Annotated in this window: 47 protein-coding genes (1 of these 47 running past the window's edge); 18 read left to right on the forward strand and 29 right to left on the reverse strand. The window is 52.0% G+C overall.

Annotated features, from left to right (window positions below; genetic code table 11):
• The 9 genes from AACZ40_RS01650 to AACZ40_RS01690 all read right to left on the reverse strand — a co-directional run.
• Positions 1–548, reverse strand: a 548-nt coding sequence (locus AACZ40_RS01650) for a VWA domain-containing protein (protein WP_339672939.1), incomplete at its 3' end; no start/stop codon positions are given.
• A complete protein-coding gene (locus AACZ40_RS01655; RefSeq protein ID WP_291170515.1) occupies positions 542–1,462 on the reverse strand; it encodes a VWA domain-containing protein in 921 nt (306 codons plus the stop codon). The genes AACZ40_RS01655 and AACZ40_RS01650, both read right to left, overlap by 7 nt.
• A gap of 111 nt (positions 1,463–1,573) precedes the next feature.
• Positions 1,574–2,452: a hypothetical protein gene (locus AACZ40_RS01660; protein ID WP_291170517.1), complete on the reverse strand. Its 879-nt coding sequence runs from the start codon at positions 2,450–2,452 to the stop codon at positions 1,574–1,576.
• The gene (locus AACZ40_RS01665) at positions 2,452–3,312 is read right to left on the reverse strand and encodes a DUF58 domain-containing protein (protein WP_291170519.1); all 861 of its coding nucleotides are present in this window, start codon (positions 3,310–3,312) and stop codon (positions 2,452–2,454) included. Before AACZ40_RS01665 ends, AACZ40_RS01660 begins: the two co-directional genes overlap by 1 nt.
• Positions 3,313–3,371: 59 nt before the next feature.
• Entirely contained in the window at positions 3,372–4,412 is a 1,041-nt protein-coding gene (locus tag AACZ40_RS01670) for a MoxR family ATPase (RefSeq protein WP_339672947.1), read from the reverse strand.
• Between the two features lie 462 nt (positions 4,413–4,874).
• A complete protein-coding gene (locus AACZ40_RS01675) occupies positions 4,875–6,101 on the reverse strand; it encodes a carbohydrate porin (RefSeq protein ID WP_339672950.1) in 1,227 nt (408 codons plus the stop codon).
• Between the two features lie 205 nt (positions 6,102–6,306).
• Positions 6,307–7,185 (reverse strand): alpha/beta hydrolase, encoded by an 879-nt coding sequence (locus AACZ40_RS01680; protein WP_291170524.1) that lies wholly within the window; start codon positions 7,183–7,185, stop codon positions 6,307–6,309.
• Positions 7,186–7,286: 101 nt separating this feature from the next.
• Positions 7,287–7,727 carry a hypothetical protein gene (locus AACZ40_RS01685; protein ID WP_291170526.1) on the reverse strand — a complete coding sequence of 147 codons (441 nt, stop codon included), beginning with the start codon at positions 7,725–7,727 and terminating at the stop codon, positions 7,287–7,289.
• A gap of 47 nt (positions 7,728–7,774) precedes the next feature.
• Positions 7,775–8,386 carry a heme-binding protein gene (locus tag AACZ40_RS01690; RefSeq protein ID WP_291170528.1) on the reverse strand — a complete coding sequence of 204 codons (612 nt, stop codon included), beginning with the start codon at positions 8,384–8,386 and terminating at the stop codon, positions 7,775–7,777.
• 287 nt (positions 8,387–8,673) lie between these two features.
• Here AACZ40_RS01690 and AACZ40_RS01695 point away from each other — a divergent pair, with 287 nt between their 5' ends.
• From AACZ40_RS01695 to AACZ40_RS01705, 3 genes are all read left to right on the forward strand, one after another.
• Complete coding sequence (locus AACZ40_RS01695) at positions 8,674–9,084, forward strand: DUF1353 domain-containing protein (RefSeq protein WP_291170530.1); 411 nt, start codon at positions 8,674–8,676, stop codon at positions 9,082–9,084.
• A gap of 428 nt (positions 9,085–9,512) precedes the next feature.
• Positions 9,513–10,943, forward strand: a complete 1,431-nt coding sequence (locus AACZ40_RS01700; RefSeq protein WP_291170532.1) for an MFS transporter — start codon at positions 9,513–9,515, stop codon at positions 10,941–10,943.
• A 55-nt stretch (positions 10,944–10,998) separates the two neighbouring features.
• On the forward strand, positions 10,999–12,618 hold the full coding sequence (locus AACZ40_RS01705; protein ID WP_291170533.1) for an ectonucleotide pyrophosphatase/phosphodiesterase: 1,620 nt from the start codon (positions 10,999–11,001) through the stop codon (positions 12,616–12,618).
• Positions 12,619–12,633: 15 nt separating this feature from the next.
• On the opposite strand, the gene treZ is transcribed toward AACZ40_RS01705, so the two are convergent.
• From treZ to AACZ40_RS01720, 3 genes are read right to left on the reverse strand one after another with little or no spacing between them, the layout of a single operon-like run.
• Complete coding sequence (gene treZ, locus AACZ40_RS01710; RefSeq protein ID WP_291170535.1) at positions 12,634–15,252, reverse strand: malto-oligosyltrehalose trehalohydrolase; 2,619 nt, start codon at positions 15,250–15,252, stop codon at positions 12,634–12,636.
• 16 nt (positions 15,253–15,268) lie between these two features.
• Positions 15,269–17,236, reverse strand: a complete 1,968-nt coding sequence (locus AACZ40_RS01715; protein ID WP_339672958.1) for an alpha-amylase family glycosyl hydrolase — start codon at positions 17,234–17,236, stop codon at positions 15,269–15,271.
• Positions 17,233–19,461, reverse strand: coding sequence for an HAD-IIB family hydrolase (locus tag AACZ40_RS01720; protein WP_291170539.1), 2,229 nt, complete (start codon positions 19,459–19,461; stop codon positions 17,233–17,235). Before AACZ40_RS01720 ends, AACZ40_RS01715 begins: the two co-directional genes overlap by 4 nt.
• 523 nt (positions 19,462–19,984) lie before the next feature.
• On the opposite strand from AACZ40_RS01720, the gene AACZ40_RS01725 reads away from it, so the two are divergent.
• Positions 19,985–21,397, forward strand: a complete 1,413-nt coding sequence (locus AACZ40_RS01725) for a sigma-54 dependent transcriptional regulator (protein WP_291170540.1) — start codon at positions 19,985–19,987, stop codon at positions 21,395–21,397.
• A gap of 23 nt (positions 21,398–21,420) precedes the next feature.
• On the opposite strand, the gene AACZ40_RS01730 is transcribed toward AACZ40_RS01725, so the two are convergent.
• Complete coding sequence (locus AACZ40_RS01730; protein WP_291170542.1) at positions 21,421–22,149, reverse strand: SGNH/GDSL hydrolase family protein; 729 nt, start codon at positions 22,147–22,149, stop codon at positions 21,421–21,423.
• A 165-nt stretch (positions 22,150–22,314) separates the two neighbouring features.
• On the opposite strand from AACZ40_RS01730, the gene AACZ40_RS01735 reads away from it, so the two are divergent.
• Positions 22,315–22,761 carry an SRPBCC family protein gene (locus AACZ40_RS01735; RefSeq protein ID WP_291170544.1) on the forward strand — a complete coding sequence of 149 codons (447 nt, stop codon included), beginning with the start codon at positions 22,315–22,317 and terminating at the stop codon, positions 22,759–22,761.
• Positions 22,762–23,032: 271 nt separating this feature from the next.
• On the opposite strand, the gene AACZ40_RS01740 is transcribed toward AACZ40_RS01735, so the two are convergent.
• Positions 23,033–23,431: a carboxypeptidase-like regulatory domain-containing protein gene (locus AACZ40_RS01740; protein WP_291170546.1), complete on the reverse strand. Its 399-nt coding sequence runs from the start codon at positions 23,429–23,431 to the stop codon at positions 23,033–23,035.
• A gap of 107 nt (positions 23,432–23,538) precedes the next feature.
• Positions 23,539–24,477, reverse strand: a complete 939-nt coding sequence (locus AACZ40_RS01745; protein WP_291170548.1) for a DUF1559 domain-containing protein — start codon at positions 24,475–24,477, stop codon at positions 23,539–23,541.
• A 503-nt stretch (positions 24,478–24,980) separates the two neighbouring features.
• On the opposite strand from AACZ40_RS01745, the gene AACZ40_RS01750 reads away from it, so the two are divergent.
• Positions 24,981–25,727, forward strand: coding sequence for a DUF1080 domain-containing protein (locus AACZ40_RS01750; protein ID WP_291170550.1), 747 nt, complete (start codon positions 24,981–24,983; stop codon positions 25,725–25,727).
• 137 nt (positions 25,728–25,864) lie between these two features.
• Positions 25,865–27,169, forward strand: coding sequence for a PQQ-binding-like beta-propeller repeat protein (locus AACZ40_RS01755; RefSeq protein ID WP_339672964.1), 1,305 nt, complete (start codon positions 25,865–25,867; stop codon positions 27,167–27,169).
• 161 nt (positions 27,170–27,330) lie between these two features.
• Here the strand turns inward: AACZ40_RS01755 and rimK are convergent, their stop codons facing one another.
• Complete coding sequence (gene rimK, locus AACZ40_RS01760; RefSeq protein WP_291170553.1) at positions 27,331–28,734, reverse strand: 30S ribosomal protein S6--L-glutamate ligase; 1,404 nt, start codon at positions 28,732–28,734, stop codon at positions 27,331–27,333.
• Positions 28,735–28,848: 114 nt separating this feature from the next.
• A complete protein-coding gene (locus tag AACZ40_RS01765) occupies positions 28,849–29,298 on the reverse strand; it encodes a GNAT family N-acetyltransferase (protein ID WP_291170554.1) in 450 nt (149 codons plus the stop codon).
• A 366-nt stretch (positions 29,299–29,664) separates the two neighbouring features.
• Here AACZ40_RS01765 and AACZ40_RS01770 point away from each other — a divergent pair, with 366 nt between their 5' ends.
• From AACZ40_RS01770 to AACZ40_RS01780, 3 genes are all read left to right on the forward strand, one after another.
• On the forward strand, positions 29,665–30,633 hold the full coding sequence (locus AACZ40_RS01770; RefSeq protein WP_291170556.1) for a DUF1559 domain-containing protein: 969 nt from the start codon (positions 29,665–29,667) through the stop codon (positions 30,631–30,633).
• Between the two features lie 52 nt (positions 30,634–30,685).
• The gene (locus AACZ40_RS01775; RefSeq protein WP_291170557.1) at positions 30,686–31,090 is read left to right on the forward strand and encodes a hypothetical protein; all 405 of its coding nucleotides are present in this window, start codon (positions 30,686–30,688) and stop codon (positions 31,088–31,090) included.
• Between the two features lie 111 nt (positions 31,091–31,201).
• Complete coding sequence (locus tag AACZ40_RS01780) at positions 31,202–32,593, forward strand: hypothetical protein (RefSeq protein ID WP_291170559.1); 1,392 nt, start codon at positions 31,202–31,204, stop codon at positions 32,591–32,593.
• Positions 32,594–33,425: 832 nt separating this feature from the next.
• Here AACZ40_RS01780 and AACZ40_RS01785 read toward each other — a convergent pair.
• From AACZ40_RS01785 to recQ, 8 genes are all read right to left on the reverse strand, one after another.
• Complete coding sequence (locus AACZ40_RS01785; protein WP_339672968.1) at positions 33,426–34,487, reverse strand: PQQ-binding-like beta-propeller repeat protein; 1,062 nt, start codon at positions 34,485–34,487, stop codon at positions 33,426–33,428.
• Positions 34,474–34,905: an Rrf2 family transcriptional regulator gene (locus tag AACZ40_RS01790; protein ID WP_291170561.1), complete on the reverse strand. Its 432-nt coding sequence runs from the start codon at positions 34,903–34,905 to the stop codon at positions 34,474–34,476. Before AACZ40_RS01790 ends, AACZ40_RS01785 begins: the two co-directional genes overlap by 14 nt.
• Positions 34,906–34,977: 72 nt before the next feature.
• The gene (locus AACZ40_RS01795; RefSeq protein ID WP_291170562.1) at positions 34,978–35,778 is read right to left on the reverse strand and encodes a hypothetical protein; all 801 of its coding nucleotides are present in this window, start codon (positions 35,776–35,778) and stop codon (positions 34,978–34,980) included.
• A gap of 114 nt (positions 35,779–35,892) precedes the next feature.
• The gene (locus tag AACZ40_RS01800; protein ID WP_291170564.1) at positions 35,893–37,551 is read right to left on the reverse strand and encodes a DUF4198 domain-containing protein; all 1,659 of its coding nucleotides are present in this window, start codon (positions 37,549–37,551) and stop codon (positions 35,893–35,895) included.
• A 37-nt stretch (positions 37,552–37,588) separates the two neighbouring features.
• Entirely contained in the window at positions 37,589–38,371 is a 783-nt protein-coding gene (locus AACZ40_RS01805) for a DUF3386 family protein (RefSeq protein WP_291170566.1), read from the reverse strand.
• Positions 38,372–38,412: 41 nt separating this feature from the next.
• Positions 38,413–38,871: a hypothetical protein gene (locus AACZ40_RS01810; protein WP_291170568.1), complete on the reverse strand. Its 459-nt coding sequence runs from the start codon at positions 38,869–38,871 to the stop codon at positions 38,413–38,415.
• Positions 38,872–38,978: 107 nt separating this feature from the next.
• Complete coding sequence (locus AACZ40_RS01815) at positions 38,979–39,875, reverse strand: DUF1559 domain-containing protein (RefSeq protein ID WP_291170569.1); 897 nt, start codon at positions 39,873–39,875, stop codon at positions 38,979–38,981.
• Positions 39,876–40,231: 356 nt separating this feature from the next.
• Positions 40,232–42,067, reverse strand: a complete 1,836-nt coding sequence (gene recQ, locus AACZ40_RS01820) for a DNA helicase RecQ (RefSeq protein WP_291170571.1) — start codon at positions 42,065–42,067, stop codon at positions 40,232–40,234.
• 590 nt (positions 42,068–42,657) lie between these two features.
• On the opposite strand from recQ, the gene AACZ40_RS01825 reads away from it, so the two are divergent.
• A complete protein-coding gene (locus AACZ40_RS01825) occupies positions 42,658–43,434 on the forward strand; it encodes a hypothetical protein (protein WP_291170572.1) in 777 nt (258 codons plus the stop codon).
• An 86-nt stretch (positions 43,435–43,520) separates the two neighbouring features.
• On the opposite strand, the gene AACZ40_RS01830 is transcribed toward AACZ40_RS01825, so the two are convergent.
• Entirely contained in the window at positions 43,521–44,861 is a 1,341-nt protein-coding gene (locus AACZ40_RS01830; RefSeq protein ID WP_291170574.1) for a DUF1501 domain-containing protein, read from the reverse strand.
• A 505-nt stretch (positions 44,862–45,366) separates the two neighbouring features.
• Here AACZ40_RS01830 and AACZ40_RS01835 point away from each other — a divergent pair.
• Together AACZ40_RS01835 and AACZ40_RS01840 are read left to right on the forward strand one after the other, a co-directional pair.
• The gene (locus tag AACZ40_RS01835; RefSeq protein WP_291170576.1) at positions 45,367–46,731 is read left to right on the forward strand and encodes a cyclopropane-fatty-acyl-phospholipid synthase family protein; all 1,365 of its coding nucleotides are present in this window, start codon (positions 45,367–45,369) and stop codon (positions 46,729–46,731) included.
• On the forward strand, positions 46,731–47,858 hold the full coding sequence (locus tag AACZ40_RS01840; RefSeq protein WP_291170578.1) for an NAD(P)/FAD-dependent oxidoreductase: 1,128 nt from the start codon (positions 46,731–46,733) through the stop codon (positions 47,856–47,858). The genes AACZ40_RS01835 and AACZ40_RS01840 overlap by 1 nt, the downstream gene beginning before the upstream one ends.
• A 41-nt stretch (positions 47,859–47,899) precedes the next feature.
• On the opposite strand, the gene AACZ40_RS01845 is transcribed toward AACZ40_RS01840, so the two are convergent.
• Positions 47,900–49,630: an FAD-dependent oxidoreductase gene (locus tag AACZ40_RS01845; RefSeq protein ID WP_291170580.1), complete on the reverse strand. Its 1,731-nt coding sequence runs from the start codon at positions 49,628–49,630 to the stop codon at positions 47,900–47,902.
• 190 nt (positions 49,631–49,820) lie between these two features.
• Here AACZ40_RS01845 and AACZ40_RS01850 point away from each other — a divergent pair, with 190 nt between their 5' ends.
• Positions 49,821–51,344 (forward strand): hypothetical protein, encoded by a 1,524-nt coding sequence (locus AACZ40_RS01850; RefSeq protein ID WP_291170582.1) that lies wholly within the window; start codon positions 49,821–49,823, stop codon positions 51,342–51,344.
• A gap of 82 nt (positions 51,345–51,426) precedes the next feature.
• Here the strand turns inward: AACZ40_RS01850 and AACZ40_RS01855 are convergent, their stop codons facing one another.
• Positions 51,427–52,341, reverse strand: a complete 915-nt coding sequence (locus AACZ40_RS01855) for an alpha/beta hydrolase (protein WP_291170584.1) — start codon at positions 52,339–52,341, stop codon at positions 51,427–51,429.
• Positions 52,342–52,577: 236 nt separating this feature from the next.
• Here AACZ40_RS01855 and AACZ40_RS01860 point away from each other — a divergent pair, with 236 nt between their 5' ends.
• Positions 52,578–53,726: a prolyl oligopeptidase family serine peptidase gene (locus AACZ40_RS01860; RefSeq protein ID WP_291170586.1), complete on the forward strand. Its 1,149-nt coding sequence runs from the start codon at positions 52,578–52,580 to the stop codon at positions 53,724–53,726.
• A gap of 187 nt (positions 53,727–53,913) precedes the next feature.
• A complete protein-coding gene (locus tag AACZ40_RS01865) occupies positions 53,914–54,471 on the forward strand; it encodes a DUF308 domain-containing protein (RefSeq protein WP_291170588.1) in 558 nt (185 codons plus the stop codon).
• A gap of 66 nt (positions 54,472–54,537) precedes the next feature.
• On the opposite strand, the gene AACZ40_RS01870 is transcribed toward AACZ40_RS01865, so the two are convergent.
• On the reverse strand, positions 54,538–55,749 hold the full coding sequence (locus AACZ40_RS01870; protein WP_291170590.1) for a hypothetical protein: 1,212 nt from the start codon (positions 55,747–55,749) through the stop codon (positions 54,538–54,540).
• A 940-nt stretch (positions 55,750–56,689) separates the two neighbouring features.
• Between AACZ40_RS01870 and AACZ40_RS01875 the strand changes: the two genes are divergently transcribed.
• Together AACZ40_RS01875 and AACZ40_RS01880 are read left to right on the forward strand one after the other, a co-directional pair.
• Positions 56,690–57,247, forward strand: coding sequence for a hypothetical protein (locus AACZ40_RS01875; RefSeq protein ID WP_291170592.1), 558 nt, complete (start codon positions 56,690–56,692; stop codon positions 57,245–57,247).
• Positions 57,237–57,671: the 5' portion of a DUF4145 domain-containing protein gene (locus AACZ40_RS01880; RefSeq protein WP_291170593.1), read on the forward strand. 294 nt of this gene lie beyond the right edge of the window; only the first 435 of its 729 coding nucleotides appear in the window; the start codon lies at positions 57,237–57,239; its stop codon lies beyond the right edge, outside the window. The genes AACZ40_RS01875 and AACZ40_RS01880 overlap by 11 nt, the downstream gene beginning before the upstream one ends.

Below are 57,671 nucleotides of genomic sequence, written 5' to 3' on the forward strand. Positions count from 1 at the left end.
GATAATTCCGCTGCTTCCTGTAAACCGGAAAACAGGTCCGTCTCTCCCGAAACAAATGCATGATGCATCGGCAGGTCATTAAATATATTGCGAATGACTTCCATATCTTTTGTCTCTTCGACCACCCGTTTCGCTGAGTTATAGACGGCAATGACACTCGTACGATAACGATGCATATTGGCCCGTGAGAAGAATGAATCCATCACTACGGCAGCGCGTTTCATGCGCGTCTGGTCTTTCTTCTGGCCCGCATCTTCCAGCCGCATACTGGGAGAGACATCAAGGACGATCAGCAAATGTTTCATTTCGCTCTCATCGATGGTTTCTGCGACGTGAATTTTGGGAGTCAGCAGCATTAATGTGATCAAACCCCAGCAAAGCGCCGTCAGCGACAGTACCCGTAAGACTGGTGCGAATCTGGCCCAGCTGGCTGGCTGCGCTGCAGGACCGAAAACCAGAGGCGCAATCCGTCTGATCCGCCGGGCATGGAGCTGTTCTGCTCCAATGGCAATCACAAATACAACCAGTGCCGCCAGCTCTGCTACCAAGGTGTGTACCTCAATCCAAATAAGGTTAGCGTGCTGCTGCCAAGCAGAATCAGTCCTGCCAGGCTGTAAGGATAAAAATGATCCATCGATTCCGCAGCCGTCCGTTCCATCCGTGTTTCCTGCATCTTATCTATATGCTGAAAGACCGTTTCGAGGGCTGCCGGGTTTTCCGGTTCAAACACTTCGCCTCCCGTCAACCCTGTAATATTCACGACAGAGCCTGGAACCTCGCTGGACGCAATATGAATTGCGTAGACGACAATCCCGTCGTCTTTCAGTTTAGCGGCGATTTCCAGATCCTGACCGTTCCCCAGATCAAAGCTGTAACCATCTGACACCAGGACAATCATACGGTCCCCTTCTTCACGCGAGATCAGGACTTCACGACAGGCCCGCAGGGCTTTTCCGATGGATGTGCCTCCCAGCCAGTAAGGATGCCCGGGGCTGAGGGGATCCATAAAGGGGGGCGCACATTTGATTGCAGAGACATCCGTAGTCAAAGGCACCCAATGCAGCACTTCGTTACCAAAAAACGTCAGGCCGAACGCATCGCCTTCTCGATAATCGAGAAACTTATTAATCGCAGCCATCGAGGCATCGTAGCGTGTTCCTTCTCCGAATGAGGCAGTCATGCTGCCTGAAACATCGACGCACAGTTCGATATTGGTCAGTACCCGCTTGGACTGAGGGGCACTCAGCTGCTGTGGCCCCGCCAGTATCAGGATCACCACTCCCAGAATGAGCGCCGGTAATGACTGCGCAAGATTAACCAGGGTGCCGAGCGACCTTCCTCGCGGTTGAATTCCATGGTCAAAAGGCATGACGACACGACCACCTTCGCGGCGCCAGACCCAGATCAGGAGCCACACCGGCAACGCTAAAAACACGAGCACCCAGGGGTGAGTGAAACTCATGATGCTTGAGAACCTGTTAAAGTTAATGTGATTTTCGATTTCAAACGACTGTCCTCTCACCAGATTTCAATAAAATACGTTCAACTGTTTTACGCTGCACCGGTTCGACTGTCAGGGAGCCAGTGAAGCCAGCTCCTCGTCCAGAGCTTCTGCTGGAAGATGTTGATAGGGCTTCAGAATTTTTGCGATCTGAGTGGCATCCACTTCCTGATCTGCATGCGGACGATGCAACAGAATTTCCAGCTGTTGCAGTAAAGGCCCGGCTTCTGCATGTTGTCTCAAAATTTGTGTCACCTGGGAGATATCGGTCCGCTCCAGGTGTAACCGTTTTCGCCAGTAAGCTACCAGCATCATCTCCAGTTCTGCCATCTGAGTTTTGCTCAGTTTTCCGGAAATGGCTTTTTCCACCATCGGCTGCAGACGGTCTGACAGGGAAGCGGGCGGCTGTTCGTTTTCTGCATCCTTCGTTACCCTCTTTCGCCTGGCGAACAGGATGATGAGGATTCCCAGCATCCAGGCAATGAAGATCAATGTTAACCAGAACCGATATCCGCCGATCCGGGGAATCGGGACGGCGGCAGGGCTGTTCGGTTCCACTCGATCTGCGGCGAGGATTGATTCTACCTGTACGGGAATCGCAGGAACTTCGCCGAGAGAACTGTGATCTTTACGTTCCAGAAAGTGAACCAGGTTATATTCACCCTGCTGCAAGCCATAGTATTCCAGTTCATATCGGAACATGTCCGGACCATGCGGATGCGTACTGATGATTCGTAAAATAATCGGATCGTCGTCTGTGATGTTTTTTACCTGCAATTCGGAGCCAGGCAGAACTACCTGCTCAATCCGCGCTGCCATTCCGACAGAAGTTGTCGACTGGTTCTCAGCCAGGCAGAGCCGGGTTGAACCAAGGCAGAGCGAAAGTACGATGCAGGAAAGTGTAACCACGATCCAGGTCCGGGCGGAACCGGTTTGTTGATGACCACGCATTAGCGGCTCCCCCGAGACAGGATGCCGCGTGAGGAAAAGAACTGACGCAACCGAGGCACAAACGGTTCATCTGTCTCAACCAGCAGATGATCAATCCCACTGCGTTTCAGTTGAAAATCCACCTGTTCCTGGTCGAGGCAACTCTGTCGGCCATGCGTGACAAAATCGCTGCCGGTTTCCGCTTCCTGGGCTCGCATCAGACCCGCGCCGCGCAAGCCGACTTCTGCAGGGTCGCGAAACTGGATGACCACAGTGTCATGGATTTGTGAGAGCTGTTTGAGCGCAGGCACCGCTCGCGGATCATGCAGATCGGAAAGAACGATTATCAGGGCCCGGTTTTTCAGACTCGGACTGAATTCTGCCACCCGCTGCCCCAGTGTGGTCTGTTCGTCATAGCGGTGACGTCGCAAGCGGACCAGCCACTGCATGACCTGGTCTTTGGACAGGCTGGGATGAACCCGAAAATCGGTTTCGCCGACCCCCAGTACTCCCACCGGACTGACTCGTTCCAGGCACGCGAATGCAAGTCCCCCGGTAATGTGTAACGCTAACGCGTATTTACTTTTGGGCGTAGAACTGATCATCATAGAAGCCGAGGTATCGATCAGCAGATAACAGGGGAGCCGTTTGGGAGTTTCGTACTCTTTGATAAAGAGCTTGCCCGTACGGGCAGTCACACGCCAGTCGATGCTTTTGATCGGATCACCTTCCTGGTATGGCCGCGACTGAAAGAATTCCAGACCCGAACCGAGGAAGGGAGAACGGTCGGTTCCGTAGCTCAGACTGTCGGCCAGCCGTTTCACCGCAATATAAAACTGCCGTGCATTCAGCGGATCAATCTGTTCCAGCAAGCCTTCCATGAATCACCTGTTTCAATTCAGAGAGAGTAAAGAGGAAAACCATTTCCATTCAATGGCAGCTAAACCTCCCGGGAAATCAGAGATGGCGTGGCTCCCAGGTCTCGCAGCATATCCTGCAGAACCGCTTTACCGGTCAGACCATCGGCCAGTGCTTCATAATTCAGCCGGATGCGATGGAGGATGACATCTTCTGCGAGCACAAACAGATCTTCCGGAATCACATAATTGCGACCGTTGATCAAGGCACGAGCCCGCGAGGCTTTAATCAGGGCAATCCCCCCGCGAGGACTGCAGCCCAGTTCGATATTCGGATGATTTCGTGTACGGTTAATGACTTCGATTACATGCTCCAGAAATGTATCGCTGACATGAATCTCGTTCACGGCCTGCATGCAGTTCACCAGGTCTTCGGACGAGCCGACCGGCTTGTGTTTCATCACGTCAAATTCAGTATTCACCACCGCACCCCGGTCTTCCTTGCGAATCCCCAGTGCCATATTGCGTTTCAAAACTTCGCGTTCTTCAGAAGGATCGGGGTAATCCAGGCGGTGACACAGCATGAAGCGGTCGAGCTGCGCTTCCGGGAGCTCGAATGTACCGGCCTGCTCTACCGGGTTTTGTGTGGCGATCACCAGGAATGGTGCAGGCAGGGACATTGTTTCGTTGCCAATGGTAACTTTTCGCTCCTGCATCGCTTCCAGCAGAGCCCCCTGCACTTTGGGTGCTGCCCGGTTGATTTCGTCTGCCAGCAACAGGTTGGTAAATACCGGACCGGTTCGGGTGACGAACTCATTGGTTTTCTGATCCAGAATTTGTGATCCCAGAATATCAGAAGGCAGCAGATCAATCGTGAACTGAATCCGGGAAAAGTCGAGGTCAATGGATTTGGACAAAACCGAGACCAGGAGGGTTTTAGCCAGTCCGGGTACTCCCTGCAGTAGAATATGCCCGCCTGTGAAGAGAGAGATCAGCAATCGTTCGACGACTTCATCCTGGCCGACCACCACGGTCGCCACCTGATTTCGCACATCCTGAATGAATCGGGCGTTTTTGAGAACGTCGTCTGAACTCTCAGTATGACTGGCAGCTGAAATATTCATAAATAAGATCGTTCCAGGCTAAATTGCGAATGTTTTCAGAGAGAAGGCAGATCTCTGGTTAATAGAATCACACACACTGCAGGGCGCGGTTCTACCAGGCCTAAAATGGCGATAGCGATCCAAAACGGTATCACAATTAACCAGAACGTCTCTCATTCTAATATACCCGGTTCAGGGGACCCGGGAGACGCATCAGTAAAACGGGACACAGCATGGACAATAGTCCTGGAAAATAAACAACAGCACACTACCATCATAAAAATGAGGTTCACTGCCTGTCAACTACTTTCGTTTTATTTTGATGACGTCTCTGCAGCAGTGACAGTTCCACAAAACCGATTTTTCGATATGTGCAGCGGAAAGAAAACCAGCTTTCAGCTCCGTTTTTTTATGCGGCGCTGAACCATGACAGGGCATCGCTGTTTTTATTAGCGGGGCTGCTGCTGTTTCCGGTGTCTTCCCCTACAATTCCCACTGGAAGCGGATGCCGGCTACCAGCGCGTCGGGATAGATGCCCGAGGGAGTGGTAAAGTACTGGAGGTCGGGCTGGATGATCAGGTTGTCATTCACTTTTGCTTTGTAGAAGACTTCGATCATCACTTCCTGATCGGTGCCCCCCTGATCGAGGTCGACCCAGCCTGCGCCGGCGCCGGTGATGTCTGCATCGCGATTTCGGAACAGGCCTGTGTAAGTAATGCCCGCCAGCGCATCGTGAGGGATTTGCGGGAAGGGAGAATTGTCGCTGCTGTAAGTGGGAAAGTGCTGGACGAAGGCGGATAAGCCTTGCGGACTGTCTTCATCACTGCCCGCTTCGCGAAACAGCATTTGCTCGTACTGGAAGTAATAGCCGTATGCACTGGGGATGACACCCGCTGGCACCGATCCCTGTGTTTCATAGGTCGCGCCCGCAGTCAAGATGCCGGGAAGTTGACTGAAAGGGGCTGCGAAACGATATTCAAATTCACCGATGAAGAGTATGGAACCATTATTTGATAAGATGCCGACTTCATTGCTGCGGTAAGCATCCCAGAGTCCCGCCCTGACGCTGACGTCGCTGGAGAGATCGGTCATAAGCACCACGGCCGAACTGGGTGCCGGGAATGAAGGCAGACCAGCAGAAGGGGATAAGCCAAACGCAGAATTGATAAAGTCGCTGGCGGTATCTACGGTGAGGAATAAGCTACTCAGATCCTGTCTGCCGACGCGCATGGTAATTCCGCTTTCGTACAGATCCACTTCCCACCAGAGTTCACTGAGCTGGGTAATGTTATTGAGCGAATCAATATTACTGATGAGCTGCGTGGCACCGACGTACTGCTCAAGGCTCCGGCCATGTGTATTTTGAAAAAGCATATTAACTCGACCCGGAAGGGGAGCATTGAGTTTCTCAAGATCAAACGAGAGGGAAAGGTCGAGCAGTCCTTCGTAGTGCGTCGAGCCTCTGGTGGTGATTCCGCCATGCGCGTTGGTGAAGACTTCACCATAGTAGACCGGTTGAAACGTGATCCCGTTATCCGGATGGAGCCAGGAGGAGAGCAGCCGCTGATCGGGTTCGGCTGCGAAAATGTGATCGGGAACACAGCTGAGAGTACTGGTGGTTTCTTCGACCGCGCATTCCTGACCGGCTGACGGGTATGCAGGGAGCATTACCAGCAGAAACAGGAATGAAAGGAAGACCTTAAGCCGCACAGTCACGCTCTCCGTTCGCGCAACGCGTTTGATGTCGGAATAAAATTACAGAATTCTGTACTCTTATCTTCGGCACAATTGAGGGCAGATGGCCAGTCTGGCGGATTGGTCAAACTGGGGCGAGATTAACGGCGTCTTAGGGCAGTCCTTCTGCGCGTGTGACCGGGTGGAATGTCGCAAGGCGGGTCGCCACATGGGGCGACCCCTACGTCTTGAGATGCTTACGCAGGAATTCTTCCACGAACTGCAGGCGCTCGGCGTCGAAGAATTCCGGGCCGCCGTGTGCGCCGCCGTGGATGACTTTGAAGGTGACGTCGCGCTGGTGCTGTTCGTATTTGCCCTGGAGTTCATGCGACTGATTGATGGGGACTTGCGGATCCTGATCGCCGTGAATGATCAACAGCGGCGGATCCTGTTCATCTACGTGGAAGACCGGGCTGGCGAGTCGGGCGAGATCGGGTTTTTTCTCAGGTCGATCGCCGAGCAGGAGTTCCAGCGCGGGGATGCGGACGCTTAAGCCATGCGGAGTGGACTGGGAAAGGATCGTCATGAAATTGGTCGGGCCAAAATAATCGACGATGGCCTGCACGCTGGAAGACTGGTTCTTGAAGTCGCCCAGATCTCCTTCGAGTTGCTGGTTTCCGTTAGTGACCCCCGTTAAGGCGACCAGATGTCCGCCAGCGGAAGAACCGAGGATGCCGATCTTGTCAGCGTTATATCCATACTTCTCAGCGGAGCCGCGCAGGAAGCGGATGGCGGCTTTGATGTCGTGGATCTGGGCGGGAAATTTTGCGACCGGAGAGAGCCGGTAATCGACACTGGCGACGGCGAAGCCGTTCTTTACCAGATTGATAAGTGGCATGTTTGCTTTGGAGCCGGCCCGCCAGGCACCGCCGTGAATCCAGACCACAAGCGGCGGCTGTTTTGATTTCGGGAGATACAGATCGAGCAGGAGCCGATGATGGTCGGCGGTCGCGTATTCAATATCTTTGATCTGCTGATAAGGTTCCACGGCAAAACTCCGATTCGGGGCAGACAGCAGTAACAGCAGCAGAAACAGGCTCAGAGAGCAGCGACTTCTCATTGATGTCTCTTTCGATTGGTCATCAGGAACAGGGGGTGCTCTGATTATTGTAGTCCCCTGCTCTTGCAATTAACACCGGCCGGGAAGCTCTGGCGGAATCTTTAGCGGTCCGGGAAGGTCTGAAAGAGATAGACCAGCAGCAATAAACCACGTCCGGTCCAGGCGATCGTGCGGACCCAGTTGGAAATGACCAGTCCGCGAATCTGGCGGGGAGCAAAGCGGGACGCGAGGACATGATGCCGGGGAACCTGCAGAGCAGCCGTTGAGATCCAGACGACCAATAGCAGACCGACGCCGGTCCACGTGAATGCGGGTCCCATGCCGGGGGGAGGCCAGTAAACAATGGCAACGGTAGTCGCCGCTTCTGTCAGCATCATCGGGCCGACAGCGAAAGTGGTGCGGAGTTGATGTGCCTGCTGATAGCGGGTAAATCCGCTGCGTCCGACCAGGGCGAACAGGGGATAATGCACGATCTGTACAAACCAGATCAGGCCCAGCATGTAGAAGGTGGAAACCAGTTGCAGCAGGAACAGGGTTTTCACGATATCTGGTGCTCCGGAAAATGATGCCGTACTTGCTTCTGGCGGGATTATTGCTTGTCTGAGTCCATGTCGGCCGGGTTTTCCAGTCGAATCAGAACTTCATTGCGGCGAAACGGGCCTGGTGTCCAAGGAGGATCGTATCCTGCTGTTTCGAGGCTGCCTGCCTGGTTCAGTCCTTTCCGTTTCATCCAGTCTCTCAGTTTCTCTGCGGCTTTTGCGGTCGTGGCCTGATTCATCCTCCCGCTGAAACGGTAGACGGCAAAGCGTCCCCCCGCGCGCTGCTCGATCCGGACATTCTCCCCCGTGGGAATCGGAATTCCCTGTGCTGCGGTCTGTTGGGGAATGACAAAGGACATTTGTCCGTCAGAGGGTTGTGTCTCGGGATCCATAAATACAGGAGTTGTCATGGAGACTTTCTGTTCCTGCTGGTTCGCTCCATCGATATAGCGGAACAGACGCATAAAGCGGCCGTCCTGGTCGACCGGTTGTGCTTTGCTGTCCGTCGATACGAGCATTAAATCAGGATACTCGCGGATTTCGCAGGGGCCATCTGTTTCAATGACCGTGTACCGGGCTGATTCGTATGCATTTCGCGCTGTGAATTTCCAGCCAAAGTAGAACAACACGACCAGAACAGCAGCTATGGCAGAATAGATCATCCACTTTCTCTTTCGCGTGAGCTTTTTTGTCTGATTATTCACAGGGGTGCTGCCTTTTGGGGCTACAAGAATCAGGGGGAGTCGTCTAAAAAGACTTTAGTCATATCCGGATGATTGGCAAATGGTAATTCTGAACGAAACTGGTGGAATGTCATTTTTAAATTTTGGGTTGATCAATATCACGAAAGTGCGACAACGGAGCACGTAAACAACACACTCAACCTTCAATTTCCAGCTTGATAAAGCACTCGTTTGCCAGAGGATTTCTTGAGTGGGAGCAGTTGTTGATGAATGATTCAGACCGGAGGATGCTGCTGATAAGTGGTCCGCTGCAGACAGAGCGTCTTCCCGATGGCAGTCGCAGGTTATTGCGTCCTCTCAAAATAAAGGTTGGCGAGAACGAAATTACGGTTCCTGCAGATTTCGTCTCCGACTTCAGTTCCCTGCCCCCGCTGAACCAGATTCTGATTGACACTGCCCGGGTGGACCTGGCGGGGGTGATTCATGACCGCTTATATGCGACGGGTCAATTCACGCGATGTGAATCGGATACGATTTGGAGACGGACCGCGCAGTCCGGTGAGAGTCATGCCAATCTGTTGCAGGCATGGCTGGGTTGGTTGTTGATCCGACTGGGGGCACGATTTGCCTGGAATCGGGCGCGGAAAAAGAGCCGATTGTTGCGAACTCGCAAATGATACCAGCTGTCTACTCCCTCGCAGAGCGGAATGTTCATTCTGGTGTGTGCAATCGATTGCAGATACTCCAGCGACAGGGAGAGGGGCTTTACCGGGTTTTTCAACTGAAATCGTCTCCCCCGGGAACGGGGAGAAACCGTTGATTTTGGTATATTGTTTGCTCGAATTTTCCTTGAAAAATCACGGTCGCAATAGACTGGCATCGTTGATATGATGCGCGATAATGGCCATCTGCTGACAACCGTGGATTAAGCGAGCGATGACATTAAGAACCTGGCCACACCTTTTGCCCCATATTTCAGCCCTCCGTTCAGCACCAGTCCCTGCCTGAATGAACGCGCAGAATTCCTCAGCGAATTCGACGGGAGTGTGGATCACAACAGGGTCGCCTCAAACTGCAAACCCTATATTCTAAGGATAGATGTGACGTGTGGTCTCTGAAAACGGCACAACGGGCATTAATCGCCGCCGGTTGTATGGCGATGATCTATACCCAGTTTACGATGTCGCCAGCGACGATTGAGTTTGCCCGTTCCCTGGGGGCGACAGGCTGGCACATCGGGATTCTGGGTGCGCTGCCGACGATGATGCTGTTCTTTCAGTTTCTGGCAGCCGTGGTGGCGAATCACCTGGAGTACCGCCGCTGGCTCTGGCTACCGATCTCGATTCTACAGCGGCTGATTTTGGTTCCGATTGCTCTGATGGCCTGGCTGTTTCCGGACATGTCTCAATCCGCAGAATTGTGGTGGCTGATTATTCTGACGGCGGTAAACCATGCTTTAATCCACTTCACAACGCCGCTCTGGCTGTCGTGGCTGGGTGATTATCTGCCTCATAAAGGGCTCAATCATTACTGGGGGTATCGCCAGGTCTGGATGTACTGGACCGGGGCGATTTCGCTGCTGGGCGGTGCGATCTTTCTGGCGAAGAGCGGTCTGGATATCGGCGATGGATTTGCCTGGCTGGTTGGTGTTGGCGCATTGTTTGGCGTATTCGATATCCTGTTCTATATGAAAATTGAAGAACCGCCGGTTACCAAGGTGAAAGAACCGAAGCTGAAAAAGGTGCTGATGACGCCGTTTCAGGATCCCAATTTCCGGTCCTTCATTTCGTTTACCTGTTTCTGGCATTTTGCAGCGATGCTGGGGGCTCCGTTCATCAGTTATTACCTGCTGGATTACATCGGGATGGATGTGTTCCGTCTGCTGCTGTTGTGGACGTGTGCCTGGCTGGGGGGGGCGGTCTTTTCAAAGCATCTGGGTTCACTGGCTGATCACTATGGAAACCGTCCGGTTCTGATATTGTGTACAGCGTTCAAGTCGACGAACATGATCGGCCTGCTGTTTCTGCCGCGGGATCCGACGCTGGCATTTTGGATCATGGTACCGGTATTTATTGTGGATTCCCTGCTCAACGCGGGTATTGCCATCGCGAATAACGGCTTTATGCTGAAGAATTCGCCTTCCGAAAACCGGACCATGTATATCGCCGCGGGAACCGCGTTTGCGGGCCTGGTGGGAGGTGTGACATCCATTTTGGCAGGTGGGTTTCTGGTACTTGCTTCCGGCTGGAGCATCACGGTCTTTGGCTCGGAGTACAATAATTTTCACATGATTTTTGCTTTCAGCCTCGTGATGCGTCTGATTGCAGCAGTCTATGCCCGAACAATCCGCGAGCCTGATTCGCACTGGACGTCACAGGTTGTGATGAAGCTGGTCGGCGTCACGCCATTCCGTATGTTGCGTTTCCCGGTCGGTCTGTATCGTTCATTCCGTCCCGAGGAACTGCGGGGCAAGCCCCGTAAAGGCAATCGCGGAGAAAAGCAGCCGGAAGTGGCCGCCAGAACCGAACCAACCTGAGTTCCCTCGCTAACCAACAAATAAGATTGAACCATCACGACGTAGGGGTCGACCCATGTGTCGATCCGATTTGCGACGTTCCACCCGTTCGCACGCGCAAGGGAACCGTATACAACATCCCCCCGGTTTACCAGTAGCATCCGAACCCCCGCGGGCGGCCCATCTGTCGATCCCTGTCACGTATGAATCGCGGTGCGAGGTTGCATTGTTGCGAAGGGGATTCCAGAATGGAGGGGAGCCGGTCTGTGCTGCAGGCCGGGAATTGCTGTTCTTTCAATATCACCGGGAGACCTCTTCCATGCGCGGGATGATTGCTGCTTATCTGTTGGCTGTGGTGTGGCTGTTTAATGCGGGGGATCGTGTTCAGGCTGCGGAACCTCATGAGGACCGGTGTGTGATTCTGGTCAGTGTGGACGGTCTTGCCCATTTTTATCTGGATGACCCCCTCGCGGATATGCCGACGTTGAGAAAGCTGGCGAAAACCGGTGCCCAGGCTGACGGCATGGTCTGTTCGTTTCCGACGGTGACCTGGCCGAACCATACCACCCTGGTGACAGGGACGACGCCGGCGAAGCATGGAGTGATCGGGAATAATTACCTGGATCGTAACAGCGCCTCTCCAGTCCCCTTTATTCCTGATCCACTGTTTGATAAAGATCAGATTGTCAAAGTGCCGACGATTTATGACGCCGCTCATAATGCAGGGCTGGTGACGGCGGGCATCGTCTGGCCGGCGACACGGAACGCACGCACGCTGGACTGGACGGTGCCTGACATGTTTGGCAAGGAAGCGTGGCCGAAATATGCAACACCGGTCTGGTTGAACGAACTGCGGGAGGCGGGGCTGCCTGTGGATCTGCATGGAGACTGGACGGGAGAGAGCGGCGGCGGCGTGAAGCGGGACTGGCTCTATACGCGCATGGCCCGGCACCTGTTCGAAAAACATCCGCCTAATCTGTTGATGATCCACCTCGTCGAGGTCGATCATGTGGAACATAAATATGGTCCGCGGAGCCCGGAAGCCTATTGGGCCGTCAGCTATGCAGATGACCGTCTGCGGGATATTGTGGAAGCGATTGAACGTTCACCGCATCGTGATAAGACGACGCTCGTTGTGGCCAGCGATCATGGCTTCTTTCCGATTTCCAAAGACATTCGCCCGAACGTGATCTTGAAACAGGCAGGACTGCTGTCCAAAGAAAAGAAGCAGGCGTACTGCCTGTCGCAGGGAGGCGCGTGTATGGTCTATCTGCTGGATGACGCGAAGCGGGAGGAAATGAAAGCAGAGCTGAAGAAAAAATTTGCCGCTGTGGAAGGAGTCCAGGCAGTTCTGGATCAGGATGAATATACAAAGCTGGGGCTGCCTACACCTGCGGAAGATTCCCATGCTCCCGATTTCTGGTTGTCGGCAAAGTCCGGGTATTCGTTCACGAACAGTGAAACGGGGGATGATGTGATCGCGCCGCGAAAGACGCCGGGAGGCACGCACGGTTACCTGCCCGATCAGCCTGATATGCTGGCGACGCTGGTGATCAACGGGTTTGGTATCAAGCCTGGCTCGAAGCTGGGCAAGGTTCAAAGTATCGATGTGGCACCGACAATGGCCCGCTTACTGGGCGTCGAACTGCCGACCGCCCAGGGGAAACCGTTAATGTCGGCATTGCAGGACGATTGATCGTTGCTGTCGTCGTTATGAGCGGGTCACGATCGTATGATTCGGGGCAAGCCGGATCTGATTGTTTTCAACGACAGGCTCTGGTTCTGAAGACAGGATCAGCGCGCCGGTGAGGGGGATCGACACGGGTGGTGCCGGTGTATCAGCGAGGGGAGTCAAACGGGCCTGGATTCTGAAATGCTGGTATTGCAGTGTGAAAATGCCGGATTGATGGTCACAGTCTGTCTGCAGATTTTCCGGTGTGAGCCAGCCGTCGTTGATCCCCTGTTTTCTTAACTGGAGCAGCCGCTGATACCAGTGAAACATATCCGGATCCCGCAGGGGTGCTTCGTTCCATTTGGCATTGAAGAAAGCTTCCGCCTGCGAAGGCAGCAGTGCATCCTGCCAGATATGAGATGGATAATCTCCCCGACGGCCGACGTCGACGGCGTCGCGCAGGTGGCGGTCTTCGAAGTCGACAAAGAACGGGAACGGGGCTGAAGTCGCGAATTCTTCTCCCATGAAAATCAGCGGAATTCCCGGATAGAGCAGGACGAGTGCCGCGGCTGCTTTCTGAAAGGATTTGGACGTCAACTGGTGCAGTCGCTTGCCATGCGGATGATTGCCGACACTGTCGTGGGTCTGAAGTGCAATGACGAGTGAGGACAGGTGCTGGCTGGAATTCGCAGTGATTCGCTGAGATTCGGTAACGCGTGTGTTTTCATGACCGGCATACAGGTAGCCGTGTTGCAGCACTTCTGCGAGATCCGGAGCGCCCCGGTAGCCGCGATGTGTGAGATGTACTTTGGGAAGTGCCAGAGAATAGAGGGAATACATCAGACAGTCGCACCAGATGCCTTCGTAGGCTGCCCTGCTCGGATTGGTCGTTAACAGATCATGGTTATAGACGTTGGTCTCGGCAAAGAGATGCACGGGCCAGTTCCTGGTTTCCGCGTGCTCCGAGACTGCCTGCCTGATTTCTTCCAGGATATGGAAATGGCTGTCGTCATACATGCAGTGTACGGCATCGAGTCGCAGACCATCCAGATGATATTCTTTCAGCCAGAAGACTGCATTTTCGGTAATGAACCGGCGGACGTGACCGGAATCAGGACCATCGTAATTCAGGGCTTCTCCCCACGGTGTATGGTGCCTGTCTGAAAAATAAGGACCGAATTCAGAAAGATAATTTCCTTCCGGACCCAGATGGTTATACACCACATCAAGAAAGACGGTGAGACCCGAACGATGGCATTCGTCGACGAATGCTTTGAAATCGTCAGGAGAGCCGTAGGTGTTTCGAACGGCAAACAGATTGACGCCATCATAGCCCCAGTTCCAGCGGCCCGGTGTCTGCGTGACTGGCATGATTTCCACGGCCGTGATACCGAGTTCAATCAGTTCTGGAATATGTTCCATGGCGGCCTGAAATGTACCCGCTCTGGTGAAAGTGCCGACATGCAGTTCGTAGATCACCAGGTCCCGTTTCGCAATTCCCTGCCAGTCCTGATCGGTCCAGGAGAAATCGAATGAATTACGGATTTGTGATGCGGCGTGGACTCCCTCGGCCTGAAACCGGGATGCAGGATCGGGGCGCGAGATCTCGTCATCCATGCGGTACAGGTAATAGTCTCCCGGTCTGACGTTGTGCAGTATGCCTGAAAAATAACCATGTTGATTGCGAGTGAGCGGATGCAGGCTATGATTCTTCTGCAGTTCCACCGCGACCTGTGTTCGTTGCGGCGCCCAGACTCGAAAGCAGGTGGAATCAACGGTGAGCGGAGTGGCTCCCAACTGGCTGCTTTCAGACGGAATCTGTTCAGCAAGTCCAAACCAGCGGCAGCCTTCCAGCACGCCTGAAGTGGCGGTCCCCTCTGCCAGATACAGCCGGTTTTTCCAGCCTGACGTCTGGTGAAGGTTATACACGCGCTGGGCCAGCTGGCGGTCTGCGTTTCCTACCAGAATCGTTCTGTAGCCTGCAGTCAGTGCTGCCAGGTCATTGCCGGAGTCGCCGGCAAAAACGATATTTCGGGGATCGTATCCATTGTTTTCAGTCCACCATTCCAGGGCAAGTGCCTTAGAGACGGTGGCTGGCAGAAGATCAATCAGGCCATCTCCATTAAAGGGATCGACGCTGTTGATAATCGAATAAGGGGCATCGGTCTGAGTCAGAATTTCCTGGATGCGATCAACGAGTGATTCCAGCTGCGCTGCGTCTGCGTAATAGCTGAGTTTGAAACGCCCCTGTTTGAATGATTCCTGGAGACGGAGCCCGTCAATTGCTGCTAACTGTTCGCGCAATGCCTCGATTGACATGGCGGCGATGATCTGGTCCTGGTAGTCCTGGTAAGCCGTGACCAGGGTAAATTCCTCGTTTTCCTGTCGCTGAAAAATGGAAGTACCGACATCACAGATGATCCACTCCGGCACGGGCAGTTGAAAATCCTTGATCGCCTGTGAAACAGACTCGAAATGTCTGCCGGTCACAAAGATCAGGGAGTTGCCGCGGGCCTGGAACTGCTCAGTCAGAATGCGGAGGTCCGACTGGTTTTGCGGGTCCCTGTTTAACGGGATCAGGGTTCCGTCCAGATCGGTGGCCAGTACCTGCGCTGTGAGTGGCGCAGCAGTCTTTCCCGCAGAGTTCTGCGTGGACATCAAAACGCTCCTTCGATTAAACGCGGTTCAGCCAGAGAATCTGGTACGGTTCCAGTACCAGTTGCTCTGATGTCGCGTAAGTTTTGTCGTTGATGACATTCTGGAAAAACCGACCGAGTCCTGCGGTACGGAGTTTGTTGCCTTCGATGACCTGTGCTTCGTCAGAGAAGTTCGCCAGGACGATCAGGCGATTGCCTTCGTAGAGACGAACGTAACCCAGGATGTGCTCATTGGCGGTCGCGATGAGTTCCATTTCCTGGCCTGCGAGCGCAGGCAGAGATTTTCGCAGGGCAATCAGTTTTTGTGTGGATCGAAAAATCGTGGAACGAATGGAACCGTTGCCCAGCTTGATATGATCGTCGAGTTCTTCAAGGAATTCCCATTGCATTTTCGGACGATGGATCCAGCGGGAATCGCCGGCTTTGGCGGGATCTTTCACAAAGTCGTAATCATTCAGCATGCCCCACTCTTCCCCCAGGTACAGCAGTGGGATACCGCCGATACTGAGGGAGACGCCGTGCAGCAGCAGCATGCGGCGCAGCGCCAGTTCTTTTTTTTCTTCGTTGTCTTCTTCGATCGCCTGTTCGAGGCCGGCAAGGGACGCCATGGTCCCGGAAATCCGCATGTCGCCGGTCTCATGGTTTTCCTGAAAAGGGACGCCCCGCGCGAAAGAGCCGGGAAACTGACCGGTATAAAAGTCATTCAGGAATTTGCGATGGTCATAGGCGTTGATACCGATTGCCTGGGCATCGGCGTCGTCAAAGGTCCAGCCAATGTCATCGTGGCAACGCAGGTAATTCACCCACGCGGTATTTTTGGGGAGTTTGTAGCGATGCCTGAGTGTCTGGATCAGCAGTGAAACATTGCGGGTTGCCAGTGATTTCCAGAGCAGCGCCATGAGTGTGGGATTGTAAGAAATCTGGCACTCGTATTCACTGATGTATTTGACGACATCGTCCGGGTGCACGATGGCTTCTGACTTGAACAGCAGGCCGGGTGTGGCGATGCGGGCCAGTCGATTGAATGCCTGAATCAGCGTGTGTGCTTCGGGCAGGTTTTCGCAACTGGTGCCCATCTTTTTCCAGATGAAAGCGACCGCGTCGAGTCTCAGGATGTCGATGCCTGTGTTGGCGATGAATAACATCTCCTCAAGCATGGCGCGAAAGACAGCCGGATTCGAGTAGTTCAGGTCCCACTGGAAACTGTTGAATGAGGTCCAGACCCACTGCTGCATCCCGTCGTGCCAGGTGAAATTGCCCCGGCGGACGGTGGGAAAGATTTCGCGCAGGGTGCGTTCGTATTGTTCGGGTTTTTCACGATCGGGGAATATATAATAGTATTCTTGGAACTCGCGGTTTCCTGATTGCGCCAGTTTGGCCCACTCGTGATCGTCAGAAGTGTGGTTGAAAACGAAGTCAAGTACGAGTGAGATCCCTGCCTGCTGAAGATCGGTTGCCAGCAGCCGTAGGTCTTCAATCGTACCCAGGCGCGGATCGACCGAGCGATACGTGCTGATGGCGTATCCGCCGTCATTGTTACCCGGGCGGACTGCAAACAGCGGCATTAAGTGCAGGTAGGTGAGCCCCAGGTTTTTGAAGTAGCCGACCTGCTCGCGGAGTTTGCTGAGATTTTCCCCGAAGAGATCGACATACAGGGCCCCCCCGCTGATGCGTTCTGACTGAAACCAGTTGGGTTCATTGATGCGATGTCGGTCAATCGCGCACAGGTCCTCGGGCCGTTCCGCCCAGCCTCGGGCCGCGGTCAGCAGTACCTGTTCGATGTGATAAAAGAAATCGTACCGGGAGCTGTAGAGTTGAAACAGCAGTCCAAACAGGGGACGCCAGTGCTCAGCCAGTCTCGCTTCAAATTCATGCTGTTTGACATCGTCGATCTGGCTGGTTTGCCAGACTTGCTGCAACTGAGGCTGCAGGCGCTGCAGTGTCAGATCCGCCTTGAAGTCTATCTCATCCTGCGCGGTGCTCATTCGATCCGATCGTTGGGAATAGTAATCTTGCCTAAGAAGTTGTAATACCTGATACCTTCGAGGATGCCCGCCGCGTGGGAGGCCTCTGCGAAATAGACGCGTGGCCGGTTGCGGAGTCGTTCGAGTTCTTCACTGTGATTTCCGACGACCACACCCAGGGTGCGGCCCAGCAGCATGCCGGCGTCATTGCCGGAATCACCGGAGACGAGCACGTGTTCCGGGGCGAACCCCCATTTCCAGAGCACGTGTCTCATGGAAAGATCACTTCCGCCTCGCACCGGGATGACATCGAGGTACATGCCGAGGGACATAATAACCTTAGCACGTAATCCGGCCTCCCGAAGAATTTTTTTGATGGTCGTAATACTCGGACTGACATTCGTGTCGATTTCATAACTGATTTTAAATTCGGACTGATGTTCTTCAATTTGCGGGTAAAAACCGGGTTGCATATCGAGGACATCTCGAATCTGCTGCGGTTTCCAGGCGTAATCAATCGATTTTCGCCAGCTGAGGTCTGGCGTCAGGTTTTCGCCGTAGTGTAACTGTGTTCCTGCATCGGTGTCGATGAGGTCTGGCTGAGGCAGTCCCAGCTCTTTGATCAGTTCCATTGCCGAGTCGAGACGACGACCCGTGGCGATACCGAAACCGATGTGATCATTCTCGCGAATCAGCTCTACAAATTCCCGAAGAGCGTCATCATCACCGGTCAGTGTATTGTCCAGATCGGTGATTATCAACCGGTCAAATTCCGGGAGTCTCCGCATGCTGGATTTCTCAGGCAGATCTGCCAGCACGGGGGCCGGTGAATGTTCCAGGATATCATCCAGATCACGGAGATAGCGTTCCGCATGATGACTCCACGAATAATGTTCGCGGGTTCCCTTGATGCCGTTATCTGACCATTCGGTCCACTGTTCAGGTTCGGTTAATGTACGGAGCAATGCATGCTCGATGGCAGGTTTATCCATGGGATCGACGAGCAGACCGTTTTTGCAGTTGGCAATAATATCGCGGGGTCCGCCATCATTGGTGGCAACGATAGGTAATCCGGTGGCGCCGGCTTCGAGCAGTGTCAGTCCGAATGGTTCCGTTAGCGCCGGATTGATGAAGACCCCTTTCAACGAAGTCGCCAGCCGATACAGTTCAGGCACATCATCCGGCTTATGGGTTTTCGGGTAAGCGACCTTTCCGTAAAGATTGTAGCGGTCGATCAGGTACAGAATGTGATTGATAATCCGCCGCTGTGCCTTGGGCAGGTCACGCAGATCATCGCGTGTGCCCATGACCAGCACGAGGTTCGCCAGTTTCTGCAACTGTTCGCTTTCCCCATACACGCGGACGAGCATTTCCAGATTCTTTCGCTCATCGGGCCGGGCCATGGTGAGAATCATGGGTTTATCCGGTTCCTGCAAAAAGCAGTTCAGATCCTCGGCAATTCTCGGAGTGGTCCAGTCTTTCTTTGCAGGTGAGAAATTGGTGAGGTCGACGCCCGGCGGGATGACTTCCATGCGCGCGGGCTGGTAATGATCATAGAGTTCATACTGCTGCTGGACTTCCTGGTTGGTGCTGGTGACTACCATGGAAGCGGTTTCCAGCGCGAGTTCCTCGGCTTCAATCCGCGAAGTGAATTTATATTTACTCTCCAGTTTATCCATCGCCTGTTCTTCTTCTTTGCCCAGAGAAAGTCGCTGGCGTTTGACGCGTCCCAGGGAGTGCCCGGTAAAGACATAGGGGATATGCAGCAGCCGTGCGAGTTGTGCGCCGGCGACGCCCGCATCAGCGTAGTGGCCGTGGATGATGTCCGGCAGTCCGGTGCGGCGAAAATGCTGCAGCGTCTGGTCGATAAACAGCTCAATGAAAGGCCAGAGCGATTCTTTCCGCAGATAACGTTTGGGGCCAAACGGGATGCGGACGATCTTGGCGTTCTCAGAAATCTGTTCTTCCACCTGGGCATAATCGTCATCCACTTTGGGATCGATGATCTGCCGCGTGAGCAGTTCGACCTCGCGGACATGTGAGTGTGCCGCGAGTTCGCGGGCCAGTTCCAGCACATACTTGACCTGACCACCCGTGTCGGCGTCGCGCCCCAGTTCGCAATCATGTCCACGTATCAAACCATGCAGGCTGATCAGGGTGATTTTGAGATCGCCGCGTTTGTTTCTGGTCAGCCTGGCAGCGCTGGTCTTAGCTTGTGACGAGTTCTTTAACTCATTTCGGGCCATTTGATTTAGTCCTGTTCGTTCAAAATCAGTGAGAGAATGTGGGGTCTGGTGAATCGACTTGAAATGACATGTCGATTCGTGATGACCGGGCGAGACGTTATATGAAAGTGATTGCCTGTTTTGCGGATTGTTTTGCAGTTCAGCGCCGGTGATTCCGATCGCGGGTTTCGATTGTACGTTGAGTGATCACTTTGATTGCTCAGCGACCGGTAACAGGCTTTCCTGTTTCCTGCACGGAAGTTGCAATAAGTCTTGTTAATCGAACTTCTCCTGAATAGATCATCTTCGAGCCAGTGTTCTATCTGTTCAAGGTAGCAAAGGTCATGCCGAAAAGTGGGTTAGTCGGAACGTGATTATGGGACAGTGATGGCCCGGAATATGTGACAGACTTGTCTCATATGTGGTCATGTTGATAGAATGGGAAGCTGGTGTCGCATTTTGAGATTCCTGATCTGAACTGTTTTTGCTGGTTGAGATCGCGTGCGCTACGAGAATCTCAATCAATGCCGTCCCGGGAGATGACATGCAAAAACCATTGATTGTCTGCAGCCTGCAAAACCGCAATTCCAAAGGAGCGCTGCAGTCGCTGGATTGTGAACTGCTGCGGTTACCTGCGGCAGAGCAGATACTGACCACGGAGTTCCCGCGTCCGCCTCGGTTGTTTGTCATTCACACGGTCTCCCTGGATCATGACGCGACGCGGGCTGTCATTCTTTCTCTGCGCAGTCAATGGCCCTTGACGGAAGTGCTGGTATGGGCACCCCAGGCGGAGGGGAATACGGTACGGACTTATTTTCAGGCGGGCGCGCATGATGTCGTGCTGCATCGCCAGGAGTCGAAGCTGGCAGAAGCGGTGTCAGCGACCCTCGAGAATCAGAAGTTTCTGCCGCGCATGCATGAGCAGAGTCGTCAACGCAGCAAAGGTTCACGATTTGAATCGATGTTGAGCCGCAGCACGGAGATGTGGGGGCTGTTTGAACTTTGCACGCGTGTCGCGCCCACCGATGCGACTGTTTTAATAGTGGGAGAGACGGGCACGGGCAAGGAACTGCTGGCGCGGGCCGTGCATCGACGATCCGGGCGCGAGGGGCGATTCGTAGCAGCGAACTGCGCGAGCATCCCCCCTGACCTGATCAATTCCGAACTGTTCGGCTATGAGAAAGGCGCGTTTACCGGAGCGGACCGGGCCAAGAAAGGACTGGTAATGCATGCGAATAAAGGGACACTGTTTCTGGATGAGATCGGCGACATGCCTCCCGAAGCGCAGCAGTGCCTGTTACGCATGCTGCAGGAAAAACGGATTCGCCCGGTGGGCAGCCGGGTGGAGTCAGAGATCGATGTGCGGATCGTGGCGGCAACGAATGTGCAACTCGATCAAGCCGTGCGCGACGGAAACTTCCGGGAGGATCTGTTTTATCGCCTGGATGTCATTCGCGTGAATGTCCCCCCCCTGCGTCAGCGTCCGGAAGATGTGTATCTGCTGTTCGGTCATTTCACCACGCGACTGGCAAAACATTACGGGTTGGAGCCGCCCATTTTTACCGACAGTTTTCTGGATGCACTGCTGGAATACGAATGGCCGGGCAATGTGCGCCAGCTGGAAAACCTCAGTGAACGACTGGTGCTGGAACGCTCGCAGTCTGCGTTAACGGCCCGTGACTTCGACAAGCTGCGGAATACAAATCTGGTGGAGACTCCGCAGACGCGCGAACATAAAAAGCAGGCAGCATGGCGGAACAGTGTCGATCCGGGCCGGTCTCTGCAGGAGAACCTGGATCCGGTGATTGAAGAACTGGAACGGGAGTATCTGCAGGCTAAACTCAAACAACACGCGGGGCGCGTGGCGGAGACCGCTGAGGAAGCGGGGATCAGCCGGCGGACATTACTGCGAAAGATGAAACAGTACGGGATTGACAAGCAGAAATTTAAATTGTGAAGCCATCCGTTTGAGCTTATCTGTCATTTGTTCTGAATCGCTTTCAGAATTGCAGCGGCAATGGCCTGCATGCCCTGGTCGCCGGGATGCGCTGCGACGCCGGCGTGCTGGAAATCGCGTTCTGATCGGGCATAGTTCTTTTCTTCTTTGCCGAGGTTGCTGATATCAACAAAAATTCCACCTGCTGTCTGACAGGCCTGGCGTAACGCATCGTCTTTTTTCTGATCGGGCCAGAAACTGCTGCGGACAATGATGGTCGGCTGGTTGTCGGACTGTAGCTGCTTGAGCAGTTTTTCCACGCTGGCCTGAAACGTCGCCTGCGCTTCTGCCGTCTTGAGCTGCGGTACGTTTTCTCCAATGGCGAGCACCACCAGATCGGGGTGGAATGCGAGGGCGTCCTGCAGATGTTCCTGCAGGTCATAAGTCGCGTACAGTCGCTCGAAGGCGGCGATATTCTTTGCCAGCATGGTGGGGTCGGTTCCGGAGGATTTCGCCAGCGAACGCGTAACGAGATGGACGTAATCCTTGTCCCGACTGCTGGCTGCCATGCCCCAGTTCCCTTCCCAGCCAATCTTTTTGGAAGGGCCATGCAGTGTGATACTGTTTCCCAGGAAGAGTATTTTCTGATAGCGGGCTGTGGATGCCGGTTCAGCAGCCTGAGTCGCCGTGTTAAGAGTGCCGAGGGCGATTGTGATAAAACATGCCAATCCTGATAACCACAGAGACTGTGTTTCAATACATCTGGATTTCATTATGCGATGGCTTTCTCTTACGAATTGTTTTCCCACGGGAAAGATGATGAAATATCATGATTTTTGCGAATCCTTGTCGAAACGGGTGACTCTGATACGACCACCTCATGTTGCCACCAGGCAGTGATCCGTTTCACACATCAATTAAAGAGGGAAAATAAAGTCATGTCAAACAATTCCGTCCAGTTACACCGTGTTTTGCGTACGACACCGGAAAAAATCTACCGTGCCTTTCTGGAGGCAGACGCCTGGTCGCGCTGGCTGCCGCCCGATGGATTTACTGCCCGCGTTCACGCGATGGATGCCCAGGTGGGAGGAACGTATCAGATGTCATTTACGAATTTCACAACCGGGAACAGCCATTATTTCGGGGGCACTTATCTCGAACTGGTCCCTGCTAGCCGCATTTGTTATACAGCGAAATTTGATGACCCGAACCTGCCGGGAGAAATGAAAACGACTGTCGATCTGAAACAGGTCTCATGTGGGACGGAGATCAAGATCGTGCAGTCAGGGATTCCCGAGGTGATACCCGTGGAAGGCTGCTATCTGGGCTGGCAGGACTCGCTGGTTCATCTGGCAAAACTGGTCGAGCCGGAAATTCCAGATTAGACTGTCTGCTCATTAACTCTCAAAAGAGATTTGAATTACCGGTCAGGAAAAGCAACGGGACACTGTTCTGCAAAGCGTCCCGTTGCTTTTAAACGAGTTGAACAGGTCAGCGAATAGAGGCAGGCAGGGAGTATGAAGAGCGGAAAGCGGGCATCCCGGCTGCAGCACTCAAGCACTGTGAACGCGGACAAAGCGCATAAAACGACCATAATAATCGTCGTGCAAAAAACGAAAAGCTTCCTCAGTTCCGAGGTACAGGATGCAGGAATGGTTATTTGTTTTGAAGTTCAAAGTTAAACTCGTTCTCACCCGTTTTGACGTCTGCCTTCAGTTCCGAACTGGCATTATATTTTGCGGGGATTAATTCCTGGCCAGCGACCTCTCCCTCCGTCTTGATAATTTTCACGACATACGATCCAACGGGAACTCCCGGTTCGTCCTGTTTTGACTTCATCTCATAACGCCCCTCGGCATCGGTGACACCATGCGAGGAATCGCCGGTTGCAGATTCATAGATGATGATCGCGTTATCAAGGGCTTCCCCGTTGAGTGTCACTTTACCGGATACTTTTTCCCGAGGGACACCCGAGCCACCAGCACCGCAGGAAAAGAGACCAATACAGAGAATAAGCAGACAGCAGGTAGAGACGAACCGTTTCATATGATGCATTTATCGTGTTCCTCAGAGTTGCAGCGCCTTCCGAGATGAATTTCCGGAATGCTTGATGGGTAATTTCAATGGAGAGGGAAAATCAGTGAATCAAGAATGAATCGGTGCTAGTATTCACCGATCACTTCACCGCCTCTGATGGAAACCAGATTTTTCAAAGTGTTGATATCCAGGTTTTCGCTGAGAAATCTGACGCTTCCGTCGCCGAGCAGAGTATGAGCGCCCCCTTCATGCAAACTGCCAGCGCCGAATGCGTAAACATATTGCGAAGCAGGATAGCCATTGATTCCAAAATTTCCATAACTGGGCGTGATCCAGTTGGTATGATTGTAATGACTCCAGAAAGGTCCATAGTCATTACTTGATTTCTGAATCGGCGTCTCCAGGATGATGATGCAGTTACTGGATCCATCAGTAATTTCACTGAGTTTCGCTGCCCCATTATGTCCCCAGGCGGATTTTCTGAGATCAGTGTCACCGGCATAGGTTTGCGTGGTCGAATTCTCAATCGTGTTTGAAACAATCCCGTAACTGACACGGTGATTCTTGTTGCAGGCATAATGCCCTGTTCCAGATTTAGTATAAGGGTCTAATGCCTGATTGGTCATGCCCGGATCTGAAGGGCAGCGGAAAATCACGATGTTATGGTCGGTGGCAGTCGGCTGAGAGCCTCCGCCCCCGCGTCCGTCGACATCACAGACTCCTGTGGCCGCTTCGAAGTTGATCGAATTATAAATATTGGTCTGATCAAGAAAGGGGAGAATCATCATATACATCGTATGATTGCGAACCAGTCCCGTAGCGACCCAGTTGGCGGAATTGATTGCTCCGGCGTTAATATCACCAGGGGGAAAAACACGATGCGTGTCATGATAGTTGTGGATTGCCAGGCCCATCTGTTTCAGATTGTTCTTACAGGTGGAACGACGGGCCGCTTCGCGTGCCTGCTGGACAGCGGGAAGCAACAGGGCGATCAGGATCGCAATAATTGCGATGACAACCAGTAACTCAATCAGGGTAAAACCACGTGAGTAACTTTTTTTCATGAACCAATACCCTTGCAGAAAATGAATCGGAGAGAGATGAGCAAGGCGAGCAACTGCCAATGTATATAAATATTTATAAGCAGAATCTAATCGAATGTCAACTAATTTCTATTCTTTATTAAATAAACGGAAGGTCAGTGCTCATCCCTACTTCCAGTCTGTCGATGCAGGAGATTTGAGCGGCATGCCCACCAACGGGAGCGCGTATTGTAACAACGTTTAAAAAACACTTCCCTTCTCACTGCAGGTGGGCCAGATAAGGGGAGTCAGTTCAAAAACCTCTTCCGGGGTATTGGGTGATGCGTTAATGGACCAGCGGCAGAGGCTGGGCCACTCTTATTCGGTGAGTACTGCTGTTTCTGAAATTTGGCCCTGTTTTCTGCCCGCACATTGTATTTCCTCGTGGGCCTGATTAGAGTAATTACTTAGGAAGGTTGCTGAATCTCCTACTGGTCTGATTTTATGCGCTGTTGAGCTGCAGCGAACAACATGAGGAACAAATAATGAATCGATCGTCGTTTATCAAACAGAGTCTCTCGTCCCTGCTGGTGCTTTGTCTGCTGGGGAGTTCCGCCGGTTTTGCCGGTGATAAAAAAGAGGCGGAAACAAAGAATGAGCCGCCGGAAGGTTTTATTGCGCTGTTCAACGGGAAAGATCTCTCCGGCTGGATCGGCATGAACTATCATCAGGTCAAAAAAAGTCCTGAGGCTGTCAGAAATATGCCCGAAGCCGAGCGGAAAGCGTTGTTGAAGAAGAACTGGGAAGATGTGCTGGAACACTGGTCGGTAGAAGATGGCGAACTGGTGAACGATGGGCATGGCGTTTACCTGACGACAGCCGAAGATTATGGCGATTTCGAGCTGCTGCTCGATTATAAAACCGTCGCATTAGCCGACAGTGGGATCTATCTGCGTGGCGTACCTCAGGTGCAGATCTGGGATACCACCAAAGAAGGCGGTAAATGGGACCGCAAAGCCAACCTGGGATCGGGTGGTTTATTTAATAATCAGGGGGAAGGCAAATATCCCCTCGTTCATGCCGACAAACCCTTTGGTGAATGGAATCATTTCCGGATCATCATGAAAGGGGACAAGGTCACCGTTTACATGAATGATCAACTGGTGGTAGACAACAAAAAGATGGATAATTATTATGAGAAGAACAAACCGATTTACGAAACGGGTCCGATTCAGTTACAGACACATGGCGGCGAGATTCGTTTCAAGAATGTCTTTCTGAAAAAACTATAAGCAGAAGAAATACGAATTCTGGAAGATCACTCATTCTGCCACCCTGGCAGAGTGAGTGCCAGCCGGATGGGATGCAGGTTGTCTGTTCCGGGATTCGTTTTTGCTGTCACTCAACTTGATCACGGAGGGATTCACGTATGGTTCGCATGACACACAGATGGTTCCTGCTGGGAATGCTGCTGGTAGCCGGCTGTACGCAGACGACCCCGGTCGAAGAGATTTCCGTGAAAGCCAGTGGTGTCTCTCTAAAAGATACGGAATTGCCCGACCTGTCTCATCTCTGGCCCGGCTGGCGTGGCCCGGATCGCAATGGTCATGTGCCGGATCAACGGCTGCCGATCGAGTGGAACGAAACTAAAGATATCAAATGGCGGACGGATATTCCCGGACGCGGTCACAGTTCACCCGTGGTGACAGAAGACATGGTTGTGCTGGCCACTGCTGACGACCAGGACCAGGAGCAGATGGTCATCGCGTACAATCGGTCTGATGGCTTGGTGCGCTGGGAAACGGTACTGCATCAGGGAGGCTTCCCCGGCCCAGGTGAACTGCACAAAAAAGGGACCAATGCCAATGGAACCGTACTGTTTGATGGCGACCGGATCTATGCCGTTTTTCTGAACTCGGGAAAAATCATTGCCACGGCTTTGGATCTGGAAGGCAAAAAGGTCTGGCAGAAAGAACTGGGGTCTTTTAATTCGAAGTTCGGCTATGCTCCCTCTCCCCTGCTCTTTAAATCATTCGTGATTATCGCGGCGGACAACCGGGGCGGCGGTTACCTGGCGGCTCTCGACCGGAAAACGGGAGAGATTGCCTGGCGTGTCTCGCGGCCTGCGGTCAGTACCTATTCAAGTCCCGTAGTAGCTTATGTCGGGGGCCGTGATCAATTACTGATCAGCGGTTGTGACCGGGTCGCCAGTTATGATCCGGCGACGGGGAAAGAGATCTGGAATACCCCCTGTCTGGCCGAAGCAACGTGTGGGACGATTGTGACCAGCGCCGATAAGATCTTCGCCAGTGGAGGCTATCCCAAACGCGAGACCGTCTGCCTGTCGGCTGAGGGAAAACTGCTGTGGTCAAACGACACCAAAATTTATGAGCCCTCCATGCTGGTGGACGGCGGGCAGTTGTATGGTGTAACCGATGACGGGATCGCGTACTGCTGGTCGATCGACTCGGGAGACGTGCTCTGGCGAAACCGTCTGCGGGGTTCTTTCAGTGGTTCCCCGATTCTGTGTAACGGTCTGATCTATGTTGCGAACCTGTCGGGTGAAACCTTCGTGTTTGAAGCGAGTCCGGACGGGTATAAAGAAGTCGCGTTCAACAAGCTGGGAGACGACTGTTACGCCAGCCCGGCTGTGGTGGACAGCGAAATCTTTCTCCGCGTGGGCAAACAGGTCGGCGACAAACGCCAGGAACAGCTGGTGTGTATCGCAGCCTAAACAACGGAAAGCCCGACCGAAAAATCAACCGAGTAATCGGTCCGTTTTGTATGCTGTGTCCCGTTTTACTGTAGTATCTTGAGGGGCTTTTGGATCGAGAATAATCGGTTGAGAGACGCGACTGTTATATGTGACACGCTCTCACATCGCAATTCAGTCTCTCATTTATGGCGTTTGCCGCTGATTTCGCGTTTCCATTCCAGTTTTTTCTCGATGGCGGCGATCATCATGCCGGCGATGTCTTTGCCGGTCGCAGCTTCGATGCCTTCCAGGCCGGGCGAGGAATTGACTTCCAGTAACAGAGGTCCGTTTTTGGAGCGGATGATGTCGACGCCGGCGATCATCAGTCCCAGAACTTTGGTGGCTTTGACAGCCAGGCGGCGTTCGGTGGGAGTGATTTTCACGACCGAAGCGGTGCCCCCCTGGTGGATGTTGGCGCGGAATTCACCCGGCGCGGCTTCGCGCTGGATCGACGCGACGACTTTTCCGTCAATGACGAAGCAGCGGAGATCCTTGCCGTCGGCTTCTTTGACGAATTCCTGAACCAGCAGGTTGGCGCGGAGAGCTTTAAAGGCGTTGATCACGGACTCGGCCGCTTTGCGGGTCTCTGCGAGCACGACGCCCCGCCCCTGTGAGCCTTCGAGCAGTTTGACGATCAATGGTGCGCCGCCGACCATTTCGATCAGGTCATTGGTGTCGATCGGAGAATTCGCGAAGCCGGTCGTGGGGATGTTGATGCCGCTTTTGAGCATCAGTTGCAGCGAGTAGAGTTTGTCGCGTGACTGGGTGATTGAGGTGGAGTTATTCACGGTGAGCACGCTCATGCTCTCAAACTGGCGGGCCAGCGCACAGCCGTAATAGGTGATACTGGGGCGTATGCGGGTGATGACTGCATCGAGATCGTCCAGGATGGAGCCGCCGCGATAGTGGGCTTCGGGCTCGACCGCGTCGAGTTTCATGTAACACTGTTTAATGTCCAGGAATTCCATTTCATGGCCGCGCTCTTCCCCCGCTTCGAGAATGCGCTGATTGCTGTAGAGTTCCTGGTTACTGGCCAGCAGCGCGATTTTCAAACCACTGCGGGCCTGTTCGCGTTTGCCATAGTGTTGATCGAGTGTGTCGCCGGAAACCTGCCCCATGCAGAAGCTGATGGCAGGGTCCACGAGCATGCGGCCGCTCATGGCTTCTCGTCCGAGCAGCATGCGATAGCCCATGGAGTCGCGGTTGGCCAGCGTCAGTTCGATTTCCCAGGCTTCGCTGCCGATTTTCAGAGTTGCCAGAATCACATAACGGGTTTCCGAGATGCCACTGGAACTTTTGACAACTCGTTTATCGATAATGGGGCGTTCGCAGCGGACGACGATCCGACGGTTGTTCTGCAGCGGATGGACTTCAAAGCTGACCCAGGTTTCTCCCTGCCTGCGGAATTTCTGGACGTTGAATGCGTGGATGGAGGACGTCTTGGCGCCGGAGTCGACACGGGCCTTGATGGCGGGCAGGCCGAGGTCGGGGAAGGCACACCATTCTTCACTGCCAATGATCTGCTTGGAAGGATTCTCTTTCATGGAACAATATATTCTATCTGGGATGATCCAGGTTGAGTGGGGCGTGATTGACTGGGTCGTAAATAACGGAGTTCCGCGTGAGACGGGCAGAATCCAGCTTGTAAGGATAGGGCATCAGAGCGTCAGATGGTAGACCAGAAACTGTTCGTCCTGCTGCCAGCCGACAGACTGATACAGCGCCTGCGCTGTTTGATTGGTGATCTCTGTCGAGAGTGAAAGCCGTATGGCGTTCACACTCCGGGCATAATCCGCTGCTGCGGCAATGAGTCGGGTTGCGATGCCCTGCCGCCGCCCGGCGGGAGTGACGAACAGATCGTTCAGGATGAAGATTTGGGCAAGTGAGACCGACGAGAATGAGGGATACAACTGTGTGAAGCCCAGCGGGGTGTCTGCTTCACTGGCGAGGAACAGCACAGACTCACCGTGCTGGAGGCGATCCTGCAGGAACCCCCGAACTGCAGCGGCATCACTGGGACGTCCGTAAAACTGACGGTAGCTGTCGAACAGAGGCACGAGGGCATCCAGGTCAGAGAGCACAGCCTGTCTGATGGTAATCTGTTTCATGGGGCACTCGTGGCGTTTTCAAGCGGACTGAATCAACGGACATGGATGACTGCTGCGTTTTCACCTGGGGCAGAAGCGATACGGTCTGCCCCGTCAACTGGTTGTATTGCTTCTGTAGAAACGCTGCAGCAGTCTGCTTTTACAGCAAACCGGTGAGTCGTGACAACCTTCATGATCGACATTCATCAGAAATTCAAAGAGAACAAAATATGTGAATAATATTTGTAAATGCAATACATATGCATTTACAATAAGTGTTTGTCTGATAGGATAACTCCCGTTTTGAGGGCAGGATAGAAAACCGGCCGATCTGGTTCGTGCTGTGTGGTTCTGTCTGTGAATAGATAACTGTGACCGGGAGGGGAAATGAAACGTTTGCGCAGAGGATTTACTTTGATTGAGTTGCTGGTGGTGATTGCCATTATTGCGATTCTGATTGCGTTACTGTTGCCGGCGGTGCAGATGGCGCGGGAGGCGGCGCGGCGGACTCAATGCAAAAATCATATGAAGCAACTGGGACTGGCGCTGCATAACTATCATGAAACCCACTCGCGTCTGCCTTTGATGGCGTCTGACTCGCTGTATGGTTATTCTCCCGCGGCACAGCTACTCCCTTTTCTTGAGCAGGGGAATCTGCATGATCTGATCGATTTTCGGGAACCGCTGTTAACGGGGCCTGCCTGGGCGGCGACGATCAATCCGGCGCTGGAACTGGTCGCGCAACAGGCTTTGCCGATCTTCCTGTGTCCCAGTGATGCGGGGTCGGTGTATTACACTGACGACAATGGAACAATCTGGGCCGGCAGCAACTATCTGGTGAATGGCGGTTCGGGAGAGAATCTGGCGTACTGCACCAGCGATAATGACGGACTGTTCTGGCGCGGTTCTTCCACACGCTTTCGTGACATAACGGACGGAACTTCGAACACGATTTTCATGGCGGAAACTCTGTTTGGAGATCGAGGGCCGGATACAGCGACGCTGTTGGATGCGGATCGTCAGATGAAGCGCGTGAGTGGTGGCGGTCCCTGCACTGCGTCAGCGGACGATCTCACAGGACGGGCAGCCACTCGCTACGAGGGGGGGCGTGCGGCAAGCTGGATTCGTGCTCTGGGCTATAACACGCTCGTACACGGCTACTATCCGCCTAATTCACCCAACCCGGATGTGACCCATCATGGCGAAGTGATTTCCGGAGCACGCAGTCTGCATATTGGCGGCGCCAATGTTCTGCTCTGTGACGGAAGTGTGCGGTTTGTGAGTGAGAATGTGCATCTGCAGACACTGCGCGACCTGTTCAGTCGAGCCGACGGGAATGTGCCTGGCGAATTCTGAGAGACGCGGAATCTGTTTCAACGTGAGAATTAGAAAGTATTGAGAGTTCTACATGATCAAAATTCAATGTCGGTTAACGCGGCATTGCCTGTTGCTGACATGCGGGCTGTTCCTGTCAGCAGGTTGTGCCGAAGAAAGTTCTGCTTTATCAGAAGTTCCCCGCTTCGAAGCGCCGGAGACATTTCAGGCGGATGGATTCAACTGGCAGCGTGAAGAAGGCTTCAGCCGATCTGATACTGCCGTCTTATCCCGTTTTTTCCAGTTGCAACCCGGGATGCAGGGCAGCCCTGCGGTGGCGGGGGTACCGGTCATCTATCACGGAGTGCAAAATCGCAGGCGGTTTTACTGGATTCAGGGAACCGCTGACGGTCCACTCTGGTCGTGCGTGGAATTTTCACAGGGCCGGTATCAGTTTCTGGAAGGGACGGGGAACCCGTATCAGTCGGGTTCGCAGTGAGTGTGTGAGTTTTTGTTAAGAGTGAACATACCAGATTGAAATCAATAACAGAGGTGTCAAATGAATTGGGAGTTTTGGAAGCGATGTTCTGTTCTGTGCATGATGTCATTGATGATTTCAGCGTGTAACGCAGTGGATGCCGGCCCGGAAGAAACAGAGAGCCAGACGAAGAAAAAATCTGAAGTCGCTGAAGCAAAGAAAAACAAGCCGACCGTCTGTCGCCTGTTTATCCAGGATCATGCAGGGAAAACGGTGCGCTGGGCTGATATTTTGAAGGGAGAGACCCTGGAAATGTCAAGTCCGTCTGTTGTTCCCGGTTTTCCCAAACTGGATGCAGAGCAACAGAATCTGGTGCAGATGGAAAGTTCGCTGCAGACGATGCTGGTGGGCGTGCGTGACCACGAGGACGGAGCCAATCAGAGTGGCTGGATTTTTCTGGAGACCGGGGTCGAAGAAGAATCGCATGGCGACCACGCGCATTGGAAATTCAAACACGAGCCACGCGTCGTGCAGTCGCAACTGGATGAACTGCAGGGGAATCCGGCACACCTGTATTGTTACCAGGGTGTTTACTATCTGGCTAACGACCGGAATTCGGGGTATACGCGGATTGATCCCCGAAGTTATCGAGATCATCCGGAATCGCCGATCGCGGCAGGATTTCATCGAGGCGGCGGGCAGCATATCACCCTGGCCGTCGTTGACGGGACGACCGGCTATGCCTCCTGGATTGCCGGTGGGGGACCAGAGAAAGGGCTCATTGATGTGACCCGGATTCGGCCCGAGGGGAATTCGGAAATCTGTTATTCCTTTTCACTGCCCACGGGGGCCATTCATGGTCTGACGACCTGTTCTGGAAAAGTCTTTTTTGCACCCGCCGACGGGATCTGCTGGTGTGAAGCAGATCGAAATCCCCTGCCCTCTGAGCAGCAGCAGGTAAATGTGCAGCATATTTCACTGGGAGTTGATAGCGAGACTCAGAAGCCCCACCGGACAGGAGCTTTTACAACGCATCGCAATTATGTCCTGTTTGTGTCCGGCAAGGGGCCGGAAGCACGCCTGTGCCTGCTGAATGCAGAACGGGAAACACCCGAATTGATATCCGTGCCCCTCTCCCTGCTGGCGGGGAACTCGCCTGTTTCTTTAGAAGTCTGCCGGACCGCCTGGGGGAAACGGCTGGCATTTGTGTTTCACAATCATTCGCAGGATCTGGAACAGGATGAATTCCTGAGCGTGATTGAACTGGATCCGGATGGTGACCTGAATTTTCAGGATGCCAGGCTCCTGAAAACGATCAAAGTGGGGGCCAGCAAAGTGGAGGGACATTACGGGCATCATGCGATCACTTTCGATCAGGCAGGCCGCTATGCATTCTGGTCAGAACCGGGAACGGGGCTGGTTAAAGCGCTGTCACTGGAGACCTTGCTCCCGGTGGGTGAATTCTCTGTGCCAGGCGTGCCCACGAAGGTGATCGCCGTGGGGCAACAGGATCAGGGGGACTGACTGCTGCCGGCGAACGACTGCCGGATTTTCATCTACGCTCGAAAATGTCAGATCGGGTAGACTGTGTGTGGATTCACTGGGAACCGGCGGCAGGGGTATGTTACGCCGCCGGTAGTCTGTTTCGATACCAGGAACCGTTGTGGTGAGGAGGTTGAGATGTGGATGTTATTTTCGCTAAGGACAGCAACAGGTCAAGCACAGGCATGTGGCGAAGTGCTGCGATATAGTGGTGATCTGTGCCGGTTGAGGAGCGATGCCGGAGCGATGTGTGTGGAAGTGTGTTGATCCGCAGATCAATTCAGTGACCATTCTTTAACTGGTCGAGAAAAAACAATGAATGCCCAGTGGGATAACAGACAGATGGGTGCAGTCATTCCTGATAAGCAGTTCTTTGCAAAGTGGACACGCGCGCGACACAGTTTGCGTAGTATCTCGGGCGGCAGGAAGCTGTCAACTGCAATAATGTGTGGTGAAAACGGAGCAGTGACAAAAGATCTCCCCTGAACGTTTCAGGAGAGATCTGCCATTCCAATGATAAGGGGAGAACTGGTTATTTGCCTTGTGCTTCGATGCAGTAGAGTTCCGTGCCCGTGCGAATCAGCAGTGCCTGATCGACGGCAGCGACTCCGTAGATGGTGGGCCCCAGTTGCGGATAGCCGCCTCCTGAGCCACGTTTGGCTTGAGCGTTTTCTTCAGTCGCTGGTTTTTCCGGTTCGTCAGCGAAAAGTTCGTTGGAGGCCAGCAGTTTGAATTCGGGGCCGGGCTGCAGGACATCGGTAGTCCCTTTTTTCGTGAAGAAGTAGATTTTGTCACCCGCGGCAAGAGGCGAACTTCAGCAGGGGCCGGACAGTCGTTCCGCATAGAGCTGCTTACCGGTTTTGAGGTCCAGGCAATAGACGACGCCGACTTTATTGACGAAGTAGGCACAACCCTCAAAGGCGAGTGGCGTGCAGTAATAGGAGACCGCTTTTTCCGCTTTCCAGACGATTTCGTAAGACGGTTTGCCTTCTTTGGTAACCAGTTTCAGGCAGCAGTTGGATTCACTGGCGTTCGCGGCATCCGGGTTGCGACGATCGGTGGCGGCCCCGATTAACACATAATCTTCAAAGACAGAAGCAGAAGGAATGGTATTGCCGCTGATGCCGGACAGCGTCCAGAGCAGTTCGCCGGTCAGACCCTGGTAGCCGGTGACGGTGCCTTTGGCACTGACAATGATTTCGGGCTTGCCAGCACGGTCGGCGATGACGGGAGAAGTCCAGGCGACGCCTTCTTCCCGATCCGTTTTCCAGAGATTCTTTCCCGTTTGTTTATCAAGTGACAGGAGGTAGGAAGGTCCATCATGGGCTGTCAGGACAATCAACTGCTCTTTCGTCTGGGCGAGGGAATTTCCGATGCCGTGATTACTGACAAAGGGTCCATAATCTTTCACGAGGGAACGCTGCCAGAGTGTTTCCCCGGCATGCGAACAGGCGATGACATCGCCGCTTTCAAAAAAGGCATAGATGCCCTGCTCGTCAACGGTGGGTGTCGGTGCAGCGCGGGAGACCATGGACGAAGTCTTTTTGGTCTGGCTGGCCGGGTATTCTTTACTCCAGAGCAGCTTTCCGTCGGCCAGCCCGTAGGCGTGGATGAAGCATTTTTCCTGTTGGGGACCTGCGATCGAGGTCACGAAGATGCTGTCTTTCCAGACAACGGGAGAAGACTGTCCATAGCCGGGCACGCTCTGCTTCCAGCGGATTCCCTGGGCGGGAGACCAGTTCAAAGGCAGGTTCGTGGCGGTGGTAATGTTTGAGCCTGTGCCCCGAAAGCCGGTCCAGGTGTCTGCAGCCTGTAGAACGGCTGCATTCAGCAGGACGGCGGTGGACAGGAGCAGGCAGTGTTTATTGTTGAACACAATCAGGTACCTCGGTCGATGGTCGATTTGAAATGTTAAAGATGTCTGCAAGAGAAGTCTGTTCAAGACTGGTTTCCAGCAGTGAAAAAGTATGGTTCAGATGTTGATCGAGCTGCTGGACTTCGCTGGAAGACGCGGCATTCCACGGATACTGTTCACGGGGAGATCCCGCTTTGACTGACTTGATCACATCCAGAAGCGAGATTTCCTGGGGAGTCGGAATCAATGCATAACCGCCATTCTGCCCCCGTTGTGAGCGGATCAGGCCGGTGCGATTCAGTTCCAGCATGATTTTTGGGAGATAGGCATGGGGGACATCAGCTGCCTGCGACAACTGGTCTCGCGTCATGAACTCAGGGAAACGAAATGCCAGGCAGGTCATGGCTCTGAGAGCGTATGCTTCGGTTTGAGAAATCATAATAACGACTCGTCTCTGGGAGCATTTTGAAAACGGATCAGTCTCGAACAACCACGAGCAGGCTGCGAATCGTTACCGTTTCAGAAAATTATAGGGACTGGAATTACTGCCCGGCTGGGGATTGAAGGAAGACTGTGTGTCCCGGGATGACAGTTGCTGCTGGAGGTTCAGGCAATAATCACGGCGACTGTGGTCTTCCACTTTGGTAAAAATATGAATCAGTTTCTGTAGACAATTGGAACACTGGATCTGTTTGAGTTCGGTTCGGCTGATTTCGCTTACAGTTTTCCAGGCTTCTTCCATTTCCCCTGACTGGACCAGTATGTTACTCAACGCGATTCGATAGTGGCGATTCTCCGGGTCAAGTGAGACGGCTTTGCGAAGCACGCCCGCAGTCTGCGGATACGGGTACTTGAGTTTCTCCATGAAGTATGCCATGCCCAACAGGGAATCTGCACATTCGGGATCCTGCTGGACTGCTTTGCGACAGGCGGATAATGCCAGATAGGTGAGATCGGGGTATCGACCGAGATAAGCAGCGATGGCCGGCAGAAGTTGATCCGGGATATCATCGCGTTGCAGCAGAATCGAGAACACGGAACTTCCCAGAGACATTTTACCGGTTTCCAGATAATTTTTTGCCAGCACATATTGGCCGGAAGCAGACAGGGGAATCAGGGTGGTTGCCGTTTCCAGCGAGTGGATGGAAACATGCTGCCAGCTCAAAGAGTCTTCAATTAATCCTTTGAGTTCCCACGCTTTACCAGAGTCGGGCTGGGTCTGCAGGAGTCTGGCGAGCCATTCGAGTGCCTGGAATTGCAGTCCCTGTCGGAACAGGCCGATTGCTTTCTGCAGTATGTTTTGAGGTTCCATCTCGCACTCTCCGGACAGGAATCTGTTTGTATCAAAAAAGAGGAGAGACAAGAGCTCCCGGAAATGGGGCGTATCCAGAGCAGAGCTCTTGTCTCTTCATACGGAATGCGACGACTAATTCAGTTTGACCTGCTCAATCGTTTTGAGGTGTCCTTTGCGGGAAGCACCGCCGATGGCAAGGAGACCACCGTTCCCATCAGGCAGGAGCCGATGGAAAAAGCGTGGTGTGGCCAAGGTACCTGCTTTTTTCCAGCTGTTATTCTTCTCGTCCAGCTGAAATACATCCCCGTCCATTCCACTCACATACAGGTTACCGTCAATGCTCCAGGCAGTGGTGCCGAATCCATTCATGGTGCTTCCGGGAAGTTCGGGGCCTTTCGTCCATTTTCCGGTTTCAGGAACATAGACGTCGACTTGGTGGCTGATGTCACCATCAGCGTCGATGCCACCCATAGCGTAGATTTTCCCCTGGTGTGCAGCGGCGGAGAGTGCTCTTCGCTGGAAGGGCTGCTTGATAGATTTCCACTCTGGTTTTTCCTGGGTCGCATCGAGGACCAGCATGTCATCCTGCCAGATCGATTCGTCTTCTTTTTGCATGGTCCAGCCACCGACAACGTATAAATGATCGCCGAGGAAAACCGCATCGTGAGAAGAGCGACCGGTGGGCATGGCTGTGACCGCTTCCCAGGCCTTCTTGTCAGGTGAAAAACGTTCCACAGTTGGCAGAGATTCCATCAGGGAATCTTCGTCTTTCTTGTTGTAAGCAGAGAGTCCGCCGACGCGGTAGACGCTTTCGCCGTGGGGAGCCATCGCTAAACCCTGCAGTGGGGTTTTGAGAGGCAGTGATTCCCATTTGGTCGGCTGTTTGAGATTCAGACGCTGGAAGTTCTGTGAGAGATTCTCTGCAGAGTGAGCGTGAGCACGACCGATGTGACCGCTGTAAACATACAGATAATCTCCACTGACGGCGGCACCGAAGCTGGAAATTCCTTCGGGCAGTTGCGGGTATTTGCTGTCAGCTTCTGCTGCAGAAGCCTCTGCTGTTTTTTTGCTTTCCGTGACTGCGGCATAAGGCAGAGTCAATGTAGAGTAATGACGCACGCTGTCGTACTTATCGCCTTTGTGCTCGCCTGTTTTCTCTTCGACGAATTTGGCCCGGATCGAGTAAACTCCTTCAGCCAGTTTGAGCTGGTGCTGGCCCTGGGCGTTGGTGGCTGCGGTCACTGTGGAATCACTGGTTTTGGGGCCGATGATTTTGAGTTCGACGTCTGCCTGTGGTTTGCCCTGCCAGTTGACCTGCAGAGTGACTTCGTCCCCTTTGAGGGTGGGCACAATATCCAGGGGCAACTGCTCGGTGGTGGAGATTTTGCTCCAGACACGCTGACTTTTCCGGGGATAGGTTTTGGCATAGTACTGCAGCAGGAACTGGCTCTCTCCACGGGTAATGACGCCATAAGTGTGGCTCAGGCCGTAGGCGGCACGCCCTGCTCCCTTTGGTTCCGGCGTTATAAACAGTGAGTCATCGCCGGCTGTGAGGGAGTAAGTTTCCAGCTTGCCTTTGGCGTTTTTCTCCCAGACTTTAATGCCCGAGAGGGGCTTGAGCAGATCCGGGTCATCGGGTTCGGCTGCCTCACCGAAATACAGTTGAACTTTGGCGGCATTGTTTTTTCCATCCGCTTGAGGCAGGAGCCAGAGGAAATGGGCAAATGCCTGGTTAGTGATTGATGCAGCCAGCAGGCAGACGAGCGCTGCAGTCCATTGAAACGTTTTCATATTGATGCTCTTTTACGTTAGTAGGAAGAATCGAATGTTACCTGGAATCAGACTTTGAGAGTGATTCAGGAGTCGTTAAACGATGGTTTGTCAATTTGATTGAGCCGACATTTCGCTCAAAGTTTTCGCCGGTTTCCACGGTCAACATGCTGGAAGGCAGATCGAAGTTTCCGATGCGGGTGAATGCAAAGGTATTGCTGCGATTTCCTGTGATGGCCCCGGTTTTGGGATCGCGGTAAATCACGGACGTATCTCGGGGTAATACTTCATTTTCCTTCGTTCGCCAGACATCCAGTGTGGAAATTGTGAACCAGGATTTATCGGAACGACGATGGACTTCGGTCATCACGTCATCCTGCAGGCGAAACGAAACGTTCTTGCCATCAATGTTGACCAGTCGGCCCAGAGGGTGATTCACTTCATCGTCAGCAAACGTAGCGGGAATGGGTTCCTGCTTGCGAAATTTGCGATGACCGATCACCGAATTCAGTTTAGGCAGACTCCATTCGGACAATGAATTATCTTCCAGGGTCAGATTGACTTTGAAGTCCTTATCAGCCGTGAGTTTGCCAGTCGTACTTTTACCATTGTACTGGACGACGACATCGGCTGTGAAGCCGGGGAATTCGCGCCAGGTGACCCGGGCTTCCCGGACTTTCTGGTACAGTTGGGTGGCCGCTTCCTTATTAGGGCTGGAAACCAGTTTGGGTTGATCCCGGGCAGGCGACCACTGAATGGTGGCAGAGAGCGTGAGCAGGACGATCAGGCCAGCCAGCCCCCAGCTTTTTAACTCTTTCTGAATTAGGTCATAGAACTTCATGAATTTGCTCCGCAGTCGTTAAATGATATAGCGGCGGCTGTTTATTTTGATTCAATTTTAAAATCAAAGGAGTTTTGTCCGTCTTTTGTGATCAACGCAGTCAGCTGACTCTTTTTGTTGTAAATATCAGGTATTTCGAGATCGAGTGGATTAGAAAGCATTTTGCCAGATTTGATTTCTGCCTTAATTTGGGTTATTTCTTCTAACTCTGGAGTTCTAGAGACAATTTCGACTCGCGCCTTTCCGACAGCGGGGCCCCCTGCTGCTGGGATCTGATAAATCCCCTGTCGCACGATGCCAGAAGATTTGATGGTTCCTTCCGGTGTTTCAGAGATAAACAGAATTTTGGCACTGGAGAGTGGATCTCCATTGTAGAGTACGGTTCCTGATACTTTGAGGCGTTCTACTGAAGAACTTGAACTATCACTGCAACTAAAGCTCATGCATACTAAAGGTGCCAATAATAAAACTGACTTTATTGATCTTTGATAATCAATCATAATTAGTATATCTCTGCTCGCTCTGAAAGAATCATCGTTTATGTACACACTGAAAAAGGCGGTCAATCAGACCTCTTGTTTTAAATTAAAATCTGCGTCAGGTCTGTTTAGAAATCCCCAATGACTTCACCACCAGCACGAGTGGCTAAAGCGTCTAGTTTGCCTGCATCGATATTTTCGCTCACGAAATGTACGGAACCGTCTGCCAGGAGAAAATGGGCTCCCCCCACATGATCGCTGCGCCAGATTGAAATATCAGCTCCGGTTTTGGCATTAAACTGACCACCAGTATTGCCCAGAGATGCGCCGGGATAGGATGATCCCCAGCGTGAATATCCCCAGCGGACTGTTCCAACTACACTTGAATCGGAGGAACAGGTTGTAGGTCCCCATGTATAATCTTTGAGGTTGTAATTGAATTCACCTCCCATGATCGTATTTGAAAGTCCGTCCGTAACATCTCGGAACCGGTAGACTCTAGTTATATAGGGAGGAGAATAGTATGTTCCCATTCCGCCTCGACCTTCAAAAAGACCATCATCCCCTTCTTCATCCGTTCCTGTAGAGAGACCATAGCTGGTGGGAGCCCCTTCTTCATCGTCACAAGTTGGATATGGGACAGGCCGACGTAAAACCATGGAAGGGCACAAGTATACGGGGAGTTTCTTATTGATAGCAGCAATATTGGACGGATCAGCGTAGCTCAGACTGAAATCATAAAGATTTTGAGCATTAGCCTGATCCAGGTAAGGAAGGATTGCGACAAGCGGCCCCATAAGCTTTGGGAACTGAACTCCTAAGGGCAATGCAATGTGCACATCGTGATAATTATGAATCGCCAAGCCGATTTGTTTCATATTGTTTTTACATTGGCTACGGCGGGCGGCTTCGCGGGCCTGCTGGACGGCGGGGAGGAGCAAGGCAATCAGAATGGCGATGATTGCAATGACAACGAGAAGTTCAATCAGTGTGAAGGCGCGTCTCTTGCGATAGCGGGATAGCATGGTTTCTCCTGACATGTGTAGTCTTTACCAGTGTGATGAATTTGAAAGATCACCTGATCTTTCAATGCCCGTTTGGTTCTGGCTGGCTGGCTACTGATGGAGAAAAACCATATTTGCTGGCTGGCTGATTGAAATTGAAACTCAGTCTCAATAAATCAGATCCTATAATGCGGTCCCCTGTCCTGCAAGTTTTCCATATCGATTTTGTGGAAAAATTCTAAAAAGGAATCGGCTCAGGGGGAATTGGGAAAGGAAAATCCAGGCTACGCTCACACCCAAGAAGGATCAATCCTGTTAAGGAGCCAACTACCAAGGGGTGGAAGAGACTTTCTCATAAAGATAACGAGAGAAAGGACTTATTGAGGATGTGTTTCCGGCTGCGAAGCAATACAGTCGAGAAACTGCTGCCCGAAGTCGTCACATTTTTTTTGTCCGACGCCCCAGATTTCGAGGAATTGAGGCAGGCTTTGCGGCTTATGTCGTGCCAGTTCCCGAAGCGTTGCATCTCCGAAGACCATATACGGCTGAATCCCCTTCTCTCCGGCGATCTGCTTTCGCAGTAAGCGCAGGCTTTCGAAGAGGTCCTGGTCGACACCTTTCCAGTTCAGATTTGATAAATCGTTCTTTGCAGGACGATTCGTGTCGGATTTGCCGGTCTCTGTCATTCGCATCAACTGGGGAGTGACTTCGCCTTTGAGGAGTTGTCTGCCGGACGCAGTGATACGCAACTGCTGATACTCGGCTGTCTTCGTCAGATATCCCTGGGAAACCAGTTGGTTGATCCAGTGCCTGATTGTTGCCAGGCTTTCTGTTTTCAGCAGGCCGTAAGTACTCAACCTGTCATGCCCGTTCGCCAGGACTTTTTTGTCTTTGGAACCTTTCAAAACCGCAGCCGTATAGGAAGCGCCAAAATTCTGATCCTGTCTGAAAATGGAGGACAGAATTTTCTGCCCGATGACCTGGGCGTCTTCGACTTTTTGAAAATCACCACGGCAGAGATCGCAGCCGGTTTCGCAGTCCTGCTCCAGGTCCTGTCCGAAATGCTGCATCAGATAACGATGTCGACAGTCAAAGGCATGGCAGTAGTTCTGCATGGCCTGCAGCGACTGGAGTGCGCTCGCTTTCGATTCATCGGGCTGGTCTTCCAGAATCCGCTTCCAGATCATCGCATCCTGTTCCGAGTAGAGCAGCACACATTCCGCTTCGAGCCCATCCCGGCCTGCCCGGCCGCTTTCCTGCTGATAGTTTTCCAGCGACTTGGGTAACCCGGCGTGAATCACATAGCGGACGTTCGGTTTATCGATTCCCATGCCGAATGCGATTGTGGCGACGATGACATCCACCCGGTCCTGGATAAAGGCTTCCTGATTGGCTGCCCGTTCTCTATCCTCTAATCCCGCATGATAGGGGCGCGTTTCATAACCGGCGTCATTGAGCGATTCGCTTAGAGATTCGACATCGGCGCGGGAAATACAGTAGATCACGCCCGGTTCTCCAGGATGCCGATCCAATACCGTACACACCTGGTTAAACCGGTCTGCCCGTCGCGCAACGGAGTAAGTCAGGTTGGGCCGATCGAACGAACCGATGAGGATCTCGGGGGTTTTTAATCCGAGTTGTACGGCGATATCGGAGCGGACGTCTTCCGTAGCGGTTGCGGTGTAGGCATGAATGCCGCACTGGGGAAAGATGTTTTTCAGCTCTGAGAGTACACGATAATGGGGGCGGAAATCATGTCCCCACATACTGACACAGTGTGCTTCGTCGATGACAATATAAGACAGGTTAATTTCCGCCAGCAGGCAGAGCATGTTTTCGAGCATCAGCCGTTCGGGGGCGACATACAGGAGTTTGATCTTGCCGGCCCGGACATCGCGCAGGACCTGGCGAGATTCTTCCTGGTCCAGGGAACTGTTGAGACAGGCCGCGGAGATCCCACAAACGCGGAGTGCATCGACCTGGTCCTTCATCAGCGAGATCAAGGGGCTGACCACGACGGCGGTCCCTTCTCTGCAGAGTGCAGGCGCCTGGTAACAGAGCGATTTGCCTCCGCCTGTCGGCAGGACGACCAGCGAATCCCGGTCATCCAGGACAGCGGTCATCGCTACCTGCTGCAGCGGACGGAACTCCGCATAGCCCCAGTATTCGTGCAGTACATCCAGTAAAGCGTCATCCATTCCAGCGCGGGTCATTTTCAATTCCGTATTCTCTGTATCGTCTGAATCATGCAGTCAGCGTGTCGATACATATCGTAACGGGTTGCGCAGAAAAGCTAAAGGAAAGAGTTGATGATGTTGGTATTTATCTGGCTCTCAATGGTAGCAACATCGACTTTTAAAAAAACACAATATGAAAATTAAGTTATCTCGCAATTTGTGATTGACAACTGAATATTGCCAGAGTACCGTGCTTGAGTCATTTTCAGGAAGAGACCGTGATTTCTCTTTTCCCAGCCAGCTCTTCGCCAGCCATCTTTTGACACAAAGATTCGGTTTCCAGGCATCGCTCTTCGCCAGCCTTTGAATCATCTTCAGGCACTTGCGTCAGTTTACCAGGTATCACGTTTCCTCTCTTTTTGATCTCTGATCGTAAGACTCATTTTCTAAAAAAACTCTTTACCCGACTTTGATATTTAAGAGGTAAGGTTTGTTTAAACAAAATCGAATTGCGCGCAGAGGATGACAGCCCTGTCCTGCGATCTAAAGAGAATCCCGTCGACTCTCGCTGGTCTGATGCACCAGAAATCGCAAGCTTTAAAACGTGTTTTTACGGAGAGATGAAGATGAAACGAAGGCAACTATTTTGTGTCGCGTTGTTAATTATTATGGGGAATGCAGTCTGCACTTCAAAGGCACGAGCGCAATACTATTTTGAAAGGGATCCTGCGAGTTATGTGAAAGTGCGTGATGACTTCTTTATAGCGGCGATAGGGTTTATCGATAGTGTAGTGGATGATACTGATATTAGTGTTTCGGATACAGGTAATCAAGCGGTGATTGCGAGTTCGACGACAAGTGCCAGTGCTGTCTCTGAAGTTTCGTCTGTTACTGCTGCTTCAAATACGCAAATAACATTTAACTCTGATTTAGTTGCCAATGGGCAAGTTTCCGCACTCGCAATGAATACCTCGATTGCATCTGTAGGTACTTTAGATTTTGCAGAGTATGCAGGTGTGAGATTTTATGAAGCATATTCAAAAGCAACTTGTGATGCAAAATTCACACTTAGAAACAGTCAGATGGATCCGCCGTCGACACAAATCAAATTAAAAATCAAGCAAAGTTCTTCTTATGCTGCCGATCCGGCATTTTACTGGATGCCAGAACATTCATTTTCGATTTATAAAAATGGTAATCCTTCACCGATGCTGACATCATCGGCATCAGGTGAAGTGACGTTTATTGATCCAGCGGCTAATCCCGGTGATTTTTATGTGATTAAAGGGATTGTAAATGCGGAAGGAGGGGCATCCTACGGATTATATTTTCCAACTGGTATTATAAATTTACTTGGCAGCCTGGAAGTGACTGGTGAAGCAGAGGTCTCTGTCGTGCCGTAGTGGATTTATGGAATCGTTTAATTAAAAAAAGGGAGTCATTCAACTGATCTGAATGGCTCCCTTTCGTTTTGAATCAGCACTAGCAGTCAAAACACTTCAGGCAGCGGATCGTAGCCGTCCACCAGATAGTGGGGACGCCCTGAGAGGTCGTGAATGGAAGCCGCGTTGTAATCGATTCCCAGGTGGCGATAGAGGGTCGCGAAGACTTCGCCGAAGTGAATCGGGCGATCGGCGACCTGGGCTCCCAGTCGATCGGTGGCTCCGATGACCTGGCCGGTTTTAAAGCCACCCCCTGCCAGCAGTCCAGCCCCCACAGCGGGCCAGTGATCGCGTCCGCCATCTTTGTTGATTTTGGGAGTTCTTCCGAATTCACCCCAGGCGACGACGGCGACGTCATCTGCCATGCCTCGTTCGTGCAGGTCTTCGATCAGCGTGGCCAAGCCCTGATCAAACTGCGGGAGATGCGTATTCTTTAAGCCGCCAAAATTATTGCTGTGAAAATCCCAGCGACCGAAATTCAGGGTGACAATCCGGGCACCAGCTTCGACCAGTCGTCGTGCCATGAGGAAGTGCTCCAGGTTTCTTGGGGCACCATCACCGAAGTTTTTCGGATCCCCTTTTCCATAGCGTTCGCGGACGGCAGGATCTTCCTGCGAGAGGTCGAGCGCGTTGACCAGTCGATTGGAAGTCAGGATGTTGAACACCTGCTGATTCATATCGTCCATGCCCTGCATGGAACCGCTGGCGTCGGCTTCGCGTTTGAACTGATCAAAGGAGGCCAGCAGTTGTTTGCGGTCGTTCAAGCGTGATTCGTCGATGCCGTTCAGAACCATGTTCTTGCGTGATGGGCCGGAAGGACGAAACGCGGAATTGCTGACTCCCAGAAAACCGGGTAACCCGGGCGAGCCATAGGGGGGATGTCCCGTGTCAGGCGACAGACCGACGAACGGCGGGACAGCGGGATTGGCAGGCCCCTGAAGTTTTGAAACGACCGAACCAATCGAAGGCCAGCCACCGGCCGGCTGATTGCGGGTGGTACGACCCGTGTAACAGATGAAGGAATCGTGGGCTCCATTGGGGGAGCCATGCACCGAACGCAGGGGAATGATTTTATCGGCGATATTCCCCAGGCGTGGCAGGTGTTCGCAAATCTGGAATCCGGGCACCCGTGTTTCGATCGGTCGGAACTCGCCTCGAATTTCTGCCGGGGCATCCATTTTCAGGTCATACATGTCCTGGTGCGAGGGGGCACCGCACATGTAAATCATGATGACTGCTTTTTGGCGTTTGCTGCTGCCTGACTGAGACTCTGCCTGGAGTAACTGAGGCAGGCTCATGCCACCTAAACCCAGTGCGCCAATTTTCAGGATTTCCCGTCGTGAAACACGATCACAGAGCTTAGTCTCTGGTCCCCAGATTGACAGCATCGAAATTCCTTTCTCAAGGACAGGCAGGAGTATAGTGGAGCAATTGTGGTGAGCTAATTTGGTGTGGATCAATGATCAAGGAACATTGATGTGTTCAATTGTAGCACTTCCAGCCGGGGAATTCCAAGCCCAAATCCAGAAAGTGAGACTCTGAAACGAGAAATTCGTTCGTAGCAGATTCTTCATATTTTATCGACTCTCAAGGGGAATTCAGTGGTGGGCAACTGGATCACGCCGCAAAGAGCGGATTGCTGAAATGGTTTCTTCAGTCGTTAAAGTCAGGTATTTTCGCCCGTATTGACATTGAGAAATTAAGTTGAGATCAAGACTTTCGATGGCGCAAAATTTCAAGAATTCTGCTGAGAACTCCAGAAATAATTTGAAATTTTGAACAGGGTTGCGAAAATAGCATCCAGGGCAAAGAAAATACCATGGTTTAAGTTCAGGAAATAGAAAGCGTTTATTTACAGAGAGATTCTGACTGTCATTGATCGGGAGATCGAAAGTGAATCCAACCAGGTCTGACTCAACATCCCAATATGCCCCCACAGAAAAATCATCCGATGACCAGCCTGCGAGCTTGAAAGGCCAGGCAGTGCTGCCTGAGCTTTCCGCCAGCTCGGTTCTGCCTCCACCTCAATCGGGGGCAACTGCCTTTGACCGCTGGCTGATGCGGACCATGCTGAAGCAGGCGGGGAATCCGGAAATCGAGGTTGTTTTATGGGATCAGTCGGTGATCAGCACTTCCCCTGTCCCTCCCCGGTCGCGTGCCGTGATTCACAATCGCAGTACACTCTATAAGATGCTGATCGATCCCAGCCTGTATTTTGGAGATGGCTATTCTCAAGGGCAGATCGATGTGGAAGGGGGACTGGTTACTTTCAATGAAGCCATTGATCAATGCACGCATGTCGTTGATACCAAGCATTTTTATCGAGACGGATTGCGAAGCGGCCTGACATGGTTGAAACGGAATACGATTGATGCCGCCCGCAGCAATATCCATCATCATTACGATATCGGGAATGCTTTTTATCAGCTCTGGCTGGATGAGCAACTGGCTTATACCTGTGCTTACTTTGCGGATCCAAAGATGTCTCTGGAAGAAGCACAAATCGCCAAAATGGATCATGTCTGTCGCAAGGTCGGTCTCAAAGCCGGTGATACTGTCGTTGAGGCAGGCTGTGGCTGGGGGGCCCTGGCGATACACATGGCGAAGTATTACGGCGTCAAGGTCAGGGCATTTAATATCTCCAAAGAACAGCTGGCTTACGCGCGTGATCGAGCGCAGCAGGAAGGTCTGTCGCAGCAGGTGGAGTTTGTGGAAGACGACTGGCGAAATATTACCGGTACCTGCGATGCGTTCGTCTCTGTGGGTATGCTGGAACATGTCGGCCTGAAAAACTATCGGCGGCTGGGAGAAGTGATTTCCGGCTGTCTAAGTCCACAGGGCCGTGGTCTGATTCATTCCATCGGCTGTAATTCGCCGCGCACACTGGACAGTTGGACGACACGCCGCATTTTTCCGGGTGCCCATGTGCCCAGCTTAAGTGAAATGATGCAGATCTTTGAACCCCAGAAATTCTCAGTCTTGGATGTGGAAAATATTCGACTGCATTATGCGATGACACTGGAACACTGGCTGCAGCGGTATGAGCAGAATCTTGATCAGGTCAGAGAGATGTTTGACGAAAACTTTATCCGCACCTGGCGTCTGTATCTGTCTGCTTCCATTGCCGCGTTCCGTTCGGGGTCTCTGCAACTCTTTCAAGTCGTCTTTACAAACGGCAACAATAATGAAATCCCCTGGACTCGTGCAGGACTGTACGCGCAGGAACGGGGAGAGTCCAGGATTGGTGAGCAGACGTAATGTTATCTGATGGCTGCGATATTCTGATTGTGGGGGGAGGGCCGGCCGGTTCGTCCTGCGCCTGGGGCTTACGTGATTCAGGACTGGATGTTCTGATTCTCGATCAGGCCACATTTCCACGAGATAAAGTATGTGCCGGCTGGATTACGCCGGCAGTCGCTGAACTGCTGGACCTGGATTTAGCCGAATATCAAAAATCACATGTCCTGCAACCGATTACCCGCTTTCGGACCGGGATCATCGGTGGGGCTGCTGTGCAAACTGAATATGCGCAGACTGTCAGCTATGGCATTCGGCGTTGTGAATTCGATGCTTATCTGTTGAATCGTTGTGGAGCGCGAACTCGACTGGGTGAGAAATTCAGTTCTCTGGAACGAATTGAAAACGGCTGGCTGGTCAATGGCTGTCTGCAGGCGAAAGTCATCATCGGCGCGGGAGGCCATTTTTGTCCGGTGGCCCGCTGGTTGAACCCGGAAAAACGCGCCGAACATTCCGTCGTACTGGCACAGGAAACCGAATTTTCTCTCACTCCGGAACAGGCAAAGAACTGCTGTGTGCAACCTGAACGTCCAGAACTTTATTTCAGTCCCGATTTACGTGGTTATGGCTGGTGCTTTTTAAAAGATGGTTTTTTGAATGTTGGCATTGGACGCGAGGGAGAGAAAAATCTGTCCTCTGTCCGGGATGAGTTCGTGCAGTTTCTGGATTATGAAGGACGGATTCCCCGGGAGATCCTGGAGAAATTCAAGGGGCACGCCTATCGACTGTATGGCCTGGCGAAACGCACGATTATGGATGACGGTATTTTACTGATTGGTGATGCGGCTGGCCTGGCTTCGCCTCAGAGTGGAGAGGGAATTCGGCCTGCGATTGAGTCTGGCCTGATGGCGGCAGATGTTTTGCAGAGATGGCAGAAAGGCTATGACAAAGCGCAGCTGCAGGAGTATCAGCAGAAAATTCTGGATCGCTTTGGTCCCTGGCCTGACAAGCCTGCGGAGAGCATCGTCCCTGCTCCCCTTCGCCAGTTTCTGGGCAGGCATTTGATGTCCACACACTGGTTTACAAGAAATATTCTGCTGGGGCGCTGGTTTTTACAACAGCATTTGCCACCCCTTGTAAGAAATTGAAATCAGTATCACTCTATTTCCCGGGGGTCGTCATCTGATTGTCAGCCCAGGCGAGACCATTTGAGTTCTATCCCCTGCTTCGTGAGTGATGTCTGAAAATCCTGAAGCTTTTGAGGTGTGTTCCGGATCTGGCGAGGCGTTGTCTGGTTGGCTATTGCATGGGCGCAGAGTGCACCGGCGGCTTCACCAATGGACCACTCTACCGGGTGCAGCCGATAGCAGCCATTGGAGATATGTGTGGTGCCTATGTTTTTGCAGCCTGGAATCAGGTTCTCCACCCGTTCCGGAATCATGGCTCCCAGGGGAATCTGGAAGGGAACGCTTCCCATGTCAATGTAATTGTCTCCGCCGGAACTGGGATGCAGGTCGAGATGGTAGTAGCCGATTCCCACCGTATCGGAGAACGGCTTTGCCAGTAGCGGTTTATGATCTTTTCCCAGCACTTTGAGGCGTTCCGAGTGAGTCAGGTCCTGTTCTTTGATTGTGGTTTCAGCGCGGATGCGACGAGATTCCCGGATATAGGGATATTTGGCCAGTCCGTCAGCAGTGCCTGTAATGTCTTTGCGCAGTCGCAGTCCGGGCCAGCCCTGCCCGCCATCAGGACGCGGTGCGGTGGTCTGCAGCCAGTATAGCAGCGAAAGACTGAGCTGTTTGGCTGCTGTGATGTGCTTTTCCCGTTCTGCGGGAGAGACATCGGTGATGTTGCCCAGCATATAATCATTTTGGGGCCAGTTGATGACGGTAATATCACTGGCGTAAGATCCGGGCGTAAAATTATTGCGGTCAATCATCCGACGGTACAGCCAGAGATTCAGCGATCGGGTCTTCGGAGCGGGGGTCTCTTTTCCACAGGGAACAAAAGAGAGTGCCTTGGGCTCTAATGTTCGAGGAGAAGAATAAGCGAGTGAGAGAAGTTTTCCTGACCAGGCTGGTGTTAAAGGGGGAGTATGATCTTTCCAGAAGTCATACATTTCGGGACGTTCAATGGTATGATCCTCGCCTGCCAGATGATCAATCGCGAAGCAATGCGTAAATGACTGGATGTTGCGGGGATTTGCTTTCTCGGGAGCATGCGGCTCACCGGTTTCTGACCGGGATTCTGCACCAAGAACATACTCGGTTTTTGTTAACGGGAGTAAATCCCCTTCTTCGCTGGCATCGATGAAGTACGATGCATGCAGGGTTACAGGATGTGCTGCCCCTTGAGTCTGACAGGTGACGGCAGTGATATTATCGCCTGAGACTTCAGCAGACAGTGGTTCTGTATTGAGTAAGAGCGTCAGTTGACCACTGCTGATGGCAGGAGCCAGCATTGACTGCAGAGCGGCAATCCCGACTTTCGGTTCATGGCAGATGCGGGACACAGAACCATTGCCCGGATTCAGGTTGGCCGTGTTACGGGCTTTGCTGGTCAACGGATAGTATTGTTTGTAATAATCTCGAATGAGTGTCCGCAGTTTTGCATAAGACTCGGTACGGCCAAACGACTCGATCCATTGATGTTCGTCCGGGGGAACCGCCTGTTGTGAGAGCTGGCCGCCAATCCAGTCAGTCGGTTCGGTCAGAATCACACGTGCGCCATTGCGACAGGCTGCCAGTGCAGCAGCGCAGCCTCCCAGCCCAGCCCCGATAATAACAATGTCTGCTGCCTGCTCGTGAGGTTCCGCCGCAGCCCAGGAGCGTGATTCCAGGGCATGCAGAAAATCGAGGCTGAAGATTCCAGAGCCATAGATACCGCATTGCTGTAAAAAGCGTCGTCGTTGCATACTCATGATGTTCAAAACTATGAAGAAAAATGATTGGGATCAGGAGGGCTTGAAAGAGGAACAAGGCTCTTAACTACTGCTGTTTCGTAATGATCTTAAGTATATCGTGGCGAACAGGACTGTTGGAAGTGTTAAATGCAGAGATGTGAATGTTCAAGCGAGGAAAATATTTGAAGATCAACGAACAGGTAACCCTATGATCTACGCCCAATGTCTACTCTGTGTTGTGTTGATGGTAGTGCCTCGCATGCTGGTCGCTGCTGAATATTTTCAGATCCAGGTCGTCGATAAAGAATCACGAAGAGGCATCCCGCTGGTTGAACTGGAGACAGTCAATCAGATCCTGCATGTCACTGACAGTAATGGGATCGCTGCGATCAATGAGCCCGGGCTGATGAATCAGGAAGTCTACTTTTTTGTTCGCAGTCATGGATATGAATATCCTGCAGACGGGTTTGGATATCAAGGGAAAAAGATCAAGGTCACATCGGGCGGGAAAACCGTCCTGGAAATGAAGCGGGTTAATCTTGCAGAACGATTGTACCGCATCACGGGGCAAGGCATTTATCGTGACAGTCTTCTGACGGATGTCGCAGTTCCTCTGACGCAGCCTGTCTTGAATGGTAAGGTCCTTGGCTCGGACAGTGTGGTAAATGCAAAATTTCATAATCGGGTGTACTGGTTCTGGGGGGATACGAACCGGCCCGGTTATCCGCTGGGGAATTTTTCTGTGCCAGGTGCTGTTTCCGATCTGCCCGATCAGGGAGGGTTGCCAGTTGAGCAAGGCATCAATCTGAATTATTTTCTGGATGAGAATGGCTTTGCTAAGAAAACCTGCGATATGCCGGGCCCGGGACCCACCTGGATTGATGGCCTGGTAACCTTACAGGATAAACAGGGAAGCGAACGACTGTTTGCAAAATACGTTAAGATTAAAGGACTGCTGACCACGTATGAACGGGGGCTGGTCGAATTCAACGAGAAACAGAAAGCATTTGAGAAGCGCGAGGTATTTGATTTCAATGCTCCGCTTTATCCCGAGGGGCATCCGGTGAAATATCGGATGGATGATCAGGACTATATCTTGTTCGGGCAGGCAGCCCCTCTGATTCGCGTTCCGGCGAATCCTGATGCTCTGGCGGATTTGAAACAGTATGAAACCTATTCCTATGTGAAACCGGATACAGCTGCAGCCGCTGACTGGACTGTGGATCGGGATGAGGGGGGAGCATTACGCTACCAATGGCGGAAGAATGTCTCGCCCTTAACCAGCGAGCTGGAGAAAAAACTGATCCAGCAGAACAAACTTTCAGAACAGGAACGATACTTTCAGATGCGTGACATCGAAACAAACGAGAGAATTGAGATTCAGAACAGTTCTGTTGCCTGGAACGAATATCGAGGCAAATGGACGATGATCGGGCTACAGAAATATGGGACTTCCGTACTGGGCGAGATCTGGTATTCCGAAGCGGCAAGCCCGCTGGGACCATGGAAATGGGGGCGTAAAATTGTCACGCATGACAAGTACAGTTTTTATAATCCGAAACAGCATCCCCTGTTTGCCCGTGAGAAGGGGCGTCTGATTTACTTCGAAGGGACTTATACCGCTCTGTTTTCAGGGAACGAAGTCAAAACGCCTCGCTATGATTACAATCAGATCATGTATCAGCTGGATTTGTCTGATCCGCGACTGGCGGCAGAGTTGTTCGAGAAATGAGAATACTGACGGGAAATAAAAAAAACACAGAGACGAAATCGGTAGCGCCGTCTCTGTGTTCATGTTGTGTTGAAGATTGAATTCAGGAATCTTTATTCAAAAGTTTGTCCATCAGGAATTCATCGGAAGTCGCATATTTTTTCGATTTGGAGACGCCGGGGATTAAGAGATGACACTCGGTACCGACTTGATCGGCTTTCTCTTTCATTTTGACGCCATAGACGGGGTGATGAATTCCATGGCCTGCGTTTTCAGAAGGCAGCTTCATGTTATTGTTGTAAGTCATCAAGAGTGGAGGATCATCGGCGGTCAGGTGATTGTAAGGTGAGAATTCCTTGTAAAGTGCTTCATGCTGTTTGTAGTTCTCCATTACTTCCTGCATACTTTTTCCGCCGACCGATTTGTAGATCATCGCATGTTTGAGAACATTGGGACCGAGCCAGGGTTCGATTACTTTAGGGTCGATTGATGTCTGTCCGCCAGCGACTGCCGCAGAAGTCACCCGCGTGGATTCCCGCAGCACCGGATCCTTGGCTTTCGGGTCAGCCAGGTCATCGTGCAGTAACAGCCACATTGAGGTGCAGGCCCCGGCACTGCCGCCTGTTAACGCGATACGCTCTTTGTCAATATTCCATTCACCGGCTTTAGAACGGATGAACTGAATGGCACGGGCGGCATCATGTACGGGAGCGGGTAGTGGCGCTTCGCCCGTTAACCGATAATTAATTGATGCAAAGGAGATTCCCTCTTCCAGAAAAGGCTGGATGTTGCGGACACGATCTTTGTCGCCGCCAATCCAGCCGCCGCCATGAATGTAAACCAAAAGCGGGCGGGGACCAGTGCCTTCTGCCTGCCAGAAATCCAGCTTGTTCATTTTGGAGGGACCATAGGAAACTTCTGCCTGTGTCGGTGGCGGATTGCTGGGTTTGTCGGCTGCAAGAACAATAGAAGAAATTAAGGTGAACGTGATCATCAGAGGAAACATGGAACGCTGCATTTAATCATATCCTTATTAAAACGGTGTCATGTCATAAATACAGGAATGGGATCCTGGCTGCTGACAAAGATCAGTCAGTGATCCCCAGATAGCAAGCTGCTGCAGTCAAGAGTAACCGGTAGCTGGTAATCTATTCTGAGGAGTTTAATTATCCGGATCAATGGATTATGCTGGGATCTGAACCATTTCAGTAAAAATGATCACATTCAAAATAAATCTAAGTGGAGCCAATGGAAATGAAACGCCTGAGTTATCTGGGACTGGTATATTGTTTTTCGATGGCTGTAATGCAGGGAACACTGGCAGAGACGAAATCAGGAGATACACAGCAACTCTGGAAGCAGATTGCCCCCTACTTCGAACCTGTTGATGAGTTTAAAGGTGATCTGGGGGACTATAAATCGCCGTTAAAGTTTTACGATGGTCGTCCTGTGAAAACGAAGGAAGACTGGCAGGCACGCCGTCAGGAAATTCTGAAGACCTGGCATCAGAAGATGGGAGAATGGCCTCCCGTCAATGAACACCCCAAGGTGGAGTACCTGAAACAGGAAGAACGCGGAGACATCACCCAGTACACCGTGCGTTTTGATATTGCTCCGGGGCATCCGAATACCGGTTATCTGTTAATACCCAGGGGGGCAAAACCGGATCACAGCAGGCCCGCCGTACTGGTGGTTTATTATGAACCGGAGACAGGAGTCGGCTTGAAGGGGGAGAATCGGGACTTCGCACTGCAGTTGGCGAAGCGGGGATTCGTGACGTTGTCTGTTGGTCACGATTATTCCCTGTATTATCCCAATCGGGAACAGGCTGAGATTCAGCCGCTCTCGGCGCTGGCTTATGGTGCTGCGAATGCTTTTCATGTTCTTGCAAATCGTAAAGAAGTCGACCCAGACCGGATTGGGATTGTGGGACATTCTTATGGCGGGAAATGGGCGATGTTTGCTTCCTGTCTGTATGACAGGTTCGCGTGTGCCGCCTGGTCGGACGGTGGAATTGTGTTTGATGAAAGTCGCCCCAGTGTCAACTATTGGGAACCCTGGTACCTGGGATATGCAGGCCCCGAATTTCGTAAGCGGGGTTTGCCGACGAAAGAAAATCCTCGCACCGGTCTGTACAAAGAACTCATCAAAGAGGGACACGATCTGCATGAACTGCATGCTTTGATGGCCCCCCGCCCGTTTCTGGTATCAGGGGGGGCTGAAGACCAGCCAAAACAGTGGCGGGCTTTGAACCACACTATTGCCGTGAATCGCTTTCTGGGATATGAAAACCGCGTCGCCATGACCAATCGCCCGGACCATGCCCCTAATCCACAGTCGAACGAACTGATGTACCAGTTCTTTGAGTACTGGCTCAAACAAAATCAGTTGAAATCGAAATAAGGTGATTTATGGGGAGCTGCGTTTCAGGTATAATCCGTTCAATAAACAACTTTATGAATTTTCTTCAGAAGAGATAACTTTACTACCGAGTATCTATGCAGCAGCACTACAGAAAACTCTGAGATGGTCAGGGATGGCTGTCAATGGAACAGTAAATTTTCTCTGTTAAATCGGAAGTGAGACTCACATGACACAGCCCCCTATGCCTGCCATCAAAGACTTTAAACTGACTGGAATTATTCTGTGTGTCATCGGTGTGATTTCTCTGCTCGTCCCCCTGATCGCTGGTATCACAGTTGTTTACCTGATTGGTGCATTTTTACTGCTGGGGGGGATTTTGTATGTTTTGCAGGCCATGCAGATGGGTGATGCAGCCGGGAAAATCTTTCATGTGATTCTGGGAGCACTGATCATGATCGGCGGTCTCGGACTTTTATTCCATCCATTGTATGGACTGGAATTGCTGACCTTGATTATGGCGATCTTTTTTGTTTTTGAAGGAGTCTGGAAGATCATCATGGCACTGGGAATTCGTCCTGCTAACGGCTGGAGTCGAATTCTTTTCAGTGGATTGATCTCGTTACTCTTAGGGGGACTGATCTGGGGCCAGTGGCCGGTCTCAGGAATGTGGGCAGTGGGTACACTCGTGGGCGTCGATTTTCTGCTGACCGGATTTTTCCTGATCAGTCTCGCCAATCAGTCGACAGGTGGACCCTCGGGGCCTTCCGAAACAATCGATGTCTGACACGAGACTGGTCAATGTTGTTGCCCGTTTCCGGCGCTGGAAATCGTAGCTTCTCACCTTGCTCTGTTATGGCTTGGCAGGCAATTCCGGGAGTTCGGGAACGGCAGGTGGCACAACTGGTTTGAGCACTTTCCTGTCTGTTCTTTTTTTGTCAGTAGATTCGGTTTTGTCCTGTGCTGGAAAGTTCCTGCTTCCCAACTGGGCAGTGCGATCAGGTGACATCCGGTTGCGGTAGATTACCAGGCCATCAATGGCATGATACAGGGCTGAGTAATCGACGGGTTCGTCTTTATTATTGATGATGTCATTGGCCAAAAGGGAAATTGCTTTCCGGACCCAGTCTTCATTCAGGCGGTCATCTGGAAGTGCCATCATCAGAAATTCCAGCGTATGTCCTGTTGTTTCCAGACGCTCCTGAAAATTCTCACTGGCACTTTTCTGAAAGAAATAATCATAAGAAAAAGAGCCGTCCAGGTTCTGCATGGCCTTGGCTTCTTCGATGTGTTTCTGGATTTTCTGATCTGCTTCCAGCCAGTAGCTTCGCAGGCGTTGCCCCGAATTCTGAAAAGTATTTCTGGCATAGGACAGAGCAAACAAAGCATGTGTTCCGCCGCAGGCCGATTCATTCGAAAGAGTGGCGTTCTGCATGTAAACCAGATCTTCCATGTGCCACTGTTCCCCTTTTTTGTCCTCCCAGACGGCATCGGGTCCAAGGTAATGCACCAGGCCCCATAGTGACCAGGTTACTTCTTCATTCTCCTGGATCTCTTTTTGAGCGTCAGCAACGATGTCGGCGACGGTAATGGGACCATCAGGGGTCATGAACTGATGGTCGAGCGGAACATCAGCCATAGCGAGGATCGCCAATGATTGATTTTTGTGTCCCTCAAAGGCATTTGATTTGGTATAGCGATGAGCGCGGCCGCCGAACTCGGTTTTCTGGAACCAGGGTTCATTCTCAAAAGTAGGTCCGGCTGAAATCCATTCCAGCGCATTGACTACTTTGCCATCCTTTTTGATCTCGTAATCTTTACGAAAAGCCAGCATGCCATGATAGATCTCCCAGGGAGAGTGTTTCTCTGATGCCAGATAGTGCTGACGGGCCACCTCGATCGCCTGTTCCACTTTCTGCAGAAGTTCTTCAGGGGATTCCAGATTTTCAGTTCCCGTGATTTCGGGAGCCGGACTGGCTGATCGTTCAGTATCGCTGCAACTGGAAAATAAAACACTGCTGGAGAATAGAAATACCAGTAGGGAAAGTCGGAAGGTAAAGTGCATGATTGTAAGGGTTCCAGGGGAAATTTGCATTTTAAGGGACATTGTGAGGCAGGCGTCGTTCCAAATGAGCCTCTAAGGCAGCTGTCTGCTGTGAATGTACCACGTAAAATAACAGAAGTAAATCATATATGTTGTGCAAAATGTCTATGTTGTTAAATGGGATCAGTCAAATCGTTATTACGATCGTTTGCCTGTATCCCGGTATTATCGTGGTGATTCATAGACCGGTGGGAGCGATCAGAATCGATTGAGAGAAAAGTGATTAATCTGGTGTAAAAACTCTTCTCACAGAATGCTGATCGCTATTCGCCGTCTTCCCTCCACCGTCGAAGCCAGAGTCAACACGGTAAATCATTTGAGACCGCATCAGCGAATGTGTTTCGGGCATATTCATTTCATGCTTTACTGGAGTAATACCAGTCAACATAAAAAAGAAACGCCTGAACCCTCACTACTGAGGATTCAGGCGTTGTTTAACTTGATGTGTCTGCTTATGACACGAGTAGCGGTGGAGGGATTCGAACCCCCGACACGCGGATTATGATTCCGAATTCTGAAATGCCTAACCCGTTACTTAATTAGGAGAAACAGCAAGGAGAAAATGGCCTTTACACTCCAGTTTACACAGGTGATTCGGAGCTACGATTGATAGTCGATTCGTGGATAAAATTACCCACTGAAGTACAGCAAATAATTTTACATTTAATTGGATACTTGCAAAGTCGTAATATCAAATGAGCGAGTTCCAAATTTTAATTAGGGTGTCTGGAGGACAGGATCAACATTTGCTGTCATGTCGTTTCTCCATATAGAACTCCAGATGTGGACTTGTGTACTCGCTATCGATTGATAATGTACAAAAATGTTGATAGATTTAGACAAATTTCAATTCTGTCAATCTAAAGTTTGTCAGCATTTAACACCTTGAAAGACATCACGAATGGTCAAAGCTAATATTACTTTACCTAATGGTACTGAAATTACGATTGACGGAACACCCGATGAGGTTCAAGCTTTGCTTGGACAATATGGCCGCCCCGACTCTGGAGTAGCTACACCGAAGTCGAAGAACAAGAAATCCGCCAAAAAAAAGTCAGCTGCTAAGTCTGGTTCATCCTCGGAGGTCGAGCATTCAAGTACCGTTGACATTCCGGAAATCGTCAACCTCGTCAAGAACTGCGACGAGGCGGAGGAGATTGAAACGCAGATTCTCGACCGGGCAAGCCAAGTTGATCGCGTTCTCCTAGCGTTATATATTGTCCACGAGTATCTCGACAACAGCTATAAGTTGTCATCGGGGGATATTGCAAGTGTTACTCGCGATCTTGGTAATCCAGTTTCTTCACAAAACGCATCTAGGACGCTTACTGGTTCAGCGTCTAAGTACGTTATGGCCGATGGCGTCCGTAAAAAAGGATCGAAACTCGGCTATAAGCTGTCCCGGCGTGGTGTCACTTATATGAAAGGCGTGATAGGCGGCAAATCCGATGAAAAATAGGTCTGAATTTTGTGCCGATCTCGCAGACTTAACTTTGACTCACATCGACCGGGCGGTTGCAGTACTCTGGTACTACAGGCAGTCGCAAGAATTTGAGGAGCGTGCAGCGTCTGACCTGGCTGCTGACTTGCACGAAGAAGGGTTTCCAAAACCGAATGTCACGCGGCTCCGTGAGGACCTCCGTAAAAGTCGGTATGTAGTGAAAGGGAAACGTACGGGCACGTTCCAACTCGACGTACGACATCTTGTAGCACTCGATGAGCAGTATCAAGATATGCTGGGACTTCGCCGCATTACTGTGACTGGTGCCGTACTTCCCGTTGAATCTGTCGCGGGCACGCGTGCATACTTAGAACAGATGGTATATCAAATCAACGGTGCCTATGAATCGGGGCTTTACGACGCGTCCGCAGTAATGTGTCGG

Origin of the sequence: uncultured Gimesia sp., from assembly GCF_963972345.1 — a bacterium.
Lineage (GTDB): Bacteria > Planctomycetota > Planctomycetia > Planctomycetales > Planctomycetaceae > Gimesia.

Coding starts and splice junctions, on each gene's coding strand:
- AACZ40_RS01720 (WP_291170539.1), bottom strand. CDS start 19,461: ATGGCCCGAAATGAGTTAAAGAACTCGTCACAAGCTAAGACCAGCGCT.
- AACZ40_RS01860 (WP_291170586.1), top strand. CDS start 52,578: ATGAAACGCCTGAGTTATCTGGGACTGGTATATTGTTTTTCGATGGCT.
- AACZ40_RS01775 (WP_291170557.1), top strand. CDS start 30,686: ATGATCAAAATTCAATGTCGGTTAACGCGGCATTGCCTGTTGCTGACA.
- AACZ40_RS01670 (WP_339672947.1), bottom strand. CDS start 4,412: ATGAATATTTCAGCTGCCAGTCATACTGAGAGTTCAGACGACGTTCTC.
- AACZ40_RS01815 (WP_291170569.1), bottom strand. CDS start 39,875: ATGCTATCCCGCTATCGCAAGAGACGCGCCTTCACACTGATTGAACTT.
- AACZ40_RS01790 (WP_291170561.1), bottom strand. CDS start 34,905: ATGATTTCTCAAACCGAAGCATACGCTCTCAGAGCCATGACCTGCCTG.
- AACZ40_RS01750 (WP_291170550.1), top strand. CDS start 24,981: ATGAATCGATCGTCGTTTATCAAACAGAGTCTCTCGTCCCTGCTGGTG.
- AACZ40_RS01740 (WP_291170546.1), bottom strand. CDS start 23,431: ATGCATCATATGAAACGGTTCGTCTCTACCTGCTGTCTGCTTATTCTC.
- AACZ40_RS01845 (WP_291170580.1), bottom strand. CDS start 49,630: ATGAGTATGCAACGACGACGCTTTTTACAGCAATGCGGTATCTATGGC.
- AACZ40_RS01805 (WP_291170566.1), bottom strand. CDS start 38,371: ATGAAGTTCTATGACCTAATTCAGAAAGAGTTAAAAAGCTGGGGGCTG.
- AACZ40_RS01850 (WP_291170582.1), top strand. CDS start 49,821: ATGATCTACGCCCAATGTCTACTCTGTGTTGTGTTGATGGTAGTGCCT.
- AACZ40_RS01770 (WP_291170556.1), top strand. CDS start 29,665: ATGAAACGTTTGCGCAGAGGATTTACTTTGATTGAGTTGCTGGTGGTG.
- rimK (WP_291170553.1), bottom strand. CDS start 28,734: ATGAAAGAGAATCCTTCCAAGCAGATCATTGGCAGTGAAGAATGGTGT.
- AACZ40_RS01735 (WP_291170544.1), top strand. CDS start 22,315: ATGTCAAACAATTCCGTCCAGTTACACCGTGTTTTGCGTACGACACCG.
- treZ (WP_291170535.1), bottom strand. CDS start 15,252: ATGTCCACGCAGAACTCTGCGGGAAAGACTGCTGCGCCACTCACAGCG.
- AACZ40_RS01745 (WP_291170548.1), bottom strand. CDS start 24,477: ATGAAAAAAAGTTACTCACGTGGTTTTACCCTGATTGAGTTACTGGTT.
- AACZ40_RS01780 (WP_291170559.1), top strand. CDS start 31,202: ATGATTTCAGCGTGTAACGCAGTGGATGCCGGCCCGGAAGAAACAGAG.
- AACZ40_RS01730 (WP_291170542.1), bottom strand. CDS start 22,149: ATGAAATCCAGATGTATTGAAACACAGTCTCTGTGGTTATCAGGATTG.
- AACZ40_RS01840 (WP_291170578.1), top strand. CDS start 46,731: ATGTTATCTGATGGCTGCGATATTCTGATTGTGGGGGGAGGGCCGGCC.
- AACZ40_RS01665 (WP_291170519.1), bottom strand. CDS start 3,312: ATGGAAGGCTTGCTGGAACAGATTGATCCGCTGAATGCACGGCAGTTT.
- AACZ40_RS01830 (WP_291170574.1), bottom strand. CDS start 44,861: ATGCTGTCAATCTGGGGACCAGAGACTAAGCTCTGTGATCGTGTTTCA.
- AACZ40_RS01690 (WP_291170528.1), bottom strand. CDS start 8,386: ATGATCTATTCTGCCATAGCTGCTGTTCTGGTCGTGTTGTTCTACTTT.
- AACZ40_RS01810 (WP_291170568.1), bottom strand. CDS start 38,871: ATGATTGATTATCAAAGATCAATAAAGTCAGTTTTATTATTGGCACCT.
- AACZ40_RS01865 (WP_291170588.1), top strand. CDS start 53,914: ATGACACAGCCCCCTATGCCTGCCATCAAAGACTTTAAACTGACTGGA.
- AACZ40_RS01715 (WP_339672958.1), bottom strand. CDS start 17,236: ATGAGCACCGCGCAGGATGAGATAGACTTCAAGGCGGATCTGACACTG.
- AACZ40_RS01695 (WP_291170530.1), top strand. CDS start 8,674: ATGAATGATTCAGACCGGAGGATGCTGCTGATAAGTGGTCCGCTGCAG.
- AACZ40_RS01800 (WP_291170564.1), bottom strand. CDS start 37,551: ATGAAAACGTTTCAATGGACTGCAGCGCTCGTCTGCCTGCTGGCTGCA.
- AACZ40_RS01825 (WP_291170572.1), top strand. CDS start 42,658: ATGAAACGAAGGCAACTATTTTGTGTCGCGTTGTTAATTATTATGGGG.
- AACZ40_RS01870 (WP_291170590.1), bottom strand. CDS start 55,749: ATGCACTTTACCTTCCGACTTTCCCTACTGGTATTTCTATTCTCCAGC.
- AACZ40_RS01705 (WP_291170533.1), top strand. CDS start 10,999: ATGTGTCGATCCGATTTGCGACGTTCCACCCGTTCGCACGCGCAAGGG.
- AACZ40_RS01660 (WP_291170517.1), bottom strand. CDS start 2,452: ATGCGTGGTCATCAACAAACCGGTTCCGCCCGGACCTGGATCGTGGTT.
- AACZ40_RS01755 (WP_339672964.1), top strand. CDS start 25,865: ATGGTTCGCATGACACACAGATGGTTCCTGCTGGGAATGCTGCTGGTA.
- AACZ40_RS01655 (WP_291170515.1), bottom strand. CDS start 1,462: ATGAGTTTCACTCACCCCTGGGTGCTCGTGTTTTTAGCGTTGCCGGTG.
- AACZ40_RS01765 (WP_291170554.1), bottom strand. CDS start 29,298: ATGAAACAGATTACCATCAGACAGGCTGTGCTCTCTGACCTGGATGCC.
- AACZ40_RS01725 (WP_291170540.1), top strand. CDS start 19,985: ATGCAAAAACCATTGATTGTCTGCAGCCTGCAAAACCGCAATTCCAAA.
- AACZ40_RS01680 (WP_291170524.1), bottom strand. CDS start 7,185: ATGAGAAGTCGCTGCTCTCTGAGCCTGTTTCTGCTGCTGTTACTGCTG.
- AACZ40_RS01855 (WP_291170584.1), bottom strand. CDS start 52,341: ATGCAGCGTTCCATGTTTCCTCTGATGATCACGTTCACCTTAATTTCT.
- AACZ40_RS01875 (WP_291170592.1), top strand. CDS start 56,690: ATGGTCAAAGCTAATATTACTTTACCTAATGGTACTGAAATTACGATT.
- recQ (WP_291170571.1), bottom strand. CDS start 42,067: ATGACCCGCGCTGGAATGGATGACGCTTTACTGGATGTACTGCACGAA.
- AACZ40_RS01795 (WP_291170562.1), bottom strand. CDS start 35,778: ATGGAACCTCAAAACATACTGCAGAAAGCAATCGGCCTGTTCCGACAG.